Origin of the sequence: Chromobacterium haemolyticum, assembly GCF_009936155.1 — a bacterium.
GTDB lineage: Bacteria > Pseudomonadota > Gammaproteobacteria > Burkholderiales > Chromobacteriaceae > Chromobacterium > Chromobacterium haemolyticum.
In genome coordinates, this window is the sequence record NZ_AP019312.1 from 1,576,044 (window position 1) to 1,633,714 (window position 57,671).

Annotated in this window: 48 protein-coding genes and 3 pseudogenes (2 of these 51 cut by a window edge); 28 read left to right on the forward strand and 23 right to left on the reverse strand. The window is 61.4% G+C overall.

The features are described from left to right. From murB to GYH29_RS07375, 4 genes are all read right to left on the reverse strand, one after another. On the reverse strand, window positions 1-236 hold the 5' end (the start) of the coding sequence (gene murB / locus GYH29_RS07360; RefSeq protein WP_043633778.1) for a UDP-N-acetylmuramate dehydrogenase. It extends 790 nt beyond the left edge of the window; 236 of the gene's 1,026 nt are visible here — the first part of the coding sequence; the start codon lies at window positions 234-236; the stop codon falls past the left edge of the window. Continuing rightward, window positions 233-1,639: an MATE family efflux transporter gene (locus tag GYH29_RS07365; protein ID WP_161523440.1), complete on the reverse strand. Its 1,407-nt coding sequence runs from the start codon at window positions 1,637-1,639 to the stop codon at window positions 233-235. Before GYH29_RS07365 ends, murB begins: the two co-directional genes overlap by 4 nt. Before the next feature lie 147 nt (window positions 1,640-1,786). Then, a complete protein-coding gene (locus GYH29_RS07370; protein ID WP_019104541.1) occupies window positions 1,787-2,086 on the reverse strand; it encodes a hypothetical protein in 300 nt (99 codons plus the stop codon). A 327-nt stretch (window positions 2,087-2,413) separates the two neighbouring features. Then, window positions 2,414-3,172, reverse strand: a complete 759-nt coding sequence (locus GYH29_RS07375; RefSeq protein ID WP_118266907.1) for a hypothetical protein — start codon at window positions 3,170-3,172, stop codon at window positions 2,414-2,416. Window positions 3,173-3,376: 204 nt separating this feature from the next. Between GYH29_RS07375 and pcnB the strand changes: the two genes are divergently transcribed. The 7 genes from pcnB to GYH29_RS07410 all read left to right on the forward strand — a co-directional run bounded on the left by pcnB (window position 3,377) and on the right by GYH29_RS07410 (window position 8,760). Beyond that, window positions 3,377-4,735: a polynucleotide adenylyltransferase PcnB gene (pcnB, locus tag GYH29_RS07380; protein ID WP_043591604.1), complete on the forward strand. Its 1,359-nt coding sequence runs from the start codon at window positions 3,377-3,379 to the stop codon at window positions 4,733-4,735. Further along, window positions 4,736-5,224: a 2-amino-4-hydroxy-6-hydroxymethyldihydropteridine diphosphokinase gene (folK, locus tag GYH29_RS07385; protein WP_081576258.1), complete on the forward strand. Its 489-nt coding sequence runs from the start codon at window positions 4,736-4,738 to the stop codon at window positions 5,222-5,224. 13 nt (window positions 5,225-5,237) lie between these two features. Beyond that, the gene (locus GYH29_RS07390; RefSeq protein ID WP_019104537.1) at window positions 5,238-5,873 is read left to right on the forward strand and encodes a deoxynucleoside kinase; all 636 of its coding nucleotides are present in this window, start codon (window positions 5,238-5,240) and stop codon (window positions 5,871-5,873) included. 192 nt (window positions 5,874-6,065) lie between these two features. Continuing rightward, on the forward strand, window positions 6,066-6,857 hold the full coding sequence (gene panB / locus GYH29_RS07395; RefSeq protein WP_043633760.1) for a 3-methyl-2-oxobutanoate hydroxymethyltransferase: 792 nt from the start codon (window positions 6,066-6,068) through the stop codon (window positions 6,855-6,857). Window positions 6,858-6,882: 25 nt separating this feature from the next. Beyond that, complete coding sequence (gene panC, locus GYH29_RS07400) at window positions 6,883-7,716, forward strand: pantoate--beta-alanine ligase (protein WP_019104535.1); 834 nt, start codon at window positions 6,883-6,885, stop codon at window positions 7,714-7,716. 22 nt (window positions 7,717-7,738) lie between these two features. Beyond that, complete coding sequence (panD, locus tag GYH29_RS07405; RefSeq protein ID WP_019104534.1) at window positions 7,739-8,119, forward strand: aspartate 1-decarboxylase; 381 nt, start codon at window positions 7,739-7,741, stop codon at window positions 8,117-8,119. 227 nt (window positions 8,120-8,346) lie between these two features. Beyond that, on the forward strand, window positions 8,347-8,760 hold the full coding sequence (locus GYH29_RS07410) for a GFA family protein (RefSeq protein ID WP_019104533.1): 414 nt from the start codon (window positions 8,347-8,349) through the stop codon (window positions 8,758-8,760). 56 nt (window positions 8,761-8,816) lie between these two features. On the opposite strand, the gene rraA is transcribed toward GYH29_RS07410, so the two are convergent. From rraA to GYH29_RS07445, 7 genes are all read right to left on the reverse strand, one after another. Beyond that, window positions 8,817-9,305, reverse strand: a complete 489-nt coding sequence (gene rraA, locus GYH29_RS07415; protein WP_019104532.1) for a ribonuclease E activity regulator RraA — start codon at window positions 9,303-9,305, stop codon at window positions 8,817-8,819. A gap of 124 nt (window positions 9,306-9,429) precedes the next feature. Continuing rightward, window positions 9,430-10,911: a DegQ family serine endoprotease gene (locus tag GYH29_RS07420; protein WP_043633755.1), complete on the reverse strand. Its 1,482-nt coding sequence runs from the start codon at window positions 10,909-10,911 to the stop codon at window positions 9,430-9,432. 69 nt (window positions 10,912-10,980) lie between these two features. Further along, on the reverse strand, window positions 10,981-11,628 hold the full coding sequence (gene nth / locus GYH29_RS07425) for an endonuclease III (RefSeq protein ID WP_161523441.1): 648 nt from the start codon (window positions 11,626-11,628) through the stop codon (window positions 10,981-10,983). Further along, the gene (rsxB, locus tag GYH29_RS07430; RefSeq protein ID WP_269473802.1) at window positions 11,625-12,335 is read right to left on the reverse strand and encodes an electron transport complex subunit RsxB; all 711 of its coding nucleotides are present in this window, start codon (window positions 12,333-12,335) and stop codon (window positions 11,625-11,627) included. The genes nth and rsxB overlap by 4 nt, the downstream gene beginning before the upstream one ends. Window positions 12,336-12,466: 131 nt before the next feature. Further along, window positions 12,467-14,431, reverse strand: a complete 1,965-nt coding sequence (gene acs / locus GYH29_RS07435; protein ID WP_019104528.1) for an acetate--CoA ligase — start codon at window positions 14,429-14,431, stop codon at window positions 12,467-12,469. A gap of 111 nt (window positions 14,432-14,542) precedes the next feature. Beyond that, entirely contained in the window at window positions 14,543-16,222 is a 1,680-nt protein-coding gene (locus GYH29_RS07440) for a cation acetate symporter (protein WP_019104527.1), read from the reverse strand. Next, entirely contained in the window at window positions 16,219-16,530 is a 312-nt protein-coding gene (locus GYH29_RS07445; protein ID WP_019104526.1) for a DUF485 domain-containing protein, read from the reverse strand. The genes GYH29_RS07440 and GYH29_RS07445 overlap by 4 nt, the downstream gene beginning before the upstream one ends. Window positions 16,531-17,008: 478 nt before the next feature. On the opposite strand from GYH29_RS07445, the gene GYH29_RS07450 reads away from it, so the two are divergent. The 5 genes from GYH29_RS07450 (at window position 17,009) to GYH29_RS07470 (ending at window position 21,672) form a co-directional block, all read left to right on the forward strand. Beyond that, entirely contained in the window at window positions 17,009-17,899 is an 891-nt protein-coding gene (locus tag GYH29_RS07450; protein ID WP_019104525.1) for a LysR family transcriptional regulator, read from the forward strand. Between the two features lie 123 nt (window positions 17,900-18,022). Next, window positions 18,023-18,493, forward strand: a complete 471-nt coding sequence (locus GYH29_RS07455) for a hypothetical protein (protein ID WP_019104524.1) — start codon at window positions 18,023-18,025, stop codon at window positions 18,491-18,493. Window positions 18,494-18,886: 393 nt separating this feature from the next. Beyond that, window positions 18,887-19,507 carry an ABC transporter ATP-binding protein gene (locus tag GYH29_RS07460; RefSeq protein ID WP_232060604.1) on the forward strand — a complete coding sequence of 207 codons (621 nt, stop codon included), beginning with the start codon at window positions 18,887-18,889 and terminating at the stop codon, window positions 19,505-19,507. After that, window positions 19,504-20,868: an ABC transporter permease gene (locus GYH29_RS07465; RefSeq protein ID WP_161523442.1), complete on the forward strand. Its 1,365-nt coding sequence runs from the start codon at window positions 19,504-19,506 to the stop codon at window positions 20,866-20,868. The genes GYH29_RS07460 and GYH29_RS07465 overlap by 4 nt, the downstream gene beginning before the upstream one ends. 33 nt (window positions 20,869-20,901) lie before the next feature. Continuing rightward, window positions 20,902-21,672: an outer membrane lipoprotein-sorting protein gene (locus tag GYH29_RS07470; RefSeq protein WP_019104521.1), complete on the forward strand. Its 771-nt coding sequence runs from the start codon at window positions 20,902-20,904 to the stop codon at window positions 21,670-21,672. A gap of 14 nt (window positions 21,673-21,686) precedes the next feature. Here GYH29_RS07470 and ppk2 read toward each other — a convergent pair whose 3' ends face one another. Then, a complete protein-coding gene (gene ppk2 / locus GYH29_RS07475) occupies window positions 21,687-22,538 on the reverse strand; it encodes a polyphosphate kinase 2 (protein ID WP_198001688.1) in 852 nt (283 codons plus the stop codon). A 349-nt stretch (window positions 22,539-22,887) separates the two neighbouring features. Between ppk2 and GYH29_RS07480 the strand changes: the two genes are divergently transcribed. The 8 genes from GYH29_RS07480 (at window position 22,888) to GYH29_RS07515 (ending at window position 34,911) form a co-directional block, all read left to right on the forward strand. Then, a complete protein-coding gene (locus tag GYH29_RS07480) occupies window positions 22,888-23,595 on the forward strand; it encodes an ABC transporter ATP-binding protein (RefSeq protein WP_232060537.1) in 708 nt (235 codons plus the stop codon). Then, complete coding sequence (locus GYH29_RS07485; protein ID WP_081576288.1) at window positions 23,592-24,968, forward strand: ABC transporter permease; 1,377 nt, start codon at window positions 23,592-23,594, stop codon at window positions 24,966-24,968. Before GYH29_RS07480 ends, GYH29_RS07485 begins: the two co-directional genes overlap by 4 nt. 28 nt (window positions 24,969-24,996) lie before the next feature. Next, window positions 24,997-25,761, forward strand: coding sequence for an outer membrane lipoprotein-sorting protein (locus tag GYH29_RS07490; protein ID WP_198001649.1), 765 nt, complete (start codon window positions 24,997-24,999; stop codon window positions 25,759-25,761). Window positions 25,762-25,763: 2 nt separating this feature from the next. Continuing rightward, window positions 25,764-26,999, forward strand: a complete 1,236-nt coding sequence (locus GYH29_RS07495; protein ID WP_146176042.1) for a hypothetical protein — start codon at window positions 25,764-25,766, stop codon at window positions 26,997-26,999. A gap of 120 nt (window positions 27,000-27,119) precedes the next feature. Further along, entirely contained in the window at window positions 27,120-28,406 is a 1,287-nt protein-coding gene (locus GYH29_RS07500) for a serine hydrolase domain-containing protein (RefSeq protein WP_161523445.1), read from the forward strand. A 156-nt stretch (window positions 28,407-28,562) separates the two neighbouring features. Next, a complete protein-coding gene (locus GYH29_RS07505; protein ID WP_269473803.1) occupies window positions 28,563-33,113 on the forward strand; it encodes a PAS domain S-box protein in 4,551 nt (1,516 codons plus the stop codon). A 164-nt stretch (window positions 33,114-33,277) separates the two neighbouring features. Further along, entirely contained in the window at window positions 33,278-34,342 is a 1,065-nt protein-coding gene (locus tag GYH29_RS07510; protein WP_161523447.1) for a beta-N-acetylglucosaminidase domain-containing protein, read from the forward strand. Between the two features lie 155 nt (window positions 34,343-34,497). Next, entirely contained in the window at window positions 34,498-34,911 is a 414-nt protein-coding gene (locus tag GYH29_RS07515; RefSeq protein ID WP_019103898.1) for a hypothetical protein, read from the forward strand. A 158-nt stretch (window positions 34,912-35,069) separates the two neighbouring features. Here the strand turns inward: GYH29_RS07515 and GYH29_RS07520 are convergent, their stop codons facing one another. The 3 genes from GYH29_RS07520 to GYH29_RS07530 all read right to left on the reverse strand — a co-directional run bounded on the left by GYH29_RS07520 (window position 35,070) and on the right by GYH29_RS07530 (window position 40,828). Then, a complete protein-coding gene (locus GYH29_RS07520) occupies window positions 35,070-35,513 on the reverse strand; it encodes a hypothetical protein (protein WP_081545516.1) in 444 nt (147 codons plus the stop codon). 475 nt (window positions 35,514-35,988) lie between these two features. Next, entirely contained in the window at window positions 35,989-39,837 is a 3,849-nt protein-coding gene (locus GYH29_RS07525) for an EAL domain-containing protein (RefSeq protein ID WP_118266925.1), read from the reverse strand. Window positions 39,838-40,069: 232 nt separating this feature from the next. After that, window positions 40,070-40,828, reverse strand: a complete 759-nt coding sequence (locus tag GYH29_RS07530; protein ID WP_043591582.1) for an SDR family NAD(P)-dependent oxidoreductase — start codon at window positions 40,826-40,828, stop codon at window positions 40,070-40,072. Between the two features lie 127 nt (window positions 40,829-40,955). Between GYH29_RS07530 and GYH29_RS07535 the strand changes: the two genes are divergently transcribed. Continuing rightward, the gene (locus GYH29_RS07535; protein ID WP_039755315.1) at window positions 40,956-41,855 is read left to right on the forward strand and encodes a LysR family transcriptional regulator; all 900 of its coding nucleotides are present in this window, start codon (window positions 40,956-40,958) and stop codon (window positions 41,853-41,855) included. A gap of 226 nt (window positions 41,856-42,081) precedes the next feature. Beyond that, a complete protein-coding gene (locus tag GYH29_RS07540) occupies window positions 42,082-42,999 on the forward strand; it encodes a bestrophin family protein (protein ID WP_039755311.1) in 918 nt (305 codons plus the stop codon). Between the two features lie 152 nt (window positions 43,000-43,151). Here the strand turns inward: GYH29_RS07540 and GYH29_RS07545 are convergent, their stop codons facing one another. The 4 genes from GYH29_RS07545 to GYH29_RS07560 form a co-directional block, all read right to left on the reverse strand. Further along, window positions 43,152-43,724, reverse strand: coding sequence for a cysteine hydrolase family protein (locus GYH29_RS07545; protein ID WP_161523448.1), 573 nt, complete (start codon window positions 43,722-43,724; stop codon window positions 43,152-43,154). Between the two features lie 163 nt (window positions 43,725-43,887). Then, entirely contained in the window at window positions 43,888-44,346 is a 459-nt protein-coding gene (locus tag GYH29_RS07550; protein ID WP_081576297.1) for a MarR family winged helix-turn-helix transcriptional regulator, read from the reverse strand. 119 nt (window positions 44,347-44,465) lie between these two features. Further along, on the reverse strand, window positions 44,466-44,876 hold the full coding sequence (locus tag GYH29_RS07555; protein ID WP_019102151.1) for a VOC family protein: 411 nt from the start codon (window positions 44,874-44,876) through the stop codon (window positions 44,466-44,468). 133 nt (window positions 44,877-45,009) lie between these two features. Beyond that, the gene (locus GYH29_RS07560; protein ID WP_019102150.1) at window positions 45,010-45,360 is read right to left on the reverse strand and encodes a thioredoxin family protein; all 351 of its coding nucleotides are present in this window, start codon (window positions 45,358-45,360) and stop codon (window positions 45,010-45,012) included. Between the two features lie 152 nt (window positions 45,361-45,512). Here GYH29_RS07560 and GYH29_RS07565 point away from each other — a divergent pair, with 152 nt between their 5' ends. Further along, on the forward strand, window positions 45,513-45,872 hold the full coding sequence (locus tag GYH29_RS07565) for a translation initiation factor Sui1 (protein ID WP_081545508.1): 360 nt from the start codon (window positions 45,513-45,515) through the stop codon (window positions 45,870-45,872). Window positions 45,873-45,957: 85 nt separating this feature from the next. On the opposite strand, the gene GYH29_RS07570 is transcribed toward GYH29_RS07565, so the two are convergent. The 3 genes and pseudogenes from GYH29_RS07570 to GYH29_RS07580 form a co-directional block, all read right to left on the reverse strand. After that, window positions 45,958-49,845, reverse strand: a complete 3,888-nt coding sequence (locus tag GYH29_RS07570) for a non-ribosomal peptide synthetase (protein ID WP_161523449.1) — start codon at window positions 49,843-49,845, stop codon at window positions 45,958-45,960. Between the two features lie 1,198 nt (window positions 49,846-51,043). Then, a pseudogene (locus GYH29_RS24810) lies at window positions 51,044-51,776 on the reverse strand (IS3 family transposase); the annotation flags it as partial. Window positions 51,777-52,087: 311 nt separating this feature from the next. Beyond that, window positions 52,088-52,676: pseudogene (locus GYH29_RS07580) on the reverse strand (IS256 family transposase); the annotation flags it as partial. 274 nt (window positions 52,677-52,950) lie between these two features. Here GYH29_RS07580 and GYH29_RS07585 point away from each other — a divergent pair. Genes GYH29_RS07585 through GYH29_RS07600 form a run of 4 tightly spaced genes read left to right on the forward strand, consistent with a single transcriptional unit; the run spans window position 52,951 to window position 56,368 of the window. After that, window positions 52,951-53,244 carry a hypothetical protein gene (locus GYH29_RS07585; protein ID WP_161523450.1) on the forward strand — a complete coding sequence of 98 codons (294 nt, stop codon included), beginning with the start codon at window positions 52,951-52,953 and terminating at the stop codon, window positions 53,242-53,244. A 43-nt stretch (window positions 53,245-53,287) separates the two neighbouring features. Further along, complete coding sequence (locus GYH29_RS07590; protein ID WP_161523451.1) at window positions 53,288-53,650, forward strand: hypothetical protein; 363 nt, start codon at window positions 53,288-53,290, stop codon at window positions 53,648-53,650. Beyond that, on the forward strand, window positions 53,640-55,337 hold the full coding sequence (locus GYH29_RS07595) for a DUF4384 domain-containing protein (RefSeq protein ID WP_161523452.1): 1,698 nt from the start codon (window positions 53,640-53,642) through the stop codon (window positions 55,335-55,337). Before GYH29_RS07590 ends, GYH29_RS07595 begins: the two co-directional genes overlap by 11 nt. Next, window positions 55,334-56,368, forward strand: coding sequence for a tetratricopeptide repeat protein (locus GYH29_RS07600; protein WP_161523453.1), 1,035 nt, complete (start codon window positions 55,334-55,336; stop codon window positions 56,366-56,368). Before GYH29_RS07595 ends, GYH29_RS07600 begins: the two co-directional genes overlap by 4 nt. Window positions 56,369-56,696: 328 nt before the next feature. On the opposite strand, the pseudogene GYH29_RS07605 reads toward GYH29_RS07600, so the two are convergent. After that, window positions 56,697-56,916: pseudogene (locus GYH29_RS07605) on the reverse strand (IS5/IS1182 family transposase); the annotation flags it as partial. Window positions 56,917-57,174: 258 nt separating this feature from the next. Between GYH29_RS07605 and GYH29_RS07610 the strand changes: the two are divergent. After that, a protein-coding gene (locus GYH29_RS07610) for a TrlF family AAA-like ATPase (RefSeq protein WP_161523454.1) crosses the window boundary here: on the forward strand, window positions 57,175-57,671 show its start. It continues 2,158 nt past the right edge of the window; the window shows 497 of its 2,655 coding nt (coding positions 1-497); the start codon lies at window positions 57,175-57,177; its stop codon lies beyond the right edge, outside the window.

A 57,671-nucleotide genomic window follows, 5' to 3' on the forward strand; every position in this document is an offset into this window, starting at 1 on the left:
AGCAGGCGGATGCCGCGCAGCCCCAGTTTGACCACCAGGCCGGAATAGTCGCGGGTGAACAGCAGATTGCTGCCGCCGCCCAGCCACAGCACGGGGCCGGCGCGGTAGGCCGGGCTTTCCAGCAGCGCAGGCAGATCAGAGAGCGAGTCCAGCTGGCAGAAGTCGCGCGCGCGCGCGTCCATGCCGAAGGTGTTCAGCGGTTTGAGCGGATAGTGGTGGCTGAAGGTCAGGCTCATTGCGCCGGTTCCGGTTGAAGTTGTCGATGCAGGCGGCGGCGGCTTTCGCTCGCCAGATAGAGAGTCAGGAACAGCGCGGCCACGCTCAGGCTGATGACGAGAGCGGTCCAGAAGCCGAATACGCCCATGGGCTTCTTGGTCAGCCAGTCAGTCAGGCCCAGGGTGATGCCCAGACCCAGGCCAACGCACCAGAACGACAGAATGTGAATAATCATCGGCACCGTGGTCAGCTTGTAGCCGCGCAAGGCGCCGGAGGCGATGGTTTGGGCGGCGTCGGTCAACTGGTAGACCGCCGCGAACAGCAAGAGGGTGGAGCCCATCGCGATCACGCGCGGGTCCGGCGTGTACATGCGCATGATGGGCTCGCGGAACAGCAACACCGCGAGCATCGCGCAGAAGGCCATGCTCAGACCCAGCAGCAGGCCTACTCCGGAGCTGAAGCGGGCGGCGCGGTAGTCGCCGGCGCCGACATGATGGCCGACTCGCACGGACATCGCCGTGGCCACGCTTTGCGGCAACATGTAGATGATGCTGGAAAAATTGAGCACGGATTGATGGGTGGCGACCACCACGGTGCCCAGTTCGGCGATCAGCAGCGCGATGAAGGAGAACAGGCTGACTTCCACGAAGAAGGACAGGCCGATTGGCACGCCCAGCTTGAGGAAGCCGCGGTACATGCGCCAATCCGGGCCGCGCAGTCGCTCCAGTAGGCGGAACTGGCGGAAATTGCGATGCCAGCTGACATAGGCGAGCAGGGCCAGGCAGTTGAACCAGAACACGATGCCGGTGGCCCAGCCGCAACCGGCGCCGCCCAGCTTGGGCAGGCCGAAGAGGCCGTGGATCAGGATATAGTTGAGCGGAATGTTCAGCGCCAGCGCCAACAGGCTGACCACCATGATGGCCTTGGGGCGGCCCAGGCTGGATGCGTAGGCGTGCAGCGCGCGGTGGGTCATCGCCGCCGGCATGCCCACCGCGGCGCCGGTGATGAACAGCATCACCTTGTCGGTCACTTCCGGCGGCAGGTGCAGCCACAGCCGCAGCGCCGGCTCCAGCGCCACCATCATCGCCGCGCCCAAGAGGCCGATCAGCAGGCCGAACCACAGCCCCTGGCGCGCGGTGTCCTTGAATTTGTCGTGCTCGCCGGCCCCCAGCTGGTGGGCCAGTATGGGGTTGAGCGCGGTGACGATGCCCATCAGCGTGACGTAGAAGGTGATGAAAACGCTGGCGCCCAGGGAGACGGCGGCCAGGTCGTCGGTGCTGACGCGGCCCGCCATCACGGTGTCGACGAAGGCGGTGGCCACCTGCGCGATCTGAGCGATCATCATCGGCAAGGCCAGCCGGCTGATTTGACGGGCTTCCAGCAGCACGGCCCCGCGCGGGGCGCGATTGATTTCAAACAGCATGGGAGTAGGGCGGGATAGCTCGGAGAACTGGCCATTATACCGGCTGCGGGGCTGCCTTGTCTTTGCCGCGCCATGACAATGGGGCGGCAAGAGCAAGACGGACGCGCGGAAGCGCCCCCGGCGGAGCGGGAGCGCGGTGCCTCCAGATCAGAAGCGCGCGGGCGGGTCGCGGCGCAGATCGCAACTGATCAGCAACTCGCCGCCAAAGCGTGCGTTGATGCTGAGCGCGTCCACCAGCGAAATGTCCTGTACGGTTAGCTGTTCGCCGTTGCGTTCCAGTTCATAGCCCAGCTCATGGGCGAAATCCGCCAGCTGTTGCAGGGCGGGGGTGTCGGCCGGCGTGAGCGGAGAGGCGCTCAGGCTGCCGCAAAGGGGGCGAGGTCTTCCCACGGCGTCGAAATTGGCAAAAGAGAAATCGGTATAGCTATCTTGCAGGCAGTCGTACATGGCGGTTCTCCAGAGGGTTCGGTCGCAGTTGGCGCGCCGGTTCTGGGTTTCGCCGGCGACGCTTTAGCAGGATTTTTGGGCGCCCTGCAAGTTGTCATTAACTCGGCGCCTGCCGCGCATGCCCGAAACGGAAACGGGGCGCGGCTCATGCATCGATCCGAAGCGATTGGTCTGCTTAACTGCCTGTACGGGTAAAAGAAAACCCGCCTACGACTAAGAGCGCAAGCGGGTTCACCGGTTTGACGCTTTAGCTGGCATTTGTTAAGCGCCCGCAAGCTGTGTCAAATCGGCGCATACATGTCAGCCTATGCTTTTGGCTTTTGGCTGTCAATCCCCTTGCGCAGCCTCCTCGCGCCACTCGGCCAGCCAGCCGCGCCAGTGCGGCTCCGGTTGCGCAGCGATGACGGCGCGCAAGCTTTGTCTACAGGCCTGATGAGTGGCCGGGGTCAGCGCGCCTTCCACCCATTGCTGGCGCAGCCACAGCAGGTGGCAGCTGGCGGCCTGGCGGACATTGTGTTCGGCGAGCGCGTCGGCGTTGCCGGCTCGATACAGTTCCCAGCGCCGAGGGCCGTTGAGTTCGGCTTCTCCGGGCAGGCCGCACAGACGGGCCAGCTCGCCCAACGGAGTGGCCAGTTCGGCATGGCCGCCGCTCAGGATCTCGCTTAGCGCGCAATGCGCGTCCGGCGTCCGGCCGGCGCGGAGCTGTTCCGGCAGTTGCAAGCCCAAGGCCAGCGCGCGATGGAGCAACACCGGCAAGTCCAGCCGAGAGCCGTCCCAACTGATCAACTGCGCCCGGCTGTCGCGCAGCAGGGCTAGCCAGTCCGCCAGCATCGCGGCTTCGTCGCCGGCATCGACGGCAAGCCGCTGGACGAGACGGGTGTGCCCATCCTGTTGTAGTACGCCGGCGATGGCAACCACGCGGTGCAAATGGAAGGGAATGAAGTCGGTACCGCTTTGGGCGCGGCAGCGCTGCAGCACGAAATCGGCGACGTCGGCCTCCCCGATTTCGCCATCCAGCTCATAAAGCTGGCGGATGGCGGGCACGTTGGGAATGGTTTGGAGATGAAAGCTGAGAGTAGGGCGCACGGGAGGGGTCTTGTCGGAGTCGGCGAATCGGCAGCGATTGTATGCCTATCATCGATAGGGGGCAATTGGCGGCCGTGGAGGCGGCCACGGGGCGGGATATGGCGGCGAATTGTATTTTCTGCAAAGAATAGGGATATAATCGCCGGCTTGACTACCTACTAGTCTTGCGAATCCTGGCATTCCAAGTCGACTATCTTTCTCATAATGATCCGCAAGTTTATCCGTAAAGTACTGGACCTGCCCGCCGGCATGGGCAAGCGCCGCACCAAGGCGCGCGTGATTCCTCTGCCGCAACACGGCATCCGCCGAGACCAGCTCAGCTCCGCTGCGCTGAAAGTCACCACCCGACTGCAGGAGGCCGGTTTTTCCGCCTATGTGGTGGGCGGAGCCGTGCGCGACTTGATGTTGGGCGTGTCACCGAAGGATTTCGACGTTGCCACCAACGCAACGCCGGAGGAAGTGCACCGGGTGTTCCGCCGTTCCCGCATCATTGGCCGGCGTTTCCGCATTGTCCACGTGATGATGGGGCCGGAAACCATCGAGGTGACCACCTTCCGCGGCGGCTCTGTGGACGACACCAATGAAACCGGCCGCATCATGGCGGACAACAGTTTCGGCAGCCAGGAAGAGGACGCCCACCGTCGCGACTTCACCGTGAACGCGCTGTTCTACGATCCGTCCGACGAAACCGTCATCGACTATCACCACGGCGTCAAGGACTTGCGCGCTCGCAAGCTGGTGATGATAGGCCAGCCGGCCCGCCGTTATCAGGAAGACCCGGTGCGCATGCTGCGCGCGGTGCGCCTGGCGGCCAAGCTGGGTTTCGAGATCGACGACGCCACCCGCAAACCCATCCGCACCCACGCTCATCTGCTGAAGAAGGAGCCGCCGGCGCGCCTGTTCGATGAAATGCTCAAGCTGCTGATGTCCGGCCAAGCCTACGGTTGCCTGAAGAAGCTGCGCGAGGAAGGCATGGCGCGCGGTGTGTTTCCACTGTTGGACGCAGTGCTGGACGACAAGGGCGACGATTTGTTCTTGAAGCTGGGTCTGGAAAGCACTGATCAGCGCATCCGCGCCGACAAGCCCGTGTCGGTGGGTTTCCTGCTGGCCACCCTGTTGTGGAAGCAGGTGTATCAGCGTTGGCAGAAGCGTTTGAACGCCGGCGACCGCGCGGTGTACGCGCTGGCGCAAGCGATTGCCGACGTGGAGTCCGAGCAGGACAACGATTTTGCCATTCCGCGCCGCTTCAGCGTGACCATGCGCGAAATCTGGATGTTGCAGTCGCGTTTCGACAGCCGCAGCGGCCAGCGCGCTTATCGCTTCCTGGAGCAGCCGCGCTTCCGCGCCGCTTACGATTTCTTCGCGCTGCGCGGAGAAGCCGGCGAGGTGGACATGAAGTTGGTGGGCTGGTGGAACGACTTCCAGCGCGCCGACGAGGAAGAGCGCGAGCAACTGCTGGAAATCGCCAAGGCCAGCGGCGAGCCGGATCCGGCCAAGAAACGCCGCCGCCGCCGTCCCGCCAATCGCCGCAAAGCCGCGGGCGAATCCGGCGGAGAGGCCTAAGTGGCTAAGGCTTTCATCGCGCTGGGCAGCAACCTTGAACAGCCGGCGGCGCAAATCCGCGCCGCGCTGGCCGCCATCGCCGCCTTGCCCGATACCGAGTTGACGCGGCAGTCCGCCTTGTACCGCACCGCGCCGGTGGGCTATGCCGATCAACCGGATTTCATCAACGCCGTTGCGGAAGTGGGCACCGCGTTGGCTCCGCGCGAATTACTGCGCAGGCTGCTGGCGATCGAGGCCGAGTTCGGTCGGGTGCGCACTTTCCGCAATGCGCCGCGGGTGCTGGATCTGGATCTGCTGTATTACAGCGGCGTCGCCCAGAGCGACGAAGACTTGACCCTGCCGCACCCGCGCATGCATTTGCGCGGCTTCGTCATGATCCCGCTGGCGGAGATCGCTCCTGATCTGACGCTGCCGGAGCTGGGCACGGCCGGCGAACTGGCCGCCGGACTCGCCGATCAAGGCGTGGAGCGTCTCGAAACAACTAGCTAAGAGGAAGCGAGCGATGAGTCAATTGCGTTATGTCGTGGTCGAAGGGCCGATCGGCGCGGGCAAATCCTCTCTGGCGCGCCGGCTGTCGGAATACTGGGGCGTGCGCATGCTGGCGGAAGACCCCGCCGCCAATCCTTTCCTGCCGCGCTTCTACCGCAACCTGCCGGCTCACGGCCTGTCCACCCAACTGTCCTTCATGCTGCAACGCGCCGATATGGCCAAGAGCATGCTGAACGGCGAACTGCTGGCCAGCCCGCTGGTGTCGGACTTCCTGTTCGAGAAGGACGCCCTGTTCGCAAAGATCAATCTGGACGAGGCCGAATTGGCGCTGTACAAGCGCCTGGCGTCGCTGGCGATGCCGGAACATCCGGTGCCGGATCTGGTGATCTATTTGCAGGCGTCCGAGGAAAACCTGCTGAGCCGGGTGGCCGCGCGGGCGGCGGAGTACGAAGTCAATTTCCCCGAAGGCTATCTGAAGCGCGTGCATCAGGCCTACAGCGAATTTTTCCATCAGTACGAGGCCGCGCCGCTGCTGATCGTCAATACCGATCACCTGAATCTGGTCGATGGAGACGAGGACTTCGAACTGCTGATCCGCTGCATCAGCGAAGCGCGAGGCCAGCGCAACTATTTCAACAAGAGCGTCTGAGCCGCCGCGCGCTCAGAGCCTGTTTGCCGATCTAGCGAGCTAGAGTGAGACAAGGCCTTGCGGCCGAGAAAACGGAATGTACAAGGGGTGCGTCACCGTTTTCAACGCCATATCGCTGATGCGCAGCAGATCGTAAACAGGCTTTAAGCGCCCCGCCGGTTGATATGGACGACTGAACGAGGAAGAACGGGCATGAAAATTACCGTCAACACCCTGCAGAAAATGGCTCAGGAAGAGCAAAAGATCGCCATGCTGACCTGTTACGACGCCAGCTTCGCCACCTTGCTGGAGCAAGCCGGGGTGGAAATTCTGTTGGTGGGAGATTCGCTGGGCATGGTGGTGCAGGGCATAGACTCCACGCTGCCGGTGGCCGAAGAAGAAATGCTCTACCACGTGCGTTGCGTGGCGCGCGGGGCCAAGCAGGCCATGGTGCTGGGCGACATGACTTTCGGCGCTTATCAGGAAAGCCCGCAGCAGGCCTTCGCCCACGCCGCCCGCATCATCCAGGCCGGCGCGCACATGGTGAAGCTGGAAGGCGGCGCTTATATGGCCGATACCACACGCTTCCTGGTGGAGCGCGGCGTGCCGGTGTGCGCCCACATTGGCCTGACGCCGCAGTTCGTCAACACTTTCGGCGGCTATCGAGTGCAGGGCAAGAGCGAGGAAGATGCGCGCCGCATCGTCAACGACGCGAAGGCGCACGCCGCAGCCGGCGCCAGTCTGGTGCTGATGGAGTGCGTGCCGGCGGAACTGGCGCGCGAGATCACCGAGTCGATTTCCGTGCCCACCATAGGCATTGGCGCCGGCGTCGATGTGTCCGGCCAGGTGCTGGTGCTGCACGACATGCTGGGCGTGTACCCGGGCAAGAAGGCGCGTTTCGTCAAGGACTTCATGGCTGAGGCCGGCAGCATCCAAGGCGCGGTGCAGTCCTATGTTCAGGCGGTGAAGGATAAGTCCTTCCCGGCGGCGGAACATACTTTCTGATCGGCTCTGCCCAGGACATCAAATAATGGAAATCATTCGTACCGTGGCGGAGATGCGCGCCTGGCGTCGCCAGGCGGGCAAGCTCGCCTTCGTGCCCACCATGGGCAATCTGCACGCAGGGCATCTGGCCCTGGTCAAGGCGGCGCGCGAACGCGCCGACAAGGTCGTGGTCAGCATCTTTGTCAATCGGCTGCAATTTGGCCAGGGCGAGGACTTCGGCGCCTATCCGCGCACCTTCGACGCCGATTGCGATAAGCTGCGCGCTGCCGGCGTGGATGCCTTGTTCTTCCCCGAGGAGCAGGAGCTGTATCCGCGTGTGCGTCAGGACTTCAACGTGGAGCCGCCGAATATTCAGAACGAGCTGTGCGGCGCTTTCCGCCCCGGCCACTTCCGCGGTGTCGCCACCGTGGTGACCAAGCTGTTCAACATCGTGCAGCCGGATCTGGCCTGCTTCGGCAAGAAAGACTTCCAGCAGCTGCATGTGATCCGAGCAATGGTGGACGACCTGAATTCGCCGATCGAGATCGTGCCGGTAGATACCGGCCGCGCCGACGACGGCCTGGCGCTATCCTCGCGCAATGGTTATCTGAGCGCGGAAGAGCGCGCCGAAGCTCCGCGTTTGTACCGCAATCTGGAGCAGATACGGCAGCGGCTGCAGGATGGCGATCATGACTACGCGGCGCTGGAACAGGCCGCGCGCGACGATCTGGCCCAAGCCGGCTGGATAGTGGATTACGTGGAAATTCGCCAGGCCGACACCCTGGCGGTGGCGCACGCCGGCGAAAAACGCCTGGTGGTGCTGGCGGCCGCCCGACTGGGGCGCACCCGCCTGATCGACAACATCGAAGTGTTCCGCTGATCAGCGGACGAAGGATGCAATCATGCAGCGCAATATGCTCAAATCCAAGCTCCACCGAGTAACCACCACGCACAGCGAGTTGCACTATATCGGTTCCTGCGCCATTGACGAGAACCTGTTGGAAGCGGCGGATATTCTGGAGTACGAAGAAGTGCAGATCTGGAACGTCACCAACGGCGAGCGTTTCGCCACCTACGCGATCAAGGCCGAGCGCGGTTCCGGGACCATCTCGGTCAACGGTTCCGCCGCGCGCCGCGCCGCGCCGGGAGATCTGCTGATCATCGCCTCCTTTGCCCAGTACGAGGCCGCGGAGCTGAAGAATCATCAGCCAAAGCTGGTATTCGTCGACGCCGACAACCAGATGACCGAGGTCAAGGGCGCAACCCCGACGCAGGCGGCCTGATCCGTCTCCGGTTTCGCCCATTAGCGGCCGCCTCAGGGCGGCCGTTGTGTTTTGTTGCGGCACAGCATCAGCTTGGCGGCGGCGGCCCGCTTAATTTGGCGGTTGAGCTTGTCGTTGGCGGCGGCGGTGAATCATATTTAAAAAGCGGAGGTGTCTGACTGCCGGTTTGGGCTGGCGGGGACGGCCGTTTCTTAATCCATCGTCAACCCAGCAGCGAGGGAGGCATCATGAGCGCGAGCCAGAATCTGACTGGAGGTTGTCTGTGCGGCGCGGTGCGTTACCGTTTGCGCGCCGAGCCTTACGATGTGGTGCACTGCCATTGCAAAAGCTGCCGCCGAGCCAGCGGCGCGGCCTTCGTGACCTGGTTCACCGTTCGCGTGGCCGATCTGGACTGGCGCGGTGAAAAACCGGTGCTGTATCACTCCTCGGCGGCGGTCAGCCGGGGGTTCTGCCCGCATTGCGGCTCCACCCTGACTTACCGCCACGAATCGGACCCGGAGGAGCTCGACATCACCGTGTCTTCGCTGGACCATCCGGAACGGGTGGCGCCGGCCGGACATATCTGGTGGGAGCATCACCTGCCCTGGGGCAGCCCCGCCGCGCAGCAAGAACTGCCCATCTATCAACGCAGCGAGGCTTGAACCGCGCGTTTACGCTCCCGAGGGCAAGAGCGAAGAGGGCTGAAGAAGCCCTCGCGTCACGGCGCGGGGTGGAGCGCGCCCGGCGCGACGACCACCCCGTCCTCGTCTGCGTACAACCAGTGGCCGGGGCTGAAGCGCACCTGGCCGAACTCCACGCTCAGATTGCGCTGGCCTTCGCCGCGCTTCACCGATTTTCGCGGATGGACGCCTAGCGCGCGTATGCCCAGCGCCAGCTTGTTCAAGGCGGCGGAGTCGCGAATGCAACCATTGATCACCACGCCGGCCCAGTCGTTGGCCACCGCCAGCACGCCCAGTTGATCGCCCAGCAACGCGCAACGCAGCGAGCCGCCGCCGTCCACCACCAGCACTTTGCCGGCTCCGTTCTGACTCAGCGCTTCCCGCACCAGGCTGTTGTCCTCAAACAGCTTCAGGGTTTCGATGCGGCCGTAAAAGCGGGTCTGCCCGCCGTAGCGTTGCAGCGCGGGCGTCAACACCTGTAGTTGCTCGTCGAACTGATCGCATAGATCGGCTGTGTGAAAGTCCATGGCGGCTCTCCTGTGGGCGGATGGCGAAAGCTTAATCCTAGCAGCGCGAGCGCGCGGGCGATATGCCGGAGAAATGAAAAAGCCGCCTGGCGGCGGCTTTGGGCGTTGCGTATTGAGGCGGGGGTTATTCCAGCCGCAGAGGCACGAACAATACGGCCTCGTTGCGCCGCACCAGCAGGGCGATGTGGCCTTTGGCGCTGGCCAACGCTTTTTCGAAGTGGGCGATGGTGGACACTTCCACCTGGTTCAAGCCCAGGATCACATCGCCCGCCTGCAGGCCGGAGCGGGCGGCGGGGCCTTGCGCTTTCTGGATCAGCAAGCCGCCGCGCACGCCCAGCTCCGAACGCTGATTAGGCGTCAGTTCGCTCAGCGTCAGCCCCAGTTTGCCAAACTGGAAGCCCTGCGGCGTGTTTTCCTCCTGAGGCTGCTGAGTGCTTGGCGCGTCCTGAGCGAGTTCCGCCAGCGTGGCTTCCAGCTCCTTCTCCACGCCCTTGCGCCACACCGTCAGCTTGATCTTGGTGCCCGGTTGCAAGGAACCAACCTGCACCGGGAGATCCTTGGAGCTTTCGATCGCTTTGCCGTCCAGCTTCAGGATGATGTCGCCGGCTTGCAGGCCGGCGCGAGAGGCCGGTCCCTTGGGATCGACGCGCACCACCAGCGCGCCGCTGGGGCGCTGAAGGCCAAAGGACTGCGCCAGCTCTTGGGTGACTTCCTGGATGTTAATGCCCAACTGGCCGCGGCTGACCTTGCCCTTGGCCTTGAGCTGATCGACCACGCTCATCGCCAAGTCGATGGGGATGGCGAAGGAAATGCCCATGAAGCCGCCGGAACGGCTGTAAATCTGCGAGTTGATGCCCACTACTTCGCCGCGCAGGTTGAACAGCGGGCCGCCGGAGTTGCCGGGGTTGATCGCCACGTCGGTCTGGATGAAGGGGACGAAGTTCTCGTCCGGCAGGCTGCGGCCCTTGGCGGAAACGATGCCGGCCGTGACGGTGTTGTCGAAGCCGAACGGCGCGCCGATGGCGGCTACCCATTCGCCGACCTTCAAGTCCGCCGGGCTGCCTATCTTGACCACCGGCAGGTCCGCCGCCGCCACTTTCAGCAGCGCCACGTCGGTGCGCTTGTCCACGCCCACCAGCTTGGCGCGCAGCTCGCGCTTGTCGGTCAGCATGACTTTGACCTGCTGGCTGTCCGCCACTACGTGGGCGTTGGTCAGGATGTAGCCGTCGGCGCTGATGATGAAACCGGAGCCGAAGGAGACGCTTTCTTCCTGCGGCTGTTCGCGTTGAGGCGGATGATTGGGGATGAAGCGGCGGAAGAAGTCGTACAGCGGATCGTCTTCCGGTACGGGAATCGGCAGGTTGCTGGCTTGGGCGCCGCCGCTTTCTTCGCGGCTGGCCTGGATGTTCACCACCGCCGGTCCGTCGCGGGTGACCAATTGAGTGAAGTCCGGCAGCAGCATGGCGACGCGGCCATCCTGTTGTGCGGGAATGGCGACCGGCGCGGGTTGGGAGTTGCCTTTGAAGAAGCGCTCGACCTTGTCGCAGCCGGACAGCAACGAGGCTGCGAGCAAGGCGCCAACCAGGGTGCGCAGATACGTTGTCACAGGCTATCCTTTTAGGTTGATGTCTATGCGGAAAATAAGGGCGGAACCGGAGTTTTTCCAGTATTTGATTCAGTTGTCTTTAATCATAACGGTTTTTGCCGGATATTCGCAGAGGTCGGCTATGACGCAGCGCTCGCATTCAGGCTTTCTGGCTTTGCAGATATAGCGTCCGAGCAGGATCAGCCAGTGATGCGCGTCGATTTTGAATTCGTCGGGGATGTATTTTACCAGCTTATCCTCGACTTCTCGCACGTCTTTGCCGGGCGCGATCCGGGTGCGGTTGGATACCCTGAAAATATGAGTGTCCACCGCGATGGTGGGCTGGCCGAAAGCAGTGTTCAGCACCACGTTGGCCGTTTTGCGGCCGACGCCGGGCAGCGCCTCCAAGGCCTCGCGGGTTTGCGGTACTTCGCCGCCATGCTTTTCCAGCAGCAGACGACAAGTGGCGATCACGTTTCTGGCCTTGGTCTTGTACAAGCCTATGGTCTTGATGAAGTCCGCCAGCGATTCTTCTCCCAGCGCCAGCATGGCCGCCGGGGTGTTGGCCACGGGGTAGAGGCGGCGCGTGGCCTTGTTGACGCTGACGTCGGTGGCTTGCGCCGACAGCAGCACCGAGATCAGTAGTTCGAACGGGCTGCTGTACTCCAGTTCGGTGGTGGGGTGCGGGTTGGCGTCGCGCAGACGGGCGAATATTTCTTTGCGTTTGACGGCGTTCACGGCTTGTCCTTGTCTGCTTGTTCGCGGGCGGCGCGCATCGCGGCGGCGCGTTCCATCGCCTTGCGGATCAATTCGTTTTTGTCGGCCGCCGGCGCGGAACCGGCCGCGGCGACCGGCGCTGCGGTCGGAGGCGGCGATGCGGCGCTTACCGCGGCGCGCTCGGCCAGGCGTCTGGCCTTGTCTTCTTGTTCGCGCGTTTTGCGCGCTTGGCGTCGTTCGTAGCGCATGCGGGCCTGGGCGGCGCGCGCCATCACGCGATCGCGCTCGCCGTCGGCCGGGTCGGCCACCGGAACCAAGTCGATGCAGTCCACCGGACAGGGAGCGAGGCATAGCTCGCAGCCGGTGCATTCGGAGGCGATGACGGTGTGCATCTGCTTGGCTGCGCCTACGATGGCGTCCACCGGACAGGCCTGGATGCATAGGGTACAGCCTATGCAGCTGTCTTCGCGTATCACGGCCAGCGCCCGCGGTTTGGGCTGCGGGCCGTCGGGGGCGAAGGGAATGACGTCCCGGCCCAGCAGCTCCGCCAGCGCCCGGATGCCGTCGTCGCCGCCCGGCGGGCAGCGGTTGATCGGGTCGCGGCCTTCCGCCAGCGCCTCCGCATACGGTCGGCAGCCGGCGTGGCTGCATTGTCCGCATTGGGTCTGGGGCAGCAGGGCGTCGATCCTTTCGACCAGGGGGATAACGGGCATGCTGTCGGATTCCACTTGAAAAACCGCTAATTATCGGTGCTACGGCGAATGGCTTCAACACCCGGATGGACGATGAGGGCGCGGAAGGAGTGAAAAAGCCGTCGCTTGCGCGACGGCTCCTGCGGGTGCGGCGGACGATGGCTTGATCACAGCGGATGTTGCAGCTGCTCCAGAATCTGCGGGTTTTCCAGCGTGGACACGTCTTGGGTGATCTCTTCGCCCTTGGCGATGGAGCGCAGCAGGCGGCGCATGATCTTGCCGGAGCGGGTCTTGGGCAGGTTTTCGCCGAAGCGGATGTCGTCCGGCTGGGCGATCTTTCCAATCTCGTGCGCCACCCAGTTTTTCAGCTCGGCCGCCACTTTCTTGGCTTCCTCGCCCTGCGGGCGCGCGCCTTTGAGCACGACGAAGGCCACCACCGCCTCGCCCTTGACCTCGTGCGGCTTGCCGACCACGGCGGCCTCGGCCACCAGCGGGTTGGCCACCAGAGCGGATTCGATCTCCATGGTGCCCAGGCGGTGGCCGGAAACGTTCAGCACGTCGTCGATGCGGCCCATGATCCAGAAATAGCCGTTTTCGTCGCGGTTGGCGGAATCGCCGGCAAGGTAGTACTGACCGTTGAACTCTTCCGGGAAATAGGTTTTCTTGAAGCGCTCCGGATCGTTCCAGATGGTGCGCACCAGGCTGGGGAAGGGCTTCTTGATCACCAGGAAACCGCCGCGGCCAGGGTCCACCTGGGCGCCGGATTCATCGACGATGTCGGCCATGATGCCGGGCAGCGGCAGCGTGCACGAGCCGGGTTTGGTGGCCACTGCGCCGGGCAGCGGCGAAATCTGGATGGAGCCGGTTTCGGTCTGCCACCAGGTGTCCACGATGGGGCAGCGGCCGCCGCCCACGGTTTCGTGATACCAGATCCAGGCTTCGGGGTTGATCGGCTCGCCCACGGTGCCGAGCAGGCGCAGGCTGGATAGGTCGTGCTGCTTGGGCAGGTCCGCGCCCAGCTTGATCAGCGAGCGGATGGCGGTGGGCGCGGTGTAGAAAATGCTGACCTTGTGCTGCTCTATCATGCGCCAGAAGCGTGAGGCGTCCGGATAGGTGGGCACGCCTTCGAAGATCACCTGAGTGGCGCCGTTGGCCAAAGGGCCGTAGCAAATATAGCTGTGGCCGGTGATCCAGCCCACGTCGGCGGTGCACCAGAACACGTCGTTGGGTTTGTAGTCGAATACCCAGCGGAAGCTGTTGGCGGCGCCCAGCAGATAGCCGGCGCTGCTGTGCTGAATGCCCTTGGGCTTGCCGGTGGAGCCGGAGGTGTAAAGGATGAACAGCGGATCCTCGGCGTTCATCCATTCCGGTTCGCATTGCTCCGGCTGGCCGCTGGTCAGCTGGTGCCACCATACGTCGCGGCCCTCGCTCCAGGCGACCGCGTTTTGGGTGCGCTGATAAGCGACCACGTGTTTGACGCTGTCGCAGCCGCCCATCGCCAGCGCTTCATCCACCGTGGCTTTCAGCGGCACGCTCTTGCCGCCGCGCAGGCCTTCGTTGGCGGTGATCACCAGTTTGGCGCCGGCGTCCTGGACGCGGTCGCGCACCGCCCCGGCGGAAAAGCCGCCGAACACCACGGAGTGGATGGCGCCGATGCGCGCGCAAGCCTGCATCGCCACGATGGCTTCGATCACCATGGGCATGTAAATCACCACGCGGTCGCCCTTGGACACGCCCAGGCTCTTCAGGCCGTTGGCGAACTGGCAGACGCGGCGGTGCAATTCGGCGTAGGTGACGCGGGTGACCGCGCCGTCGTCGGCCTCGAAAATCAGCGCAATGCGATTGGCGTTGACCGCCAGGTGGCGGTCCAGGCAGTTGTAGGAGATGTTCAGCACACCGTCGTCGAACCATTTGAAGAACGGCGCCTGGCTGTCGTCCAACACGCGGGTGAACGGTTTTTTCCAGGTGATCAGGTCGCGCGCCAGGTCGCCCCAGAACGACAGATAATCTGCGTCCGCCTGCTCGCACAGCGTGTTGTACGCCTCCATTCCGGAGATTGCCGCTTTCTGGCGGAAATCGTCGGAAGGCGGAAAGCTGCGGGTTTCCTTGAGGACGGATTCTAGCGTGGACATAAACTTCTCCTGGATTAGCTTTGTTGTCATGCCGCCGCTCCGGAACCGCTGGAGCGGCGCGGTGGGGTATTTAAGGCAGGCCGACATCCTCGGCCCGGCCTTATGTCAATGTCAATGCTTGGAGGCCCCGGATGCGCCGATGCCGGTCATCGCGCGCACGAACTGAGCTTCGAATTTGGCTTTTTCCTCATCGGCCTGACGAGATTTGTCCAGCACCGAGATCAGCCAGGTGGAAACGAAGGCCAGGGTCATCGAGAAGATGGCCGGGTTCTTGTACGGGAACACCGCGTGTTCGTGCTTGAGCACCTCCACCCAGACCGTCGGCCCCAGAACGATCAGCACCACCGCGGACAGCAGGCCGATGAAGCCGCCGATCACCGCGCCGCGCGTGGTCAGTCCTTTCCAGAACATGGACAGGAACAGCACCGGGAAGTTGGCCGAGGCGGCAATGGAGAAGGCCAGGCCCACCATGAAGGCGATGTTCTGCTTCTCGAATACCAGGCCTAGCACGATGGCCACCACGCCCAGCACCACGGTGGTGATTTTGGACACGCGGATTTCGTCGGCCTCGTTGGCTTTGCCCTTTTTGATCACGCTGGCGTACAGGTCGTGCGACACCGCGGAGGCGCCGGACAACGCCAGGCCGGCCACCACCGCCAGGATGGTGGCGAAGGCCACCGCGGAGATGAAGCCCAGGAACATGTCGCCGCCCACGGCCTCGGCCAAGTGCACCGCCGCCATATTGTTGCCGCCGATCAGCTGAGTGACGGATTTGCCGTTTTTGACCACGGTTTCCATCATGCCCGGTTGATTCAGCACCAGCATGATGGCGCCGAAGCCGATGATGAAGGTGAGGATGTAGAAGTAACCGATGAAGCCGGTGGCGAAGAACACCGATTTGCGCGCCTCTTTGGCGTCGGACACGGTGAAGAAGCGCATCAGGATGTGGGGCAGGCCGGCGGTGCCGAACATCAGCGCCAGACCCAGCGAGATCGAGTCGATGGGATCCGTTTTGCCCGGCGCCATGATGGCGACGCCCTTGCTATGCGCGGCCACCGCTTTTTCAAACATCAGTTCCGGGCTGAAACCCACGGTGGCCAGCACCATGATGGCCATGAAGGTGGCGCCGGACAACAGCAGCACCGCCTTGATGATTTGCACCCAAGTGGTGGCCAGCATGCCGCCGAACAGCACGTAGCACACCATCAGCACGCCCACCATCAGCACCGCGGAGGTGTAGCTCATGCCAAACAAGAGCTGGATCAACTTGCCAGCCCCCACCATCTGCGCAATCAGGTAGATGGCTACCACCACCAGTGTGGAGGTGGCGGCGAAGCTGCGCACCGGCGTTTGTTGCAGCCGGTAGGAGGCGACGTCGGCGAAAGTGTATTTGCCCAGATTGCGCAGGCGTTCGGCCACCAGGAACAGGATCACCGGCCAGCCGACCAGGAAGCCCATCGAGTAGATCAGGCCGTCGTAGCCTTTTTCGAACACCATGGCGGAAATGCCGAGGAAGGACGCGGCGGACATGTAGTCGCCGGCGATCGCCAGGCCGTTTTGAAAACCGGTGATGCCGCCGCCGGCCGCGTAGAAGTCGCTGGCGGATTTGGTGCGGCGAGCCGCCCAATAGGTGACACACAGCGTAAACGCCACAAACAGCAGGAACATGATGATGGCGTGCCAGTTGGTGGCCTGTTGTTTGACATCGCCCTCAATGGCCCCGGCCGCCATGGCCAAGGAGGGCAGTAGAACGCCGGCGACGCAGGCCAGTTGCAAGACGCGTTGCTTCATTGTTTGGACTCCTCGACGATTTGCTGGTTGAGCAGGTCGAATTCGGTGTTGGCGCGGCGGACGTAGATGCCGGTCAACACGAAGGCCGAGATGATGATCAGCACGCCGATGGGAATGCCTATGGTCATGGTGGCGCCGGCGCTGATCGGATGGCCCAGCGTGGCCGGCGAGAACGCCAGCACCAAGATGAAACCGTAATAGATGGCCAGCATGATCAAAGTGAGCTGCCAACCCAGGCTGGTTTTCTTGTGCACCAGTTCCTTGAATTTGGGATTGGACTGCACTTTCTTGAGTATGTCCTCGTTCATTGCATCCTCCTTTGTGGTCGCGGCTTAGGGTGCCGCTGCTAAAAACATAAGGGAGGCGGTGGCGGCGAATCTAATCGCTTTTTTTGATGCGTAAAATTATTCATACCGATGCTGTGGTGCAATAATCAAGCAAAATCAATTATTTATATTAGAATTTTTACTCTTTGTCTGGTGTGAAATTGTTGTCCTGTTGTCAGTGTGACCGGGGGCTGTCCTGGTTGCCTTGGTGGCTGAACGCCTTTGCGCAAATGCTTGGACAGGGCGGTGGCGAGGCACAAAACGCTTGTTATTTAGCCGGCATTACGCTGAAAATGGCTCGCACAAGAAAAACCCGCCATCGGCCAAGCTTTGCTCAGGCCGCCATGCCGCCGCGTTGCGCGGTAGTGCTCAAACGGGCGTCGGAGCCCCGCCGTCATGCCGCCCATGACCGGCACGCGGCGATCCGGTCCGCCGTCTGGCATCCAAGTCAGGGGAGAACATGGAAATCTATCAGTTGCGCACCTTTGTCACCGTCGCTCAGCAAGGGCACCTGACACAGGCGGCCGAATTGCTGCATCTGTCGCAGCCGGCGGTCACCGCGCAAATCAAGGCGCTGGAAGAAGAAGTGGGCATGCAGTTGTTCGAGCGCAGCGCGGGAGGCGTGTCGCTCACTCGCATCGGACAGGAGCTTTTGCCGCAGGCGCAGGCGATACTGGGCGCGGCCAGCGGCATCATCAACCATGCCAAACAATTGAAGGGCCAGTTGTCCGGCAAGGCGCGGATAGGCATCACGCTGACGCCGGACACGCTGAAAATCGGGCCTTGGGTGGCCGGTTTGGTGGAGCGCTATCCCTTGCTGGACATCCAACTGCGTCACGGCGTGACGGTGGATGTGCTGAACCTGGTCCGTAAGAAGGAGCTGGATGCCGGCTTCTACCTGGGCAAGAACCCTTATGTGAACGTCTCTACGGTCAAGTTGGCGGAATTGCCGTTCCGAATCGTTTTGCCCGCCGCCTGGGCGCCGCGTTTGGCCGGCGGTTTGAAGGAATTGGGCAAATTGCCGTGGATAGGCATTTCGCAATTCTCCAGCCTTTCCAAAATCACCGCGGAGTTGTGGCGAGAACTTAACATTTCGCCTAAGAAGGTAGCGGAGTGCGATCATCTCGACGCTATCCTGGAACTGGTGGCCTCCGGAGTGGGGGTGGCGCTGGCGCGGGAAGAGGCGGCGCAAGCCTGGCGGGACGCAGGCAGGTTGACAGTACTGCCGGATGTGCGCAAATTGGCTGAGTTGCAATTTGTTTACCCATCGGACCGGGGGGGCGACCCGGTGCTGGAAACCTTGTTGCAAGAATTGCTGCAAGTGTGGCGTTTGCCCGCTGTTGCGGCTTAAGAACCTGTTTACGACGCTGCGCGTCTTTTTCTCAGCCGCAACGCTTTGTCTCCGTAAGCAGGCTCCTGAGGCGGTTGCCGCGCGAAAGCGCGCTGGCCGCCTGGTTTGACCGAAGGAGTGGCAATGACCCGTAGTTGGTTGATCGGCGCGATGGAGAGCTACCGCAACGCGGTGGAGCGCGGCCAGCAGCGCTTGTTGGAAGCGCAGCACGAAGCCTGTGTCGGCTGGTGGTCGGCTTTTGCGCCGGCTTATCCGATATCGCAGGGCGATCTGGAGCGCCGGCTGGATGACACCTTGTTGGTGGGCGCCAATCTGTTGCAAGCGCAAGCGGATACTCAGCGCGACTGGATGCTGCTGACCGAGCGCTGGCTGTCCGAGGTGAACCGCGATGTGCAGGCGCGTCTGGACGCGGCCAGCGACGACTCGCCCTCGCTGCACCCGCTACGGCATGCCTGGCAGGTGGGCAGCCTGTCCGGTTCCGCCTTGTCCAAGGTTTCACGCCAAGTGGGGCATTTCGCCGCCACCAGCCTGTCGTCCACGCCTTTGCGCGCCGCCTGCGACGCGCGGCGCGAGTGGAAGCGGCAGCGTTCCTGACTCCCGGTAAGTCCAAGCGTCGTATGCAATGCCTCAATACTTATTGAGGCATTGTCTTTTTGAGCCGGCCAGCGGTTGCCGGCTTGGCGCTGCTCTCCAATCCACGCCCCGGCTTTTGCCTGATGATTTATTTAATTTTTAATATTAATTGTAATTTTATTTAAGATTTTAATTATTTAATTTTGCCGTTAAATTGCTGATTTATTGCTTTGTTTATCCTTGGTGAAAACGTGGTGTTTTTTTGAGATATATTCGGTTGGAAAGTGGGTGGCTTGGCTTTGGATCATCAATGGGTGGCGCCAATTTTTATGGAGCGGATTCATGGGGGCGGAAATGCGTGGCGTATTTAAACAATACTGGCTAGATCAAATAAAGGTGCCGGCTTTGTTGAATGTGAATTTGAAAGTGGCCGCAGCCAGATTCACCGTCTTGGCCGGCCCCTCCGGCAGCGGGAAAAGCACGATCCTGCATTTGCTGGGCGGCATGGATCGCCCCGACAGCGGGGATATCGTTATTGCTGGACAAAGCATAGCCGCCTTGAGTGATGACGAACTTAGCGATTTCCGCGCCCGCCATTTGGGCTTTGTGTTTCAAAGTTTCAACTTGCTGCCGGTGCTGTCCGCACTGGAGAACGTGGAATACCCGCTGCACTTGCAAGGCGAATCGGCGGGGCGCCGTAAGGCGCGCGCGCTGGAGATGCTGGCCGAGGTGGGCTTGTTGAAACAGGCGGCGCATCGGCCCGGGCAGTTGTCCGGCGGTCAGCGTCAACGGGTGGCGATTGCGCGTGCGCTGGTGCACAAGCCGGCGCTGGTGTTGGCCGACGAACCCACCGCAAATCTGGATAGCGGCACTGGAGCCTCCATCCTGGCGCTGCTGCGGCGCTTGCAAGGCGAGCGCGGCGTGGCGGTGGTGTTCTCCTCGCACGATCCGCTGGTGATCGCGGCGGCGGACGAATGCTACCAGGTCCGTGACGGAAGAGTCCGCGCCCTGGCTGAGGGCGAGGCGCTGGCATGAACGTCCTGCAACTGGCGTGGCGCAATCTGTTGCGCAACCGTCGGCGAACTTGGGCAAGCGTCCTGACCATGGCGGTGGGCATGGCGGGTGTGTTGTTGTTCGGCGGCTATCAGAGAGCGGTCCAGTACGGTTTGGAAACGGCTTTCGTTCGCGAGCTCGGCCATTTGCAGGTTCAGCACAGCGATTATTTGCAATATGGCAGCGGCAATCCGGCTGCCTACGGTATCCGCGACTATCGGCGCATCCAGCTCATGATCGAGTCGGATTCGGTATTGGCGGGCATGTTGGTGACAGTCACACCTACCCTGACCCTGGGCGGCATTGCCGGCTATTACGCTACCGGCGCATCGCGCACGGTGTTGGCGCAAGGCAGCGAGCCGGCAGGCCAGGATCGTTTGCGGCGCTGGGACGCCCACGGCCTTCGGCAGGCGTCCAAGCCGATGGCGCTGACCGGCAGCAGCCCCAATGCGGTGGTATTGGGCAGCGGTGTTGCCAGAACCCTGGGGCTGTGCCTATCCGATGGCGACCGCAGCTGCACGGCCGCCGTTGTGGAGAGCGAGCGATTGCCGCCGGACCTGGCCGCCTTGACTGGGCCTGCGCAAACCGAGGACGGCAAGCGGATCGAACTGCTGACGGCCACGGCTGCCGGCGCGCCCAACGTCGCCCGTTTGCAGGTGTTGGGTGTGGAGCGGCAGGGGGCTCGGGAGTGGGACGATGTCTATGTGGGCTTGCATTTGGCTCAGGCACAGCGGCTGCTGTATGGGGAGGGGGAGCCGATGGTGACGGCGATCCTGCTGCAGTTGAAGAATAGCGGCCAGATTGGGGCGGCGCGCCAGCGGCTGCAACAGTTGTTTCAATCCGGTCTGAGCGAGCAGCCGCTGGCGGCTCACGATTTTGCCGCTCTGCAGCCGCTGTACCAGCGGATCGTTGACATGTTCGGCGCCATCTTCGGTTTTATGGCGACGCTCATTGCCAGCGTAACGCTGTTCACCACTGGCAACACCATGAATATGGCGGTGGTGGAGCGCACCCGCGAAATCGGCTCGCTGCGTTCCATCGGCGTGCGACGCAGCGGTATCCAGCGGCTGTTTCTATGCGAGGGTGCCTTGCTGGGGGCAATTGGAGGCCTGGGCGGCGTGCTGCTATCGCTGGGGTTGGCTTGGCTGATCAACCGCGCCGGTCTGAGCTGGTTACCCCCCGGAGTGGTGGAGCCCAGTCCGATTTTGATCAGGATCTGGGGCGAGACGCGCATGGTGGCCGCGTGTATGGGGGGAGGGATGGCTGTGGCGCTGCTGTCGTCCTGGTGGCCGTCGCGCCGGGCTGGGCGTTGGAACATCGTCGACGCCTTGGGGCAGGCCTGAGTCGGGATGGCGGAAAAGGGAGGGGAACGGAGCATGAAGTGCCCGCACATTTTTGGGGTGATCGCGCTTGTTTGGCTGGGGGAGGCCCAGGCGGCGCCGGACGCGCAGCAGATACTGGCTTGGAGCGACGAGGTGCGCAATCCCGGCAAGTCTTTCAGCCTGACGGTGGATTTGCTCAGCTACAAGCAGGGCAAGCCCAGCGACGCCAGTTCCTTGGTGTTGTATTCTCGGGCCGATCCGCGGCGCGGCGAGTTTCGCAGCCTGTTGCGCTTTGTCAGCCCTAGCCGCGACGCGGGCAAATTGACCCTGAAAAGCGGCAAGGATTTATGGGTGTTTGACCCCGCGAGCCAGGCCAGCGTGCCGATTTCGCCGCAGCAGCGGCTGTTGGGCCAGGCGGCGAACGGCGATGTGGTGACAGCGAACTGGGCCCTGGACTATCTGGCCACGCTTGTGGCGGAAGAGACCGTGATCGATGGTGATCGCAAGCCGCGCGCCAGCTACAAGCTGCGGCTGAGTGCGCGGCGCTCGGATGTGACTTACCACGCCATTGAGCTATGGGTGGATCGTGACGGCTATCGCAGTCGCAAGGCACAGTTCTACGCCGCCAGCGGTGAGCTGCTGAAAACCGCTTATTACCGCGGTTATCGCCAGGCGCTGGGCCGGGACCGCCCCACGGAAACCGTCATCATCGACGGTCTTAATCCGCAGTGGGTGACGGTGATGCGCAAGAGCGGCTTCGCTTGGCGCGAGGTGCCCGAGGCCTGGCTGCAGCGGGATTATCTGCCGCGCTTCAGGGTGGAGTGAGTGGCGCCGGCCATTCAAATCCGCAGCGGCGTGTCGCCGTCTTCGGCGTCCATGCTATGCGGTTCGCCCACCAATAGCGGGTCCGCCGCTCTGGCGACGTGCGCGTCCTTGCCGGGGTAGTCCAGCCGGGACAGGAAGTAGCGGATGCAGTTGAGGCGTGCGCGCTTCTTGTCATCGGACTTCACCACCGTCCACGGCGCGTCGCCGGTATGGGTGTGGAAGAAGGTTGCTTCCTTGGCCGCGGTGTAGTCGTCCCATTTGTCCAGCGACTGTATGTCGATAGGCGACAGTTTCCAGTGTTTCAGCGGGTCGTCGCGGCGCGAGATGAAGCGGCGCAGCTGCTCTTCGCGGCTGACCGAAAACCAGAACTTGAACAGGCGGATGCCGCTGTTGACCAGCATGCGTTCCAGTTGCGGCGTCTGGCGCATGAATTCCAGATACTCGTGCGGATGGCAAAAGCCCATGACCCGCTCCACTCCGGCGCGGTTGTACCAGGAGCGGTCGAAGAACACGATCTCGCCCGCGGTGGGCAGGTGCTCGATATAGCGTTGGAAGTACCACTGGCCGCGTTCGCGGTCCGAAGGCTTTTCCAGCGCCACCACGCGCGCGCCGCGCGGGTTCAGGTGTTCCATATAGCGTTTGATGGTGCCGCCCTTGCCGGCGGCGTCGCGGCCTTCGAACAGGATCACGATTTTCTGGCCGCTTTCTTTGACCCAGTTCTGCACTTTCAGCAGCTCGATCTGCAGCGCCTGTTTCTGCTGCTCGTACTCCGGGCGGCGCATCCGCGTGCGGTAAGGATAGCTGGCCGGCAGCTCGGCGCTGACGCTGTCCTCCGCGCTGCCCTGCGGCGCGGCGGCCACTTGCAAGGCCACCGGCTGTTGGCTGACGGTTTCGATGGCTTGCACCGATTCTTGGTGGGCGCGTTCCACATTGGTGCGGCGGTGGGCGGCGGCTCGACGCGGCGGCGGCTTGACGGCCGGAGGGTGTGCGTCGGCGACGGCTTCCGAGGGCAGGGGGGCTTGGGGCGGGGTTTTGTCTTGTGTCATGCAAGCTCCTTTGCGGGGGATAAAACCATGCTACTCCCATGGAAAACCGGTGTCGATGCGCATTGCTTGGCGTGGATGGCACGCATTTGGCGCCCGTCATGGGCGTTTTGTCGCAAGGCAAAGCTTTTTATGCTGATTTCATGCATATTGATGCCGTTGGATTTAAGCAATGGGGGGAGCTATGTGGGCGGTGGAGTTGAATGGGGTGTCGAAGAGCTATTGGATGGAGCAGGTGCGCGTGCCGGCGCTGGCGGAGGTCAGCCTCAAAGTCTCCGCGGCGCGCTTCACCGTGCTGTCCGGCCAGTCCGGCAGCGGCAAGACCACTTTGCTGAACCTGATCGGCGGCATAGACCGCGCCGATGCCGGCAAGATCATGGTGGCGAATCAGGATTTGGGCTGTTTGAGCGACGACGCGCTCAGTGATTTTCGCGCGCGCCACATCGGTTTCATCTTCCAGAATTTCAATCTGATGCCGGTGCTGTCGGCGTTTGAGAACGTCGAGTACCCGTTGCAATTGCAAGGCGTGCCGGCGCGGCGGCGGCGCGAGCGGGTATTGGAGATGCTGGCGGCGGTGGGACTGGCGGACAAGGCTGCGAACCGGCCCGGTCAGCTGTCCGGCGGTCAGCGCCAGCGGGTGGCGATTGCGCGCGCGTTGGTGCACGAACCGGCCTTGGTGCTGGCCGACGAGCCCACCGCCAATCTGGACAGCCATACCGGGGCCTCCATCCTGGCCTTGTTGCGCCAATTGCAGCGCGAACGCCGTGTGGCGGTAGTGTTCTCCTCGCATGATCCACAGGTGATCGCGGCGGCGGATGACCGCTACCTGGTCAGCGATGGCCGGGTCGGCGCGCTGAACGCAGAGGAGGCCTTGGCGTGAATACCTTGAAGCTGGCCTGGCGCAATCTGCTGCGCAATCGTCGCCGCACCTTGGCGACCTTGTCCACGATGATTATCGGCTTGGTGGCGGTGTTGCTGTTCGGCGGTTACAACCGCACGGTGCAATATGGGTTGCAAACCGGCATGGTGCGCGCTGGCGGCCATCTGCAGGTGCAGCATCGGGATTATTTCCTGTACGGCAGCGGCAACCCCGCCGCTTATGGCATCCGCGATTACCGGACCGTGATGCGGCAGATCGAGAACGACCCGGTGCTGCGGCCGATGTTGACGGTGGTGACGCCCACGTTGAGCTTGGGCGGCATTGCCGGCCATTACGCGGCCGGCGCCTCTCGAACGGTGATCGCCCGCGGCAGCGAAGTGGACGCGCAGAACCGGCTGCGACGCTGGGACGATTATGGTTTCAACGATAAGCGCAAGCCGGTGGCGCTGACCGGCACCGCGCCGAACGCGGCGGTGATCGGCACCGGTGTGGCGCGAGTGCTGCAATTGTGCGCGGCGTTCAAGCTCAAGGATTGCGCGGCGCCGCCGGTTCCGGCCGGCGGCGACGATTTGCCGGCCGATCTGGCGGCCTTGTCCGCGGCGGCGCCGCCGGCCGGCGGCCGCGACGATCAGATCGAGCTTTTGGCCGCCACCGCCGCCGGCGCGCCCAATGTGGCACGCTTGCAAGTGGCCAAGGTGGAGAGCCAAGGCATCAAGGAGCTGGACGATATGTATGTCGGCCTGCATCTGCGCCAGGCTCAGCAGTTGGTGTACGGCCAGGGCGAGCCGATGGCCACCGCCATCGTGCTGCAGCTCAGGCACACCGCGCAGATTCCGGCGGCCGAGGCGCGTTTGAGTCAGCTGTTCGCCACCCGCTTGCGCGGCCAGCCGCTGGCGGCGCACGACTTTGCCACGCTACAGCCGCAATACGGCCAAATCACCGGCATGTTCGGCACCATTTTCGGCTTTCTGGCGGTGTTGATCGCCTGCGTGGCGCTGTTCACCATAGGCAACACCATGAATATGGTGGTGCTGGAGCGGACAGTGGAGATTGGCACGCTGCGGGCGATGGGGCTGCGCCGCCGCGGCATCCAGCGGCTGTTCCTGTGCGAGGGCTGTCTGCTGGGCCTTGGCGGCGGAGTACTGGGCATTGCGCTGGCGCTGTTGCTCTCCTGGCTGATCAATCACGCCGGGCTAACCTGGCTGCCGCCGGGGCAGGTGGACCCCAGCCCCATCCTGGTGCGGGTCTGGGGCGAGTGGCGGATGATGGCGGTGACCGCCGGCGGTTTGATGGCGATGGCTTTGCTGTCGTCGTGGTGGCCGGCGCGGCGCGCGGCCGCGGCCAATATCGTGGAGGCTTTGCGTCATGCGTGACAGGCTTGGAATTCTCAAGAGAGTGAGAATGGTACGCTGGGCCGCGCTGAGCGTTGCCTTGTGGGCGACGACGACGCTGGCCGCGCCCGACGCGCAGACCATCCTGACCAATAGCGACGCGGTGCGCAATCCGGAACGCTCCTTCGGGCTGGTGGTGTCCTTGATCAGCTATAAGGACGGCAAGCAGAACGAGGCCAGCGCGCTGGCGGTGTATTCGCGCGCCGATCCGAAAAGCGGCCAGTTCCGCAGCCTGCTGCGTTTCATCAATCCCAAACGGGACGCCGGCAAGCTGATGCTCAAAAGCGGCAACGATCTGTGGTTTTTCGATCCGGCGAGCAAGGCCAGCGTGCCGATTTCGCCGCAGCAGCGGCTGCTGGGCCAGGCGGCCAACGGCGACGTGGTCACTGTCAACCTGGCGCTGGACTATCAAGCGGTGCTGGCCGGCGAGGAGACGATACAGGACGGGGATCGCCAGGCGCGGCTTTGCTACAAGCTGCGGCTCAGCGCGCGCAATCCCGGCGTCACCTACCACGCGATTGATCTGTGGGTGGACCGCGATGGCTATCGCAGCCGCAAGGCGCAATTCTACGCAGAGAGCGGAAGCCTGTTGAAGACCGCGTACTACCGCGCTTATCAGCCAGTGTTGGGACGAGAGCGCCCGACGGAAACCGTGATCATAGACGGCCTCAATCCGCGCTGGATAACGGTGTTGCGCAACAGCCAGTTCGCTTGGCGCGAGGTGCCGGAAGCTTGGTTGCAACGCGACTATCTGCCACGTTTTCGGGCCGAATGACGATGCGGAAGCTAGCGCTTGGGTGGTTGCTACTGGCGTGCGCGGCCGCGCGGGGCGCCGACGCGCCGCTGGACGAGGAAGCGTTGCGGCTGGCGGATCAAACCCGGATGGAGGAAGAGAAGCCGCGTGATCTGAAGCTTCAACTGGAGGCGTCCGCGTTGTCTCCGCGACCGGGAGACGATAGCCAGCGGCTGTCTTTCGATCTGCGCTGGGACGGCCGTCTGAGCCCGGCCTGGCGCGGCGTGCTGGCCAACCGGCTGGATTGGCGCTTCGCCGGCTCGCCGCAGCGGGACCACGGCGTCAATACCCTGAAGGAGGCCTATCTGAGCCGCGAGTTCGGCGTCGACGCGATGCTGGACTTGGGGCGCGTCAATACCCGCTACGGCGTGGCCGTGGGCTACAACCCCACTGATTTTCTCGGCGCCGGCACCGTGCGCTCGGTGGTGTCGGCGGACCCGGACAGCCTGCGTCAGAACCGTCTCGGCAACGCCATGTTGCGCTGGCAGCGGCTATGGGATCGGGCTTCCTTGACCGCGATCTGGTCGCCCAAGCTGGGTTCGGGGCCTAATCCGGACGGGGCCAGCCTGGACTGGGGCGCCAGCAATCCACGGCAGCGGCTGCTGCTGGCCGGCAGCTATCGCTTCGCTGAAAACCTGAATCCGCAATGGCTGTTGCTGCAAGAGCAAGGCCGTTCTCCGCAACTGGGCTTCAATGTGTCGCGTGTGCTTGGCAACGCCACCGTGGTCTATCTGGAATGGGCCGGCGGGCGGCAGCAGACTACTTGGAGGCAAAGCCTGGGGCTGCCGGATTCTGCTTGGCGCAATCGTCTGGCCGGCGGCCTGACCTGGACCGGCGCCAACAAACTGAGCCTGACCTTGGAGGGGCAGCAGGACGGCGCGGCGCCGGATGGCGATGAATGGCGAGCGCTGCGGGACAAGCCGGCGCTCTACGGCGCTTATCGGGCAGGAGTCGGCGCAAGCGGCGGCCTGCTCACCCGGCGCGCCGCCTTGCTGCGCGCGCATTGGCAGGATGCGCTGGTGGATGGCCTGGATCTGACCGCGATGCGCAGTTTCGACCTAGTGGATCATAGCGGCATGAATTGGGCCGAGGTCCGCTATCACCTGGGCGCGGCGGACCTGGCCTTGCAGTGGCAGCGTTTTGACGGAGCGCCGGACAGCCGTTACGGCGCGAGCCCGACGCGGCGGGTCTGGCAATTGCTGGTCGACTACTTTTACTGAGATCGTGAGCCGGCCTCGGAGGAGGCAAGGCGAGGCGGCTGTCGCGGCGCGGATCGCATGGCGAGCGGCGGGGAAACAAACCATAGTGATGATGAGGCGCGAAACGAAGAGGGGATGGGCATGGGGATGAGCACGGTGGCCGCGTTGCAAACGTATCTGCGCTCCTGGAACGCGGCGGGCTGTCTGCACGGCGTGGCCGCCGTCGGCTTGGCCAACGGCGAGCGGGTGGTCGTGGCCGGCGGCATGGCCGATCCGGGTTTGGCGGTGGCCAACGAGCCGGACACGGTGTTTCGCATCGGCTCGTTGAGCAAGAGCTTTACCGCCGCCGCGGTACTGCAGCAGGTGGCCCAGGGGCGGCTGGAACTGAGCGACAGCCTGGAGCGGTTTTTTCCCGACTTTCCCAATGCGGCGGGCATCAGCCTGCATCAATTGCTGAATCACAGCGCCGGCACCGCCAACTTCACCAGCGCGGCGGAATATTGGCCGACGCGGATGCGGCTGGCGCATCGGCCGCAGGAACTGCTCGATTGGGCGCACGCTTTGCCGCCGGCTTGCCCGCCCGGCATTGCCCACGCATACAGCAATACCGGCTATTTATTATTGGCGGCCATTGTGGAGCGGGTGGCGGATCAGGATTTCTCCAGCTATCGGCAGCAGTACCTGTTTCGGCCGCTGGGTCTGGAGCGCACTTTCGTCGACGATGGCCGCGTTATTCTGCCGCAGGCCGCGCGCGGCCTGCATCCCGGAGCGCCGTGGCGCTACGCGGAGCCGATGGACATGTCGGTGGCTTGGGGCGTCTACGATCTGGCCTCCAGCGCGGGTGATCTGTGCCGCTGGTTGGAGGCGCTGCAGCGGGGCGAGGCCTTGCCGGCCCGGCTGGCCGCGCTGATGCTGGACGTGGGCGCCCTGGAATACGCCTATGGGTTTTACGGCGAGGACTGGACGCTGGCCGGCCGCCGGCTGCGGCTGGCCCAGCACTTTGGCGATGTCAACGGCTTTTTCTCCTTCATGAGCGTCTTGCCCGGCGGAGGCGGCGTGGTGGTGTTGGCCAATGCCTTCGGCTCGCCGGTGGAGCGCCTGGGGCTGGATTTGGCGCGCATAGCCAGCGGAGAGGGGGTGGAAGCCCTGCCAACGCCGGGGCGGGAGCAGCCGGATGAACAGTTGTTTGTTCCGGGGCGTTATGAGAATGGAGAAGGCGCTTGGCTGGAGTTGTTTTACAACGAGCACGGCTGCTATGCGCGCAGCCCGCGCCGTTACGGCGAGCCAATCGCCTATCCGCTGACCGTGGAAGCGCAAACGCCGCAACTGGCGCGCAGCGCCGTGCTGCCGGAGACTCTGTTGATTGAGGCCGGAACGCTGCAATGGTGTGACGCCGAGGGGGAAACCAGACGCCTGCGTCGGCAGTAGGCGGTTTGTCCGGCGTAGAGGCGTGGTCTATCGTGAGAACTGACAAAACCAAGCCAGCTTTCGAGTCGGGGCCGAGAATTGACGGATTTTAAACAAGAGGCGCGGAAAGGGCGTTTCCGGGGGGGCCTCGCCTCCCTGTCATGGCGCGCGTTCGGGGTGGGGGTTCTCGTGCCCTTGCTCGCTTTGGCCGGGCAGTGGTGGTTTTGGGGCTGGATCCACCCATACGTCTGGTTCCTGTTCTATCCCGCGGTTTTCCTCTCCGCCATGCTGGGCGGGCTGACCGGCGGCCTGGTCGCCACCGCCTTGTCGGTATCCTTGGTTTGGTTTCTGTTCATACCCCCGCAGTGGAGCTTTGTCATTACCCGGACGGCCGATGCCGCCTCTATTGTCTTGTTCGCCTTGTGCGGCTTGATGTTTAGCCTGTTCAGCCAGCGCCTCATCCGCCGCCGGTCGCGCTGGGCGGAGAATGAGCTGACGCGTCAGCAAGCGTTATTGCACGCCATCATCGACAACTCCACCGCGGTCATCTTCGTCAAAGACATAAACGGCCGCTATCTGCTGGTCAATCAACGCTATCCCGATTTGTTCCATATCAGCGTAGAGGCCATGCGCGGCCTGCGCGATGAGGACTTGTTTCCGCCCGAGGTGGTGGCCGAGTTGCGCGACGCCGATCTGGAAGTGCTGAGCACCGGTCAGGCTCGAGAGTATGAGGAAACCGTGCCGCATGACGATGGTCCGCATACCTACTTGGTGTACAAATTTCCCTTGTTCGATGCAGAGGGGCGCGCCTACGCGGTATGCGGGATCGCATCGGACATCAGTGCGCGCAAGCGCGCCGAAGCGGAGCAGGGGAAGCGCGAGCAATTGCTGCAGGAAATGAGCGCCATCGCTCGGGTGGGCGGCTGGTGGTTTGATCCCGCAACCAGAGATTGCGGCTGGACCTCGGAAGTGGCCCGCATCCATGACCTGCCGGCGGATGCTCCGGCCAACACCTGCATTGGGTTGGATTTTTTCCATGGGGAGGATCGCCGGCGGATAGAGGAAGCGGTGCGCCGCGTCGTGACGGAGGCCGAGCCCTATGATCTGGAGCTGCAATTGCTCAGCGCCACCGGCCGGCGCAAGTGGGTGAGGGTGTCCGGGAGGCCTGTGTTGGCGGGCGGCAAGGTGGTGTCGGTGCGGGGCGCAATGCAGGATGTGTCCGACCGAAAAGCCATGGAAACCGCCCTGTTGGAAAGCGAGGAAAGACTATTGCTATTCATCGAACACGCCCCGGCGGCGCTGGCGATGTTCGATCGCAATATGCGTTATCTGGCGGCCAGCCGCCGTTGGCTGGACGATTACCAACTGGATGGCCAGAACACCATCGGCCGATCCCACTATGAGGTATTTCCGGAAATCCCCGAAGCTTGGCGAGAAATTCATCGCCGCGCGCTGGCCGGGGAGGTGGTGCGCGAAGAGGAAGACCGCTTTCTGCGCCAGAACGGCGCGGCGCAGTGGCTGTGTTGGGAAGTGCGGCCATGGCACGCGCGAGACGGCGCCATCGGCGGCATTGTGATCTTCTCCGAGGACATCACCGCGCGCAAATCCATGGAAGAAGAGCGTCACCAATTGGCGGAGGCGCTAGATCAGTCAGCGCAGCCGGTGGTGATGACCGATGCGGCCAAGAACATCTTGTACGTCAACGCCGCGTTTGGCGAATTAATGGGGTATTCGATTGGCGAGCTGCTGGGCACCTCGATTGCTCGCTTCATTCCGGATGATCCAGTCAGGAGGGCGGAACGAGCGGCGCTGGAGCAGCAGGTGAAACAGCAGGGGCGCTGGACCGGCGAGCAAGCGCGCGTCGCCAGCAACGGCGAAATCATCCCGGTTTACGCGTCCGTCACCGCCATGCACGATCTGACCGGCGCGTTCTGCGGCTTTTTTGACACTTATAACGATTTGCGGCCGCTGCACGAAAAAACCCAGGCGCTGGCCAGCGCCGAAGCGCGTTATCGCAGCGTATTGGATCATGCCGCCGACGCGGTGTTGGTGGCCGATGCGGAGGGGCGCTATCAATACGCCAACCTGCAGGCCTGTCAGTTGCTGGGTTATGACGAGCCGGAAATCCTGGCGATGCGGGTGGGCGATTTCAGCGTGGGCTCCACGGCGGACAATGCGCAGTCTTTGTTCCGGCGGTTGCTGTCCAACGAACAGTTGAGCGCCGAGATGCTGTTGCGGCGCAAGGACGGCGCCGAGGTGCCGGTGGAAGTGAACGCGATCCGCCTGCCGGACGGCGGCGTCTACGGCGCTTTCCGCGACATCAGCCTGAGGCGGCAGGCGGCGGAGCGGATTCGCCAGCTATCCATGGCTGTGGAGCAGAGTCCGGAGAGCATCGTCATCACCGATCTGGAAACGAGAATTGAATACGTCAACGAAGCGTTTGTCCGCAACACTGGCTACAGCCGGGAAGAGGTGATGGGGCGGACGCCCAATCTACTCAAGTCCGGGCTGACTCCAGCGGACACCTATGCTGAGTTGTGGGGCGCGCTGCGGGCCGGTCAGCCGTGGAAAGGCGAACTGTTCAACCGGCGCAAGGACGGCAGCGATTACGTTGACTTCGCCCACATTTCGCCTATCCGGCAACCGGATGGCAGGATCAGTCATTACCTGTCCTTGCAAGAGGATATCACCGAGAAAAAACGGTTGGCCATGGAGCTGGATCAGCACCGTCATCATCTGGAAGAACTGGTGGCGGTGCGCACCGCGGAGGTGCGCGCCACCAGCGCCAAGCTGCAAACCACTCAGTTCGCCATGGACAGTGTGGGCATCGGCATCCACTGGGTGGATGCGGAGAGCGGGCGGCTGGTCTACGTCAACCGTTACGCGGCGGAGCTGCTGGGCTACGGCATCGATGAAATGCTGCGCCTGAACGTGTCGGACATCGTGCCCAACACCACGCCTGAAATCTACGCGCGCACTGTGGAGCGCCTGCGGCAGCAAAGCCGGGCGCAGTTTGAAACCCAGCAACGGACCCGGGACGGGCGGCTGGTGGCGGTGGAGATGATTGCGTACTACCTGCCGGACAAGCCGGGGGGCTCGGACAAAATCATCGGTTTCGTCACCGACATCACCCGGCGCAAGGAGACCGAGCAGGCCCTGGTGCGCGCCAAGGAGGGCGCGGAGGCGGCCAATCTGGCCAAGAGCGCCTTCGTTGCCAATATGAGCCATGAAATCCGCACGCCCTTGAACGCCATTATCGGCTTCACCCATTTGCTGATGCGCACTCAACCACGGCCAGAGCAGCAGGTCAAACTGGAAAAAGTGCTGGTGGCCAGCGGGCATCTGCTCGGCATCATCAACGACATTCTGGACCTGTCCAAGATAGAAGCCGGCAAGTTGTCACTGGAGCTGACCGACTTCTCCATCGGCGGGCTGTTCGATCATGTGCGTTCGCTGATCGACGAGCCGGCGCAGGCCAAGGGTTTGCGCGTGGAGAGCGATTACGCCGGCGTGCCGCCGTGTCTGCGCGGGGACTCCACCCGTTTGCGGCAAGCCTTGCTCAATTACGCGGGCAACGCGGTCAAATTCACTGAGCGGGGAACCATCACCATGCGTGCGCGGCTGTTGCGGAGCGAGGGCGAGCGTCTGCTGCTGCGTTTCGAAGTGCGCGACACCGGCATCGGCATTCCCGCCGACAAACTGGCCAGCCTGTTCCAGGCGTTTCAGCAGGCGGACGATTCCACCACCCGCAAATACGGCGGCACCGGCCTGGGTTTGGCGATCACTCAGCGCCTGGCCGCGTTGATGGGCGGCGAAGTGGGCGCGGAAAGCCGGGAGGGGCAAGGCAGCGTGTTTTGGCTGACGGCCTGGCTGACGGAAGGGGAGAGCGTTGCCGCCGAGCCGGCCGGTGTGGAGCCTGACAAGGTTGAGGCCGAATTACGACTGCGCGCGGACGCGAGGGTGCTGGTGGTGGAGGACGACCTCATCAATCAGGAGGTGGCGCTCTGGCTGCTGGGGAGCGTTGGCCTGAAGGCCGAGCTGGCGCGCAACGGCAGGGAGGCCGTGGAGTGCGCCACCGCCGGAATATACGATCTGGTGCTGATGGACGTGCAGATGCCGGAACTGGACGGACTGGAGGCGACGCGTCGGATCCGGGGTTTGCCGCGTTGGGAACAAATCCCCATCCTGGGCATGACCGCCAACGCTTTTGAAGAGGACCGCCAACGCTGTCTGGCTGCCGGCATGAATGACTTCGTGGCAAAGCCGGTGGACCCGGAGCAACTGTTCGGATTGTTGTTGAAATGGCTGCCGTCGCTTGCGCCGCCTGGAATCGTGCCGCCCGATCCGGCGCCGGGCGTCGGGCGACGCGAGCAGTTGATGGGCCTGCCCGGCGTGGATCTGGCGGCGGGCCTGCGCACTGTTGGGAATGATCTGGAGCGCTTTGAGCGTTTGCTGCGCAAATTCGCGGACCTTCATCGCAACGACGCGGCCAGGTTGGAGGACGCGGCGCGCGCGGAGGAAGGCGAGGAAGCGTGCCGCATCGCCCACTCGCTGAAAGGGGCGGCCGGGTCCTTGGGGCTGGTCCGCGTTCAGGCCGAGGCCGCCGCGCTGGAAGCCGTTTTGAAACAAGGACGGGCCGAAGACGCGACGCCGGCGCATATCCAGACCTTGGGCCGCGAACTGACGGCCTTGTGCGCGGCGTTGGACGCATTGCCGTCTATGGCATAAGCGAGCCATGTTCTCGACTTTTAATGCAACTTGACGCTGCTTATTGAGTCAATCAATAGCATGAAGTCATCATTTTCCGATGACTGGCGGCCATCCCGGCAGCCGGTCGGGCGCGAAGAGCCAGCCTGGCCCCGATGCGTCGAGGACGCGGAAGGTTTCTCTAAATGAATATCCCTTTAGGCATTATCGAAGGCTTCTACGGCAAGCCATGGAACTGGGCGCAGCGGGAGCTGCTGGTCACCACGCTGGCGGCGCACGGCTATCGTTTCTATCTGTACGCGCCGAAAGCGGACGCGTATCTGCGCCGCGAGTGGCAGCAGGACTACCCGGCGGAGCAGGAAGCGCGGCTAGCGGCGTTCGCCGCTCATTGCCGGGGGCAGGAGGTCAGCTTCGGCATGGGGCTCAGTCCGTACGAAGCGTATCTGAACTTCAACGACGACGCCCGCCGGGCGCTGGCGCGCAAGCTGGAGCAACTGCAGCGCATCGGCGTCCGCCAATTGGCCATCCTGTTCGACGATATGCGCGGCGATCTGCCTGATCTGGCGGAACGCCAGGCGGAGATCGTCGCCTGGGTGAGCCAGCGCTGCGAAGTGGAGCGTCTGCTGGTGTGCCCCAGCTACTATTCCAGCGACCCGGTGCTGGACCGGGTGTTCGGCCAGCGTCCCGCCGGTTATCTGCAGCAACTGGGCCAGTGGCTGGCGCCGGACATCGACATTTTCTGGACCGGCGAGGAGGTGTGCTCGCGTGAAATCTCGCCAGGACACTTGCTGCAAGTGGGCAAATGGCTGGGCCGCAAGCCGGTGCTGTGGGACAACTACCCAGTGAACGACGGCGCGCGGATGTCGCAATACCTGCATGTGCGCGGTTTCACCGGCCGGTCCGCGGCCAACGCCGAACTGCTGGCGGCGCACGGGATCAATCCGGCGCAGCAAGCCGCGCTCAGCCTGATTCCCGCGCTGACGCTGGCGGACAGCTACAGGTTGGGGCCGCGCTATCAATACGGCGCCTCGATGCGTCGCGCCGCCCAGGTGGTGGCCGGCGAGGAACTGGCCGACATGTTGTGGCGAGATGTGCTGACCTTGCAGGACGTGGGGCTGGATCAACTGGGCGAACGCGCCGTAGCGCTGCGCGCGCGTTACGCGGCGGTGGATCATCCCTGCGCGCGGGAGGTGGTGGCCTGGCTGGATGGAGAGTATCGGATCAGCGAGCTTGAGGTGCAGACTCAGTAGGAAGGCTACTTTGCGTTACATGCCTTTACAACTGACTCACAGACGGGGGCGAGCCGGGACGCCTAGGATACGCAGCAAGGAAACACCAAAGCCCCGGCGTCGCGGCAGCACTTAAGCAGACGGACGCCCCCCTGACCCGACTGGAGAATGTCACCATGAAAAAACTGAGCCTGATCGTACTGTCCGCCGCTTTCGCCCTGAGCTCCGCCGCCGGCTTCGCCGCCGAAGCCGCCAAGCCGGCTTCCGCCCCGGTTGCCAAAGCCGCGCCCGCCGCCAAGAAAGCGCAGCACAAGGCCGTGAAGAAGCACGCTTCCGCCCCGGCGCAGAAAGCGCAAGCCGCCAAGACCGAAGCCTCCGCCCCGGCCAAGGCCGCCAAAAAGCCGGCTCAGCACAAGAAGCACGCCGCTAAGAAAACCCACAAGCAGGCTGCTTCGGCTCCGGCTCAAAAGGCCCAAGCCGCCAAGGCGGAAGCCTCCGCTCCGGCCAAAGCCGCCAAGAAGCCGGCTCAGCACAAGAAGCACGCCGTAAAGAAAACCCACAAGAAAGCCGCGGCTTCCGCAGCCAAGTAAGCTGAAGAACAAGGGCGCGCGCAGCGCGGCCCAAACGGGGATGAAGGGAGGCCTAGGCCTCCCTTTTTTTGCGTGCTTGGAGGCTGTCTACGATCTGCTGTGCGTCGTGAGGCGCACTCCTTCTCAACGCTTATGCAGCACGTATCGTAAACACGTTTTTAGCGAGGACGTTTCTGACGTCGCTGCCGGCGCGCCTCAAGCCACGCGCGCAGGGTTTGCGCGTCATGCAGCTGGTGTTGGTTGTCCAGGTGACGGTAGACCTGGACCCGGCGCGCGCCCAGCCACAGCATATGCTCCAAATAATTGAAGAAGCCCATCCAGTGGCCGCGCTGGCTGTGGTCGTCGAAATCGATGTCGCGGGCGACGCGGCTGAGCAGGCCGGAGCCGACGTATTCCGGATTGTCCTTCAACCATTGCAGCAAGTGGGCGGCGCATTCGCGGCCGTAAGCGCAGGCGAGAGCGTAGTTTTCGGCGGCGGCGGGCATCTGCCAGTAGTGGGGGTGGTTGCGGGAGGGCAGATAACGGACGAAGGGAAGCAGGGTTTCCTGCTGTTCGCGGGCGGCCAGTTTGTAGCGGCGACGGGGAGGTAGGGTATAAGACATGGTGTTTCTCCTGCTGTGACACAAGATAAACCACCTGCCGGGTAAGGCTGAGGTATTGGGCAGGCGCGTGGCAGGATTGGCGTACCGGAAACGATAAAACCGGCGAGTGCATGGCACTCTCCCACCACGAGCCTGCCCGTCAGAGCATTGCTGTGGTGTGCGCGGCTGTAGAACCACAGCCGCTTTTTATCGTTTAACGGGACGCCAATCCCGTGTGCCGCTTGTTGGGCGGCAACGTGGGGATTGTTGCCGAGAGCGGGGGCGGGGTCAAGGCGACGCGGCGGTTAGGGAGATCGTGTACAGCTGTTTAGAGCCGGTTTCAACGCCGTATCGCCTAAGAGCGGCTAACAAAAATCAGTTTTACGGCTGAGGCAAGGCGCGCCGACGCAGGCAGTACTTGAGTACGGCAAGTCGGCGCAACGCAGCATCAGGAATTTTGTTAGCCGCTCTAAGCGCAGCAGACTTAGAACAGGTTCTAGCCGGTGGCCGGCGTGGCGGCGGGCTCCTGAACAATATTGAGCAGCGGCGCGCGCGGGTCGGGCCGATCCAGCCAGAAGCGGCGCTCCAGTTCCGCCGCCGGCAGAGGCCTGCAGAATAGGTAACCTTGCAGGGTATCGCAGAACATATAAGTCAAGGCGGTGGCTTGTTCATCGGTTTCCACGCCTTCCGCCACCACTTTGAGCTGCAGGGAATGGGCCAGCGCGATGATGGCGCCGGTCAAGGTCATCGCGTCCGGATCTTCCAGCATTGCGCGCACGAAGGACTGGTCGATCTTCAGCTCCTGGGTTGGCAGCTTGGCCAGATAGGACAGCGAGGAGTAGCCGGTGCCGAAATCGTCGATGGAAATGCCCACCTGCATATCGCGGATGCGGCGCAGGGTTTCGCCGCAAGTATCCAAATTGTCCAGCACCACGGTTTCGGTGATTTCGATGTCGATGCCCGGCACGGCGGCGCCTTCGCTCAGGGCTTTTTGCAGCTGTTCGGCGAAATCGGCCTGGCGTAATTGCAGCGGCGAAACGTTGACCGCGATGCGCGGCGCCGGATAGCCGGCTTGCTGCCAGCGCAGATGGTCGCGCGCGGCTTGCCGCAGCGCCCAGGCGCCCACTTCCAGGATCAGGCCGGTTTCCTCCAGCAAGGGGATGAACTGCGCCGGCGACACCAGGCCGCGCTCGGGGCTTTGCCAGCGCAACAGCGCTTCCACGCCTATGATTTGCCGCGACACCGCGTCCACTTTGGGCTGGTAGTGAAGCACGAACTCTTGATGCTCCAGCGCCAAACGCAGCCGATTTTCCAGCTCCAGCGTCACGGCGGCGCGTTCGCTCATCTCCTGGCGGTAGAACAAATAGCGCTCATTGGTGTTTTGCGCCAGCTTGAGCGCGGCCTCCGCGTTCTCCAGCAGGCTCTCCGCGTTGTCGCCGTCTTCCGGGAAGGTGGCGATGCCGAATTTGGCGGAAACGCGCAGCTGTTTGTCCAGGATGGCGATGGGTTGGGCGACGCAGCGCTCTTGCAGTTGCATGACTTGTCGCGCGATGTCCTCCTCGCTTTTGACTTCGGGGATCATTAGCGCGAAACGGTCTATCTTGACGCAGGCCAGCAGCCGGGCTTCCTCGGTAAAGGATTCCAGCCGCGCCGCCAGCAGGCGCAGCACTTGGTCGCCGGCCCAGCGGCCATAGACGTCGTTGATGGATTTGAAGTGTTCGATGTCGAGGAAGACCACCGCCAGGCGTCGCTGCTCGTTGTGGTTGGCGCTGATTTGCTGCGCCAGGCGCTCGTGGAACAGGCTGCGGTTGGCCAGGCCGGTCAACTCGTCGTAGTAGGACAGGAAATGCAGCCGTTCCTCTTTTTCGATATGGTCCAGCGCGAAAGCGATGTCGCCGGCCAACTCGGATAGCAGCTGCATTTCTTCGTGATCGAAGACGTTGGCCTCATTGGAACACAGCGTTAGCGAGGCGGCGCGTTGTCCTGGCAGCGGCAAGGGCAGGCAGGCCAGCGAGCGGATGCCTTGCGCCAGCAATTGTTCGCGCGCCGTGTAGGGCAGCTGCGCGCCAAGCTGATTGCAGACGAGGTTGTCGCCGCTGTTGATGGCAACGGCGGACAACTGCAGCAGCGCCTCGGGGTTGGGCGACGGTTCCGCTTGCCCTTGCAGAGCGGCTAGGCGGTGTTGGCCGTCGCTCTGGTCCATTGTGCTGATCCAGACCATTTTGAACGCACCGCTATGGGTGGCGATGCGGCAGGTTTCCTGGAACAGTTCCTGGCGGTCGTGGCAGCGCACGATCAGCATATTGATGCCGCTGAGAATGGCGTAGACGCGGTTGAGCCGTTCTATGCGCAGCCGCAGCAAGGAGTGCTGCAGGGTGATGGCTAGTTGCTGGGCGAAGGCCCGCGAAACCTCCAGATGTTCAAAGTCGTGGCGGGCGATGGTCTGAAAAGCGAGGTTCAGGGACCCCAGCAGCTGTCCTTCCGCCATCAGCGGCAGCCGCAGATAGGCGCGCACGCCGTGGCTGCGCAGCCATTTGACCAGCGCGGATGGTTGCGCCTGCGTGGTGATGTCATGCATGAAGCTGGGCTGGCCGCGCTTGAGCTGCTCCAGGTCGCTTAAACCAAAGCTGGAGAAAGGGAAGCGGCTGTCGATCGGGATTTCGTCTTTAGCGTCGCATTCCAGCGCCAAAAAGATGATCTCCTCGTGTCGCCAGTCGAACACCGTGGCCGATGCGCCCCAGAACGGCACCAACTGCGCTAGCATGCGTAGCGCTTCCTGCGCGGTTTGCTTCGGGCTGGCGGCGGACAGCAGGGTGAGCCCCATGTCGCGCAGCGACTCCAGTTGTCGGCTGTGGCGTTTGAGCTCCTGCTCCGTTTTCAGTCGCTCGGTGATGTCGCGCATGATGGCGGTGTAATATTTCTGGCCGCCCACCTCCAGCTGGGACACCGAGGCTTCGGCGTAGAATTCGCTGCCGTCGGCGCGCAGGCCCCGTACCCCGCCGGCCGGCGCAAGGCTGCGGCTGACCGGGCCGTTCCGGCCGAAGTCTCGGATCAGCCGCGCGTGGTGGGAACGAAATGATTCCGGCACCAGCATGTCGACCCGTTGACCCAGCACTTGCTCGGCGCGGTAGCCGAAGGCTCGTTCCGCGGCGGGATTGAACAGGATGATGTTCAAGTCGGCGTCGATGGTGACGATGGCGTCCATCGCGGTGTCGATGATGCCGGCGCGTTGCATTTCGCTGAGGCGGATGGCGGCTTCGTGAGCTTGCAGCTGGTCCAGCATGTGATTGAACTGGCGAGACACTGCGCGTAGTTCGCGCGGCCCCAGTTCCTGCGCCCGCGCCTGAGAGGCGCCGCTGGCCACGGCTTGCGCTGTCTCCGCCAACTGCCGCGCCGGGCGGGTCAGCGCGCGGCTGAAGCTTTGCGCCAACAAGCCGCAGAGCAGCAAGGTGGCGATGCCGTTGGCGGCGCCCCAGCGCAAGCGGTTGTAGTAGGGCGCGAAGACATCCTGTTCCGGCAAGGCGGCGATGATCAGCCAGTCCGCCTGGGAGAACTTGCGATAGGAGTAGAGGCGCGACACGCCGTCGCGGCCGACGCCCAGTTCGAAGCCGGAGGCGTTGCTGTGGATACGTGAGATGGTGCGGACGACATTGACCGAGGTTTTGCCGTGCCAGAGCGAGGGGTCCGGATAGCGCAGCAAAAAGGCCGCTTGTGAACTGAGCACCGCGATGATCAGCCTGCGGTCCAGCGTGGCCGGCAGCACATGGGACTGTAGCGCCAGCAGGTCCAGTTGCAGCGTCAGCAGCCCTACGCGTCGGCCTTGTTCATCACGCACCGGATAGCTGGGCATGATGATCCAACGCCGAGTGGCGGGCTCTTGCAGCGGTTCGCTGAGCATTAGTCCGGGGGCGTCCAGCGCGCGGGAGAACCAGCCGTGGTTGGGCGGGGGCGCGTGCATGGCGAGGTTTTGCGCATGTCGGCAGACCGGCTGCCCCGCGGCGTTGCTGAGCGTTAACTGGGTGACGGAGGGAAAGCTCAGCGTGAGATCGCGATAGGCGTCGGCGCATTCGGCGGGGTTGAGCCGGCGCAGCGGCGGCCGTTGGCTCAGTTGTGCCAGCAGCCGTTCCAGTTCGACGATCTTGTCCGCCAGAGTTTGATCCACTTGGTCGGCCACGACGCGGGTTTGCATTTGCGCGGCGTCGCGCAGATTGCGGGCCGATTCGTAGGCGCCGATGCCGATCAGCACGGCGGCGGGCAGCAGGCAGGCCAGCGCGAACAGCAGTAATTGAGTACGCAGGCCCAACCCGCTGACGGCGGACAGAGTGCGGTTTAGGCCTGCGCGCATGTGGCGGCTACTTTCCGGGACAGGGAATAATCAAAAATTAGTTCCTGCTGCCGGAGGGGGCAAGCCGCGCTCATGTCAAGTGCGTAGCCGGGAGGTGGCGCGGCGCGGCGCCCCCCGCGTAAGCCTTGCCTGGCAAGGCTTACGCGGGGGGTGGATAGTGTGATAAGTACTTCCACTTATCTCACTGACAAAACCTGACGTGGCCGCTTGGCATGCGCCGATATGGGGGGGATTACAGAAACATGCCGCCGGAGGCTTCCACGCGTTGGCCGTTGACCCAGGCCGCGCCGTCGCTGAGCAGGGTGGCGATGGCACCGCCGATGTCGTCTGGCCGGCCGACGCGGCCCAGCGCGGTTTGCGCGGCGATATGGGCATTGACCTGCTCGTTGTCGCGCACCAGGCCGCCGCCGAAATCGGTTTCAATCGCGCCGGGGGCGATGACGTTGACCGCGATGCCGCGAGGACCCAGTTCCTTGGCCAGGTAGCGGGTCAGCACTTCCACGCCGCCCTTCATCGCCGCGTAGGCGGCGTAGCCGGGCAGGGCGAAGCGGGTCAGGCCGGTGGAAACGTTGAGAATGCGGCCGCCGTCGGCGATCAGCGGCAGCAGCGTCTGGGTCAGGAAGAACGGTCCTTTGAGCTGTATGTTCATCAATTGGTCGAACTGCGCCTCGCTGGTGTCGGCGAAGGCGGCGTGAATGCCGATGCCGGCATTGTTGACTAGAAAGTCGAAGTCGGCGCGCTGCCATTGTTCGCTCAGCGTCTGGCGCAACTGGGCGGCAAAGGCGCCGAAGCTCGCGCTCTGGCCGACGTCCAGCGGCAGCGCGGCGGCCTTGCCGCCCAAGGCCCGGATTTCGGCAACCACCGCCTCGGCGTCGGCGGCGCGGCTTTGATAAGTGAGGACTACGTCCACGCCCTGGCGCGCCAGGTGCAGGGCCGCGCTTTTGCCCAGGCCGCGGCTGCCGCCGGTGATGACTGCGATCTTCTTGCTCATGGGAATCTCCTGTAGGGGCGGGTGCAGGTTTGGACCCGATGAGTTCAGTTTATTGTGTGGTTTTCAATAAACAAATATGAGTTATTTAATTATAGTGTTCGTATATTCATAACAATTGGCGGTGGAGATGAACAAGCTGGAAGCAATGCAGATTTTTGTCCGGGTAGCCGAGCTATCCAGCTTCACCCAGGCGGCGGACAGCCTGGGCCTGCCCAAGGCCAGCATCTCGGTGGCGGTTAAACAGACTGAAGCCTGGCTGGGCGCGCGCTTGTTGCATCGGACCACGCGCAAAGTGCAGATGACCCAGGACGGCCAGGCTTTTTACGAACGCTGCAAGGATGTGTTGGCGGAGATGGACGAGTTGCAGGGCATGTTTCAGCGCGGCGAAGAGACGCTGAGCGGGCGGCTGCGGGTGGATATGCCCAGCGGCGTGGCGCGCTATCAGGTGTTGCCGCGCCTGGACGAATTCCTGCAACGCCACCCGCGGCTGGAGCTGGAGTTGAGCAGCACCGACCGCAAGGTGGACATCGTGCGCGAGGGCTTTGATTGCGTATTGCGGGTGGGGGAGCTCAGCGATTCCAGCCTGGTGGCGCGGCCGTTGGGACGCTTTCGGCAGCTCAATTGCGCCAGCCCGGCCTATCTGGCGCGCTACGGCGCGCCGGCCGGCCTGGAGGACCTGGCGCGGCACCGGTTGGTCCATTATGTCTCCACCCTGGGGGCGCGCCCGGCCGGCTGGGAATGGCGGGACGATAGCGGCAGCCATTGGCTGGCCATGAGCGGCAGCGTCATCGTCAACAACGCCGACGCCTACCAGGCGGCCTGCCTGGCCGGCTTGGGACTGATCCAGGCGCCGGAGTCCGGCGTGCGTCATTTGCTGGACAGAGGCGAACTGGTGGAAGTCTTGCCGGAATTCCGCGCCGCGCCGATGCCGGTGACCTTGCTGTATGCCCATCGACGCAACCTGCCGCGCCGCGCGCGGGTATTCATGGATTGGCTGGCGGAGGCGCTGGCGCCCCACTTGCTCTGAATCCGGCGCAAACATGGCGGCGCAGGGGCAAGCTGCCCTATCATGTAGTCCGGTCAACCATTTTAGAACCTGTTTACGATCAGCTGCGCGTTGGCGATACGGCGTTGAACACCCCTTCGAAATGCTCATGTACCGTGTGTACATTCCGCTTTCTCAGCGGTTTTCGCCTTGTCTCGCCTTAGCTCGCGAGATCGTAAACACGTTCTTACTTCGTCATATTCCCACCATGATTGTTAGATCCACCTCTTCCTGGCTGCGCTTGCTGTTTGTCTGGCACGGTTCGGTGTTGCCGCGCATCATGCCGCGCCTGTTGTTGGTTTTCTTCATTTCCATCGCCGCCGCCGCTGTGCGCGGCTGGTGGCTGAGCGAGCACGCGGATTCGGCGCTCAGCATTCCCGCCTTTACTCTGATGGGGGTGTCGCTGGCCATCTTCCTGGGCTTTCGCAACTCGGTCAGCTACGAACGTTTCTGGGAAGCGCGCAAGCTATGGGGCAGCTTGCTGATCGTCAACCGCTCGCTGGCGCGGCAGGCCTTGTCGCTGGCGCCGGACAACGCCGACGCGCGGCGCTTGATAGACGGCTGTTGCGCCTTCGCTTACGCGTTGAAGGCGCAGCTGCGCGGCGACGACGCCGACGCGCATTTGCGGCGGCTGCTGCCGGAGGAGATCCTGGACAAGGCGTTGGCGGGACGCTTCAAGCCGGCGTTGATCCTGGCCTGGTTGGGACAATTGACCGCGCGCATGCGCCGCGACGGCGCGTTGAGCGATATGCAATGGCATGCGCTGGACCGCAATCTGAACTCCTTGTCCGAAGTACTGGGCGGCTGCGAGCGCATCGCCTCCACGCCCATCCCTTTCACTTACCGGGTGTTGCTCAACCGCACCGTCACCGTGTACAGCTTGTTGCTGCCGGCCGGCCTAGTCACCAGCATAGGCTGGCTGACGCCGGCGATCGCCGTCTTCATCGCCTACACCTATCTGGCCTTGGAAGTGATAGGCGAGGAGCTGGAAGAGCCGTTTGGCAAGGAGGGCAACGACCTGCCGTTGTCCGCGCTGTGCCACGGCATTGAGGCCTCGCTGCGCGAGATGCAGGGCGAGGACGTGGCCGCGCCGGCGCCGGAGCAGCAGGGCATTTATTTGTATTGATCGGGGTTTAAACCTGTTTACGATCTGCTGCGCGTTGTGGAGCGTTACACGGTGAGTACACCCTCAAAATACTCATCTACCCCTTGGCCATTCCGCTTTTCCGCTCGCTTTCGCCTTGTCTCGCTCTGGCTCGCGGGACTTTGAACAGGCTCTTATAGCGCGGCCAGCTCATCCAGGCGAATGATGCGCGCTATCGTCTCCAACTGGCGCATCGAGATCCGATGTTCTTCTTCGCTGGCGGCGGCGCAGCCGTCCTCCAGCACTAGCACCTGATAATCGCGGTCGTGGGCGTCGCGCGCGGCGGCCTGCACTGCCCAAGTGCTGCTGACCCCGGACAAGATCAGGCGTTCAATGCGATGGGCGCGCAGCACGGCTTCCAGCGAGGTGGCGTAAAACGCGCTGACGCGGGGCTTGATCACGATGGCGTCTTCCGGCCTCACGTCCAGATCCGGATGGAAGGCGGTGCCGGGGCCGGACAGGTCCAGCGCGCCGAATTCGCGCGCGCGGCCAAACAGCGGCGAGTTTTTAGGTTGCTCCACATAGGAGGGCGAGAAGCCCACTTTCACCTGTACCACCAGCCAGCCGCGGCGGCGCGTCTCTGCGATGGCCTGGTTGGCGGCGACGATGACGCCGCGTTGACGCGCGTGTTCGGCGCAGCGGGCAACCTTGCCGCCTTCGACCATGATGTCGTGGATGTAGTCCAAACCAATAAAAGCGGTGTTCATCGCTGAGCTCCTTAAGACCCGCTAACAAAACCCCTGATCCTGCGTTGCGCCTCCTTGTCGTACCACTTGTACTGTAGCTTCGCAGAAACTTCGTTTTCTGCGTCGGCGCGCCTTGGCTCAGGCTCTCTGTGAGGTTTTGTTAGCGGCTCTAATTACGTATTGATCAAGGCTGGCGCGCGGTCGGCGGTTCAGCGGCGGCCAACTCCGCCAGCACCTCGCCGGCGGCAAGCAGCAGCTCCAGGCGTTGCGGCGGCAGTCCGGCCAGCGCGGCGCGCAGCCAGTCGTCTTTGCGCAGGCGGTGAGCCTCAAGGACGCTGCGGCCGGCTTCGCTCAGACGGACCCGGACCTTGCGGCCGTCTTCGGGATCGGCGGCGCGCAGAATCAGCCCCCCGGTCTCGAGCTCGCGCAGCAGGCTGGCCAGATTGGAGCTGCGCAGCTTTTCCGCGCGAGCCAGCGCCGACGGCGTTGCTGTGCCGTCGGCGCGTTCGATACAGGCGAGCAATGAGAGTTGGGCGAACGGCAGTTCGTCGTCCTGCGCTTCCAGGCGCAGCCGGCGCGTCAAGGCCATCAGTTGCAGGCGCAGCTGGGAAGCGGCTTCCGGTGTGACGGTCAGGTGTGGCATTCGGCTATTTTAGCATAGCTATGTATGTATAGATAAATGCGGGAAAAGTGCCGCGAGGACGGTTTCTTGGCGGGGTTCGTGCCGCGCTCGCCGCCTCGCGGCCCGCATTGAGCGGAGGCTTAACTCGGCTTCGGACAGTTGCTCATCCAGCGTATGCCGAAGCGGTCGACCAGCATGCCGAAGCGGGCCCCCCAGAAGGCGTCGTGCAGCGGTTCGTTGATTTGGCCGCCTTGAGCCAGGGCTTCGAAGATCGCCGTCTGCTCCGCCTCGCTGTCCAGCATGAAGTTCAGCGTGATGTTTTCTCCCAGGACGGGCGTGCGGCCCGGCATGCCGTCGGAGGCCATGAAATGAACGCCTTCGGCTTTGAACTCCGCGTGCAGAATCTTGTTCTTGGCTTCGTCCGGGCTGGGGAAGTCCGCGTCGCCGAAGCGCATCAGCGCCACAATCTCGCCGTTGAAGCATTGGCGGTAGAAGGCCAGCGCCTGTTCGCACTGGCCGTGGAAGTTGATGTAGGGCAGCAGGGTTTTCATCAGAGAGACTCCTGGTGGTGGGGGAGAGGCCGGCTTTACTTCAGAAGCTGTTTACGATCTGCTGCGCGTCGGCGATACCGCGTTGAACTGTCTTTGAAATGCTCATGTACCCTATGTGTACTCTGTTTTCGCCTTAGCTAGCGATATCGTAAACATGCTCTTCGGGCGGCAAGCATTGCCGCAGCGCGTCGCTGACGGCCGCCGCCGTGTCGGGCCGGGTCAAGCGGGCGGCTTCCTGGCCGTGACGAAGGAAAATCAGCGTAGGCCATAGCTTAACGCGGTAGCTGCGCCCCAAGCGGCGGCCCGGGCCGTCTTCGATTTGCAGATGACGGACGCCGGGGCACTCCGCCAACGCTTGTTGAATCAAGGGCTGGGCCGCCTGGCAATGGCCGCACCAGGGCGCGCCGAATTCCAGCACGGTGACGCCGGGCTGGGCATCCAGTTGGGCGCGTTCCGGAGCCGGGTCGCGGTAGAGTTCGTCCATGGTCTGGGAGGGGCTGGGGTGAATTTTAAATATGCCAAAAGACTGGAGAGTTTGCCAGCGCTTTGACGAAGAGGCGGCGACGCGGGCTTGCCAAAGCCGGGCAAAACCGCGACGATGCAGGCCGTTTCGTCAATGGCCCAGGGTTTGAAATCATGAAATCGCGCAATGTTTCCGGCGGCTTGGTGTACTCCACCGAACACGGCCGCATGTGTCCGCAGTGCGGCTTCGCCGTTGCCCAATGCCAATGCGGCAAGCAAGAGGCGCCGGCCGGCGACGGCGTGGTGCGGGTGCGCAGAGAAACCAAGGGCCGCAACGGCAAGGCGGTCACCGTGGTCCAGGGCGCGCCGCTGAACGCGTTGGAGTTGGCGCAACTGGGCAAGCAGCTGAAAAACGCCTGCGGCAGCGGCGGCACGGTCAAGGACGGTGTGATCGAGATCCAGGGCGATCACTGCGAACAGGTGGTTGGGCTGCTCAAGCAGCGCGGCTGGACGGTGAAGCGCGCAGGCGGCTAGCAGTCGTTCCCCGCACGCGGCGCTCTGCCCTCGTCGGAATGAAAAAGCCCGCGGCAAGCCGCGGGCCAAGGCTGATACTGGGGGACTACGCCGGCTGCGCCTGAGCCTGGCCGACACCGAGCGAGGTCCGCCGTTGTAGTTCGGCGGCGAATTGAGCGCCGAACTGTTCCAGATACTGGCGCTGCAGCAGACATTCATGCGGCGCGTTCACTTCATACTCGATCAGCTTGCCGGAGATGTAAGGCTGCCACAGCGACGGCTGCTGATCCTCGGGGCGCAGGATGTCGGTGGTGGCGCGGATGAAGATCAAGTCGCCGTCGTAGCGTTGATAGCGGCAGCGGGCGAGCAGCTCCAGCATCAGTTTGGAGTCGTTCACCAGCCGGGTCAGAAACTCATCGCCAACCTGGCTGCCGCCCAGCACTTCCTCCATGGCGCTCTTCAGCCCCTTGATGCCGGCGCGCGGCGCGCCGACGATGGCGCGCGTCATCCGGGTGATGATGGTGGCGTCGTCCAGCTTCAGAGAAGCCGGCCCGCCTTGCAGCGGGTAGCTGTCGAACATGCACAGGAAGCTGACCTCATGGCCGTCGGCCTGCAGCATGGCGGCCAGGCGCAGCGCCAGGTTGCCGCCCACCGACCAGCCGGCCAGTTGGTACGGCCCGCGCGGCTGCACCGCCTGGATGCGCTGCCGGTATTCCTCCGCCAACTCATCCAGCGATTCAATGACGCGGTCCGGGTCGCGCAGTATCGGCGACTGGATGGCGTACAGCGGCTGATCCTCCGGCAGAAAGGGCAGCAGGCCGGCATAGGGCCAGGCGATGCCGCCGCCCGGATGGATGCAGAACAGCGGGGGCCGGCCGCCCTGAACGCGCAGCGGCAACATGGCGTCGAAGGGATCGCTGAAAGCGGCTGGCCGCTCCAGCCGCTGAGCCAGTTGGCGCGGAGTGGGGGCTGCCAGGAAGTCGGCGATGCCCAGAGAGACGCCGAAGGTTTCCCTGATAGTGTTGATCAGCTGCAGACCCAGCAGCGAATGCCCGCCCAGCGCGAAGAAATTCTGATTGGCGTAGACCTCCCCGCATTCCAGCGCTGTCGCGAACAGCCGGCACATGATTTCTTCTTCCGGGGTGCGCGGCGGCGCTTGCTCGCCGTCGTCCTGCAGCGTCGGCGTGGGCAGTTCGCTGGTGGCCAGCTTGCCGTTGGGCGTGAGCGGAAAGGCCGGCACCACGATGATGACGCTGGGAATCATGTGATGGGGCAATTGACGGCTTAGCGCCTGTTTCAGCCCCTCGCTGTCCAACTCCAACTGCTGGTTGGCCACATAGCCGACGATGGCCGGGCCGTGCGGCAGATCGCGCAGCAAGGCCACGGCGTCCTCCACGCCGCCGCAGCCTAGCAAGGCGTTTTTGATCTCGTCCAGTTCGATGCGCAGCCCGCGCAGCTTGATCTGGTTGTCCTGACGGCCCTGATAGTGAATGTGGCCGGCGTGGTCAAAGAATACGCGGTCGCCGGCTCGGTACATGGTGTCGGCGGGGTCCAGTAGATCGGGGACGAAGCCTTTGGCCGTCAGCTCCGGACTGTTGCGGTAACCGCGGGCCACGCCGGGTCCGCCGATGAACAAGTCTCCCCAGGCGCCGGGCGGCAGCAGCCGTTGCCGCGGGTCCACCACGTAGAGCCGGGTGTTGGCGGTAGCGGGGCCGATGGACAGGTCGCCGTCGCCGTAGTCGGCGTTGATCGAGGTGGCGAAGGAGGTTTCGGTTGGGCCGTAGACATTGAGCAGACGGCAGTGGGAGAAGCGCGCCAGCAGCGCCGGGGTGCACGGCTCTCCGCCTAGCATCAGGACGGTGTCCCGAGGGAAGTCCTCGGTCTGGTGATAGGCCAGCAGGCTGGGCGTCATCACCAGCAGTTTGATGTTTTCCCGTTTCACCAGCGCGGCTAGCGGCTTGCCGGGCGCGCTGGAGACTTTATCGCAGAGGACCAGGGTGGCGCCGGCCAGCAGCGTCATCATGATTTCCAGAACCGACATGTCGAAACCGGCCGCGATGAATTGCAGCACGCGCTGGCCGGCTTGCAACCCCGCCGCCCGGATCGCGGTATCCGCGATAGGCACCAGGTTGCGGTGAGTCACTTCCACGCCCTTGGGCTTGCCGGTGGAGCCGGAGGTGTAGATCAGATAGCCGGGCGCGGAGGGGGGCACGCGAGGGAGCGGGAGAGCGGCAGGCGGCAGCGCGTCCAGCGCCTCGGCGTCCAGATAGAGCAGTTTCTCCGGCGCAAGCTCGGTTTTGACGACGCCGCCGGCGGCGACGATGACCGCGGCCGGCGAGGCGTCGGCCAGAATGTATTCGATGCGGGCTTCCGGCAGATCGGGGTCAACCGGCACATAACCGGCGCCGAGCTTGAACAGCGCCACCGCCGCAACCGCCCATTCGATGCTGCGCGATACGATGACGGCGACGTCGTCGCCGGGTCGCACGCCGCGCGTCAGCAGCAGGCTGGCCAGACGGTCGGCGCGGTCGTCCAGCTCGGCGTAGCTGAGTTCGCGTTCGCCCCGGCGCAGGGCCGGCAGGTGGCCGTGGCTCCGCGCGGAGGCGGCGAAGGCGTCGGCGAAGACTGGCGGCGCGTCGGCGCGTGCTGGCAGCGGATAGCAGCGCTCGAGCTCGCCGGGCAGCAGCAGTTGGTAGTCTGAGGCGAAGGTTTCCGGCGCGTCGACGAAACGCTCCAGCAATAAAGTCATCCGCGCGTAATGCAGCTCCAGCGCCTCGAGCGGGTAAAGATCGGCGTTGGCGTTGAAGCCTATCTCCAGCCGGCCGTCGGCGTTGCGGTCGAAGATGTCTATGCCGAGATGGTCGGCGGGGCCGTTGGCGACGTTCTGAACCGTGGCTTCGCAGCCGTCGAAGTCCACTTCCTGGTCATAGGCCACGATATTGAGCAGGGTGTTGAACAGAGGCTTGTGGCCGCGCTCCGCGTACAGGTCGCGGATCATGGCTTCCGAGCGGTAGCCCTGATGCAACAGATGACGCCGCAACTGGCGTTGGATGTCCGCCGCGATGGACAACACCGTGGATTCCGGCGTGAACGAGATGCGCAGCGGCAGGATGTTGGCCACCATGGCCGGAATCTCGCGCAGGGCTTTCAATTGGCGGGCGGCCACCGGCATGCCCACCGCCAGCTCGCTTTGTCCGGTCATTCTGTGAAGATAGGTGGCGCAGGCCGCCAGCAGCACGCTGGACAGGCGGAGCCGATGCAGTGAAGCGGTTTCTCGCAGTCCGTCCACCGCCGCGCCGGAGAAGACCTTGCGTAGCCGGTTCAGCTTGCGTAGGGGAGCTTCGCCCGGCACCAGCTGGGTGGGGTCGGGAAGACCCAGGCAGTACTGGCGCCAGTAAGATTGGTCCTTGAGATAAGACTCGCTCTGACGATAGGCCTGCTCCGCATCGAACACTTGACTTAGCGGCTGCGCCGGCAGCGGCTCGATGGCTTCTCCACGCGCCAGCCGGACATAGCAGTCGGTAATGTGTTTGAACAAGATGGCGTGACCGAAACCGTCCACCACCAGGTGGGAGCCCAGCTCTATCATGCGGTGGCGACGATCGGCCAGCTTGACTATCAGATAGCGGATCAGTGGTTGCTCGGCCAGGTCCATATCGTCGGCCAGCAGTTCTTCCAGCATGGCCGAGTAGGCCTGCTCCGGGTTCGGTTTGGCGGACAGGTCGTGCCAGGAAAAATAGTCGTTGTGCAGCTTGGGGCGGAGGCGTTGCCGGTATTGCCCGGTGGCAGGGTCCGTTTCGAAAGCGGCGCGCAGGGTGTCCACCTGTTGGCACACGGTTCTGATGGCTTGTTCCAGCAAGGGCGTTTGCAAATCGCCGTTGAATTCGATCACATCGCACAGGTGGTAATGAAGATTGCGGCCTTCTTGACCGATGGCCAGGCAGACTTCTTGCTGAGCGGCGCTCAGTGGGCAGATTGATTTATCTTCTAGCATGATATTTCCAATAAATTGTGTTTTCAGTTAATTCAATGTATTTAAAATTGGATTAATGGCGGATAGGGCGCGGCTTCAAAGGCAGAAAAGCGCGCGTTCCGCTATTGCGGCGGCTTTAGAGCGGTTAATAACAGTCAGCGTTACAACCGAGGCAAGGCGCGACGACGCAGGCAGTACTTGAGTGCGGGAAGTCGACGCAACGTAGCATCAGGGGTGTGTTAGCCGCTTTTAGAACCTGTTTACGATCTGCAACGAGCTGTAAGACGTGACACGGTGAGTGCCGCTTCAGAATGCTCATGTACCATTTGTACATTTCGCTTCCTTAGCTGTTTTCGCCTTGTCTCACTCCTGCTCGCGAGACTTTGAACAGGCTCTTAGTACATGGCTTGGTTTACTGCCGGCAGATAGGCGCGGGGAAGGGGGGGTCTGTCGGCGACGCCGTGGATTGGCGTGGCCGGGGGGGGTGGGTGCGCGTTATGGCGTTTTTCATGGTTGCCCTGCACATGTCGTATAAGACGGGTCGAATATGTTGTTTTGATAATACGCGGAAATTATATCAATACGGCATGAAATTGATACAGTAAAATTCACTCGACATATGTTGGCAAGAGGGATTTGTCTCATTTGTGCAAACGCACATTTTGAGAGGGTGGATGGAATATTAATCTTGCTCAATACATGTGTTTAAAGGCTATGGTAGCTATGCGGAAAACGGTGCGACGCAGCAAACTTTGTGCTGGCTGGGAAGGCGGGTAGCGCGATCATGCCGCGGCGCGGCAAATGGGGGGCGGTGTGACGAGCGGGCAAGAAAGACGCATGGGCTGTTAACCCCTATCCGGTTGACGCCTGCGGAGAGTTGAATGATGCGCAAAGAAAAAGACCGAAATTCCGGCGCCATCCGCTGAGGGCGCCATGCATTTCGGTCTTGTGCGACAGTTGACGATCCGGGAGGATCAGAACGGTAACCGGAACTATATATCAGCAAATTGTTCATCATGCTGATGATTTATTTGGGGAAAATCGTCATGGGAAGACGGAGTAGTAAAGATCGCTTGTGTAAAGTACTTAGTCTTTCGGCTAGTAGTGGCCATCTAGTAGAGAGGTTCACTGCTGACGCTCGACGTAACCTAGGGGATGTTCCTCGGCCAAAGCTGACTTTTGTGTGACCAATGAAAAATGGCCGCTATCCCCGGAATCAGGCTGCCCGCTCCAGCATTCGGACCACGTTGAGCCTCGAGATCCCATAATCTGCGACCACGGCGATGCATTCCTTGCTGAAATCATCCACGATAGTGAGCATCCTTGATGCGTCGACCATTGGCCAGCGCATCTGAGACAAAGTCCATTGACCACACCGCATTGGACCGATCTGGCCGTTCTAAGGACTCTCGTTCCACGGCAACGCCATGACGCCGCTTCCGTCGCCTAACCATCAAGCCCGCTTCACGATACAGCCGGTAGACCCGCTTGTGGTTGACCCGCACTCAGAAGGATGTGCAAGCGGCGATAGCCAAACCGGTGCCGCTTCTGGGCCAACTCGATTAGTCGTGTCTTCGACTGCGCATTCCTGACCATCGTTCGTGCTTGATAGACATGGACACTGCGTGACAACCCCACCAGCCGACAGGCCCGTCGCTTCGAGATAGGGGTCATCTCGCGCATCCGCTGCACCGCCTCACGCTTCTGTTGCGGGGTTAACGCTTTACCCCTAGTGCGACTTTGAGTGCCTCGGCGTCCAAGATAGCCTCGGCCAGCAAGCGCTTCAGCCGGGCATTCTCGGTTTCGAGCTCCTTCAGCCTCTTGGCATCTGAAACCTCCATGCCGCCGAACTTGGCCCGCCAGTTGTAGAACGAGGCATCGCTAAAGCCATGCTGCCGGCACAACTCCTTCACCAGCACGCCGGCTTCGGCCTGCTTCAGAAACTCGATAATTTGTTCTTCCGTGACCGCTTCTTCAAGTTCGTTCTCCTAGTACAAGACGAACTTTACTAAGTTTCGGATGGCCCTGTTTATGGGGAGCAGGTTAGCATTCAATGCCGTCACCTCCAGCGTTAGCAGCTAGTAATGGACAGCCACTATTGGCACGACTGGCCAGACGCGCTGGAGTCCGCAATATCTATTATGGGTCTGTTGTGCTTGTTATCTACATTGTATCGTATGGCCCGTATTGCATGCCTTATTTCATCTATTACACGGTGTTTTACTGCCGAGAAATGCTTGTAACCAGCGCTCATAGCATAGGTGTTGGTGGTGTAGATCACCTTCCTGATTTCCGGCGGGACGTCGAAGAATGGCGTCAACCCGGTCCAGTTACGCCGCCAGGACTGGCCAATTAGCAGATACTCCCCATCCCACTTTGCCTCGAATTCGGCTAGCCGTTGCTCTGCTTCGTCGAGCGTGGACGATTGGTAGATTCGCTTCAAGTCGGAGGTTACTTCCGGACGACGCTTCCACAACATGTAGTTCAAGCTGTGCCGCACCATGAGCACGATGCACAGCTGCTTTCTGGAAGGCAGCTTCGATAGCCTCCAGGAAACCCTTCAGGCCATCGGCGCAGGAAATAAAGATGTCCTGTACGTCCCGGTTACGCAGCTCGGTCACGACCAGAAGCAAGAACTTGGCTTCCTCCGTCTGAGCCAACCACATCCCCAGCACCTACTTCTCTCCAGCGAGGGTAACGCCGATGGCGAGATAGGTGGCCTTCACGCGTACAGCCCCTTAACCCACCTCCACGTGGATACAGCCGAGGTAGGTGACCGGATAGAACGAATCCAGGGAGGGAGCCTGCCAAGCTTTGACCTTTTTGCTGACAGCGTCGGTGATGGAGGAAATTTCGAGCTTATTGTGTACCAGATTAGGTGGCAGTTTCCTGCTAAATGTCCGTTTACACCAAAGCCAGTACACGCCCCTCCATCAATATGAAATTTTGGTTAAAGACAGCAGCGTGCTGCTTGCATGGTGGATTTCTATTTATTTCGATAGATTGATTTGATCCAAATTGATAGTCTTTTGTTGCATGTATTTTCATATTGAGGATCATGTGTGTTATCTAAAGGTTGTGCCATTATATTGGCAAGGTTCGATTAAACTTACTTAGGGGGTTGTTGTGAAAAAGCTAATTGCAATTGCTATTATGGCGGGCTTCACTAGCGCAGCATATGCGAAAGTAGAAATAAAAGGAAATAACACGCAGGCAGTAAAGGTTAAAAATGGTGCAATTCTTAACATGTCTAGTGGCATGGTATCTAAGGCGAAATTGAGTGCGGCATCAGTTGAGGGTAATGTAAAAATTGATGGGAACAATACTCAAACGCTGGATGTGAATAATGGTGCTCTTTTAAATATGGCTATGCCTGGGAGCGAGGCTGAGTTGAGTGTTGGAACAGTCACTGGCAAATAGTGCATGTAGTTATTAATTGTTGCGGCGGCCAAGGATATTATTGATGGCCGCCGCATGTGAGGATGTCATGAAAATAATAATTACTTTCGCATCATGTTTTCTAATTAATTTCTTAGTGTTTAAGGGGGCTGTTTTTGCAGAAGAGATTGCAACTCGAAAAGGAGTAGATCCAGCACAAAATGCGAAGGTCACATCTGCATTGGCGAGAAATAGAGTGTTGCGAGCTTCTGACGGAGGAACTGGTAATAGCGAGCTAACTATTGAGAAAAAAAATGACAATGGCTTTAGGCGTAAAAATTGTTCTACATCAATTGGGAATATAAATACAGGTGATATGCGTGCAGGCGGGCGTACCCCAAAAGAAAATATAGTCATTATAAAGGGGGTTGTAGTTAATGAATGTTAAGAAATTACGTAGGAAAGAAATTTTGGATAGACGGAGCCGGTATCATAAAATGTCCAGTCAGGTACTAAGTCGTTTGCTTTCATCCATTGTCGCTATATCTGTCGCGGGGTGTACGTTGTCACCGCGAGATAATAAAGAGTTTTTAAAATCAGCGTATTCAGAGGGAAGTCCAGTAGTAGAACCTATTCGTTCGATTAGTTCATTTAGTCAATCATTGGCTTGTATGGATGATATGTTAGCAGAGTCGAAACAAGGCCCGTTTCTTATTACCAGTAAATCTATTGCTGATTCTTCAGGGAAGGCGGGTGCTTCGGTTAAAGATATTGTTATCACGTCTTTATCCCAAATGTCACAGCGTAGTGGGGCGTTTAAGTTTGTAGACTATGAGGTGAGTTTCACACATCAGGATACTGTTCAGTATTTGAGCAGCTTATTGCTGGGAATGAATGCATTATCCATAACCCCTCCCAGTGTATATGTTTCTGGTGCAATCAGTTATGTAGATCAAAATATAATTGCCAAAAGAAATAGCCTAGGCCTATCAGTTGATAGTTTAATCAAGGGTAAAGAAATAAATTCAGATTTTGCGACGGATTCAGATGTTAATGCATCTGTAATAGCTTTGGAGCTGCACCTTGGGGAAATGCAAACGCGTACTCTAATTCCAGGGCTGTATTCTGCTAATTCTGCAATTGTCGCTAAAGGTGGAGGGGCATTTGATGGTGGCGGTTCTATTTTAAAGACAGGTGTTCAATTTTCTTTTTCTAAAGATCATAGTCAAGGAACTGGAATCGCAATTCGTGGGCTGGTAGATTTAGGAATGATTGAATTGGTTGGGAAGTGGTTAAAATTGCCATATTGGAAATGTCTTGCATTAGGAGAGTCTGCGCCTGAGTTCCAACGAGAGCTGCATTCTTGGTATCGGTCAACCTCGCCAGAAGAACTGCTTCGATTTGCGCAGACTATATTGCGTCGTCAGGCATATTTTGAAAAAGAGATTGATGGTCGCTCAAGTATTGACCTAAAAAAAGCGATTGCACAATATCAAATGGATAATAACTTGCCTGCTACTGGACTGTTGGGTTTTCCAACTTATGAGCGTATGATTGCAGCTCAAGTGCCTGTCGATGTATTTGGTGCCGCCGCGCCTATTAATAATATTCATAAATTTTCAAATACAAAAGCAGATATTAGTAGTTCTGTAGTTGCGGGCTATGCCCCCGCTCAGGGGCCTATTTCAATGGATTTGCGCTCTAAAAATGGAAACACTATTTTAGTGAACGACCAAATTCAGCTGGAAATCAGTTTAGGGCGCAGTGCGGCTTTACGTTGTTATTATCAAGATGCATCTGGTGTAGTTTCTCAAATATTTCCTAATCCAATGCAGCCTGCTAGCGATGTGCGCGCAAGGACGAGTATTTATATCCCAGATCAGGATGCTGGATTCAAAATTCGCGCAGAACGGGCAGGTAAGGAAAGAGTATCTTGTTATGCAGCGAACGCTGGCGTTTTTGACTTATTGCCGGCACCACTGCTAGGTGCTGGATTAGAGCCACTTCCTGGCGGTCATAGTATGGAATCTATCAATGACAGTATGGTTGCATTAAAGGCTGGTAGCCTTAGTCATGTAGAAATACAAATAGGTATTTCTCCTGCTGGTTCAAAAAGTAATAAAGGTAAGAAATGAAGATTCTTTACAACATTGGTGCGCAGTTATGTATTCTAGGTTGGATCTTAAATTGTCAAGCTGCAATCTTTGTGTTGCACGAAGAAAAGATGCCTGACTTGGGGGGAGGGAAAGAAAAAAAGGAGCCTGTAATTATTACGGGAGATAACCCAGGTGGGGTTGAACCCGTTCTCCGTGTTGAAAGTATTTTGCGCGACAGGGAAAAAGCTGCTGAAAAAAAAGTAATTGAGAATGAGGCTCTTGTCGCTTATCGTCTAGGCTTGAAGTCAAATAGACATGAAGCGGAGCACCACTTCCAACGGGCAGCAGCTATATGGAGAAATTTTGCAGATGTAGGTGACAGTAATGCTGATTTTGCACTCGCATATCTTTATCTGATTGGACGCGGAGTGCCAAAAGATTTAAATATTGCGAAAGCATATTTAGAGAAGGCTAATGAGATCATTGGATCAAAATACTTATATCTAAAAGGCCTGATTGAAATAGCCTCTGGCAATGAGCAGATTGGCAATCGATATATATTGGATGCAGCTAATGCTGGCGATAAATTTGCTCAGAATGAGCTTGGTATATGGTATGAAGTAGGAAAAATGGGGGGGGCATTGGATAGCTCTTTAAAATGGTATACTAGCGCTGCAGATAAGGGATTAGCACCTGCAGCACTTAATCTAATGTGTTTGCAAGCCATAAAGGGACTGAGATTTAGAGTCCAGGATGTACGAATGCTTGCCGAGCAGGGAGAGCCACATGCAATGTATGATTTAGGTACCTTTTATCATAAGGGGGAAGGCGTAGGCATTGATTATTCTATGGCTATTCGTTGGTATAGACGAGCCGCATTACATGGCGAGCCAAGAGCGAAGTATATATTGGGATTAATCGAATCAAAAATAAAAAACCCCAATTATAACAATACCACTTGGATGCGTGAGATTTTGCACTATAGGGAGGTAAATCAGCCATCTTTTCTGTGCCGGGATAAGCCGCTTCCGCGGCACGCCGACCTAATATCAGATGATGTGATATCGTGAGATAGTGGAGATATTGTATGCTTTGTTACGTAAATCCATGAATTGCACAGACCCTAGGGCAACTCAAAACCTCGATGCACCAGCCAACTGGTATAATTACATCGTCCTGAACCTCGTTCGGCCGTGTCCGATGAGCCATCAAGAATGACCTGTTCGCTGCTTACCGGCTCTGTTACACAAACCACAGGCAGGGCGAGTGCTCCCTTTCCCCAATCAGATTTACGCCGCAGCCACTGTTCGAGGACGGCCCAGCATGCTGAAGCGGTTTCAGATGACAGAGCGTCCTGCAGCTCAGCCACTTGACCATAGAAGCACTAGGCGGTCATCCTTCACCCAGCAGTTTGAAGCAATGAATCTTGGTTTCCACCAGGCTGCGGCGATGATAGCTGCTCCAGCGCCTCCAGATCGCTCTACCCTAGACGCTTGGTGGTCCGCAGAATCTCGCTCCGAGCCAGCACGCCCAGCAAACCTTTTCATGGCTTCGCATTCTTGCGGGGCAGAATACACCCGATCGCATCTCGCGTAGCAATCGCCTCATGGCAGGCCTTAGGCCCGCTAACAAAACCTGTCGATAAATCGTAGGCAGATCAATGAGAAAGCCAGCTTGAACAAAGCGTATGCGCAGCTTGCCGAAGCCCGCTAGCCAAGAAAGGGTACCGGTTGTAGCTGGCCATTTTTAACCCCAAGTGCCGATGGTGGCCATCCTTGATTAAGAGAACTAGTCTGGAGTTCGGCCAAAGTCAAAGCATATGCCATTGTGCTATTGTGCTATTGTAACTGATGTTAGCTAACTAGCAGAATCTCTCATGAGCGATCAACACACCTACGCGAGGTTTTGGCGCTGCGCGCTACAGGTTAATCCTGTCGGCTACAACGGTACCTACCGGGGAGCGGATCACGGACTGGATGAGGGCGGCTACAATCAAGCTCTGCTTCAAAAGTGCCTTGAGCTGGGTATCAAGGTTGTCGGTTTAGCCGACCACGGCAGCGTGGCCAGCGTCGATGCTTTGCGTCAGGTGCTACAGCCGCACGGGATCGTGGTGTTTCCCGGCTTCGAGATCGCCTCAAACGACAAGACACATTATGTCTGCCTCTTCCCCGAGGACACCACAGTGCAGCAGCTTGATCGCTACCTTGGCAACCTCAAGCTGCATGATCCAGCGAATGGCATCCGGCCTTCTCGGCTGAGTTCGGAAGAACTGATCGAAGAGGTCGATCTATTGGGCGGGTTCATCTACGCCGCACATTGCACGCAGGACAGTGGGCTGCTGAAAAACCGCCTGAACCACGTATGGAAGCACTC

What these genes read in the sequence shown, in the direction of transcription:
- GYH29_RS07440 (WP_019104527.1), bottom strand. Translation starts at nt 16,222, where the DNA reads ATGAAGCAACGCGTCTTGCAACTGGCCTGCGTCGCCGGCGTTCTACTG.
- GYH29_RS07370 (WP_019104541.1), bottom strand. Translation starts at nt 2,086, where the DNA reads ATGTACGACTGCCTGCAAGATAGCTATACCGATTTCTCTTTTGCCAAT.
- GYH29_RS07510 (WP_161523447.1), top strand. Translation starts at nt 33,278, where the DNA reads ATGAATATCCCTTTAGGCATTATCGAAGGCTTCTACGGCAAGCCATGG.
- GYH29_RS07540 (WP_039755311.1), top strand. Translation starts at nt 42,082, where the DNA reads ATGATTGTTAGATCCACCTCTTCCTGGCTGCGCTTGCTGTTTGTCTGG.
- pcnB (WP_043591604.1), top strand. Translation starts at nt 3,377, where the DNA reads ATGATCCGCAAGTTTATCCGTAAAGTACTGGACCTGCCCGCCGGCATG.
- GYH29_RS07365 (WP_161523440.1), bottom strand. Translation starts at nt 1,639, where the DNA reads ATGCTGTTTGAAATCAATCGCGCCCCGCGCGGGGCCGTGCTGCTGGAA.
- GYH29_RS07555 (WP_019102151.1), bottom strand. Translation starts at nt 44,876, where the DNA reads ATGAAAACCCTGCTGCCCTACATCAACTTCCACGGCCAGTGCGAACAG.
- GYH29_RS07560 (WP_019102150.1), bottom strand. Translation starts at nt 45,360, where the DNA reads ATGGACGAACTCTACCGCGACCCGGCTCCGGAACGCGCCCAACTGGAT.
- GYH29_RS07470 (WP_019104521.1), top strand. Translation starts at nt 20,902, where the DNA reads ATGAAGTGCCCGCACATTTTTGGGGTGATCGCGCTTGTTTGGCTGGGG.
- GYH29_RS07500 (WP_161523445.1), top strand. Translation starts at nt 27,120, where the DNA reads ATGGGGATGAGCACGGTGGCCGCGTTGCAAACGTATCTGCGCTCCTGG.
- GYH29_RS07450 (WP_019104525.1), top strand. Translation starts at nt 17,009, where the DNA reads ATGGAAATCTATCAGTTGCGCACCTTTGTCACCGTCGCTCAGCAAGGG.
- rraA (WP_019104532.1), bottom strand. Translation starts at nt 9,305, where the DNA reads ATGGACTTTCACACAGCCGATCTATGCGATCAGTTCGACGAGCAACTA.
- GYH29_RS07495 (WP_146176042.1), top strand. Translation starts at nt 25,764, where the DNA reads ATGCGGAAGCTAGCGCTTGGGTGGTTGCTACTGGCGTGCGCGGCCGCG.
- acs (WP_019104528.1), bottom strand. Translation starts at nt 14,431, where the DNA reads ATGTCCACGCTAGAATCCGTCCTCAAGGAAACCCGCAGCTTTCCGCCT.
- GYH29_RS07410 (WP_019104533.1), top strand. Translation starts at nt 8,347, where the DNA reads ATGAGCGCGAGCCAGAATCTGACTGGAGGTTGTCTGTGCGGCGCGGTG.
- GYH29_RS07455 (WP_019104524.1), top strand. Translation starts at nt 18,023, where the DNA reads ATGACCCGTAGTTGGTTGATCGGCGCGATGGAGAGCTACCGCAACGCG.
- GYH29_RS07390 (WP_019104537.1), top strand. Translation starts at nt 5,238, where the DNA reads ATGAGTCAATTGCGTTATGTCGTGGTCGAAGGGCCGATCGGCGCGGGC.
- GYH29_RS07520 (WP_081545516.1), bottom strand. Translation starts at nt 35,513, where the DNA reads ATGTCTTATACCCTACCTCCCCGTCGCCGCTACAAACTGGCCGCCCGC.
- panD (WP_019104534.1), top strand. Translation starts at nt 7,739, where the DNA reads ATGCAGCGCAATATGCTCAAATCCAAGCTCCACCGAGTAACCACCACG.
- GYH29_RS07590 (WP_161523451.1), top strand. Translation starts at nt 53,288, where the DNA reads ATGGCCGCCGCATGTGAGGATGTCATGAAAATAATAATTACTTTCGCA.
- GYH29_RS07515 (WP_019103898.1), top strand. Translation starts at nt 34,498, where the DNA reads ATGAAAAAACTGAGCCTGATCGTACTGTCCGCCGCTTTCGCCCTGAGC.
- GYH29_RS07565 (WP_081545508.1), top strand. Translation starts at nt 45,513, where the DNA reads ATGAAATCGCGCAATGTTTCCGGCGGCTTGGTGTACTCCACCGAACAC.
- GYH29_RS07535 (WP_039755315.1), top strand. Translation starts at nt 40,956, where the DNA reads ATGAACAAGCTGGAAGCAATGCAGATTTTTGTCCGGGTAGCCGAGCTA.
- GYH29_RS07600 (WP_161523453.1), top strand. Translation starts at nt 55,334, where the DNA reads ATGAAGATTCTTTACAACATTGGTGCGCAGTTATGTATTCTAGGTTGG.
- GYH29_RS07595 (WP_161523452.1), top strand. Translation starts at nt 53,640, where the DNA reads ATGAATGTTAAGAAATTACGTAGGAAAGAAATTTTGGATAGACGGAGC.
- GYH29_RS07525 (WP_118266925.1), bottom strand. Translation starts at nt 39,837, where the DNA reads ATGCGCGCAGGCCTAAACCGCACTCTGTCCGCCGTCAGCGGGTTGGGC.
- GYH29_RS07530 (WP_043591582.1), bottom strand. Translation starts at nt 40,828, where the DNA reads ATGAGCAAGAAGATCGCAGTCATCACCGGCGGCAGCCGCGGCCTGGGC.
- GYH29_RS07465 (WP_161523442.1), top strand. Translation starts at nt 19,504, where the DNA reads ATGAACGTCCTGCAACTGGCGTGGCGCAATCTGTTGCGCAACCGTCGG.
- GYH29_RS07550 (WP_081576297.1), bottom strand. Translation starts at nt 44,346, where the DNA reads ATGCCACACCTGACCGTCACACCGGAAGCCGCTTCCCAGCTGCGCCTG.
- GYH29_RS07570 (WP_161523449.1), bottom strand. Translation starts at nt 49,845, where the DNA reads ATGCTAGAAGATAAATCAATCTGCCCACTGAGCGCCGCTCAGCAAGAA.
- panC (WP_019104535.1), top strand. Translation starts at nt 6,883, where the DNA reads ATGGAAATCATTCGTACCGTGGCGGAGATGCGCGCCTGGCGTCGCCAG.
- panB (WP_043633760.1), top strand. Translation starts at nt 6,066, where the DNA reads ATGAAAATTACCGTCAACACCCTGCAGAAAATGGCTCAGGAAGAGCAA.
- GYH29_RS07445 (WP_019104526.1), bottom strand. Translation starts at nt 16,530, where the DNA reads ATGAACGAGGACATACTCAAGAAAGTGCAGTCCAATCCCAAATTCAAG.
- GYH29_RS07480 (WP_232060537.1), top strand. Translation starts at nt 22,888, where the DNA reads ATGGGGGGAGCTATGTGGGCGGTGGAGTTGAATGGGGTGTCGAAGAGC.
- GYH29_RS07490 (WP_198001649.1), top strand. Translation starts at nt 24,997, where the DNA reads ATGGTACGCTGGGCCGCGCTGAGCGTTGCCTTGTGGGCGACGACGACG.
- GYH29_RS07545 (WP_161523448.1), bottom strand. Translation starts at nt 43,724, where the DNA reads ATGAACACCGCTTTTATTGGTTTGGACTACATCCACGACATCATGGTC.